General features: G+C 65.0%; 49 protein-coding genes (1 of these 49 only partly in view). 27 read left to right on the top strand and 22 right to left on the bottom strand.

What is annotated here, in order from left to right; genetic code table 11:
* Window positions 1-433 precede the first annotated feature (433 nt).
* Window positions 434-1825, top strand: coding sequence for a 2-oxoadipate dioxygenase/decarboxylase HglS (gene hglS, locus ACWKWX_RS15700; RefSeq protein ID WP_483828252.1), 1392 nt, complete (start codon window positions 434-436; stop codon window positions 1823-1825).
* A 3-nt stretch (window positions 1826-1828) separates the two neighbouring features.
* Here the strand turns inward: hglS and ACWKWX_RS15695 are convergent, their stop codons facing one another.
* A complete protein-coding gene (locus ACWKWX_RS15695; protein WP_483828251.1) occupies window positions 1829-3814 on the bottom strand; it encodes a methyl-accepting chemotaxis protein in 1986 nt (661 codons plus the stop codon).
* 192 nt (window positions 3815-4006) lie between these two features.
* A complete protein-coding gene (locus tag ACWKWX_RS15690) occupies window positions 4007-4927 on the bottom strand; it encodes a LysR substrate-binding domain-containing protein (RefSeq protein ID WP_473005063.1) in 921 nt (306 codons plus the stop codon).
* A 152-nt stretch (window positions 4928-5079) separates the two neighbouring features.
* Between ACWKWX_RS15690 and ACWKWX_RS15685 the strand changes: the two genes are divergently transcribed.
* Window positions 5080-6516 (top strand): NorM family multidrug efflux MATE transporter, encoded by a 1437-nt coding sequence (locus ACWKWX_RS15685; protein WP_416421847.1) that lies wholly within the window; start codon window positions 5080-5082, stop codon window positions 6514-6516.
* On the opposite strand, the gene ACWKWX_RS15680 is transcribed toward ACWKWX_RS15685, so the two are convergent.
* On the bottom strand, window positions 6440-8104 hold the full coding sequence (locus ACWKWX_RS15680) for a putative bifunctional diguanylate cyclase/phosphodiesterase (protein WP_416421846.1): 1665 nt from the start codon (window positions 8102-8104) through the stop codon (window positions 6440-6442). The genes ACWKWX_RS15685 and ACWKWX_RS15680 overlap by 77 nt on opposite strands.
* A 264-nt stretch (window positions 8105-8368) precedes the next feature.
* Here ACWKWX_RS15680 and rep point away from each other — a divergent pair, with 264 nt between their 5' ends.
* A complete protein-coding gene (gene rep, locus ACWKWX_RS15675; RefSeq protein ID WP_416421845.1) occupies window positions 8369-10378 on the top strand; it encodes a DNA helicase Rep in 2010 nt (669 codons plus the stop codon).
* 55 nt (window positions 10379-10433) lie between these two features.
* Entirely contained in the window at window positions 10434-11006 is a 573-nt protein-coding gene (locus ACWKWX_RS15670; RefSeq protein ID WP_416421844.1) for a xanthine phosphoribosyltransferase, read from the top strand.
* 64 nt (window positions 11007-11070) lie between these two features.
* Here the strand turns inward: ACWKWX_RS15670 and ACWKWX_RS15665 are convergent, their stop codons facing one another.
* The 8 genes from ACWKWX_RS15665 to dadA all read right to left on the bottom strand — a co-directional run bounded on the left by ACWKWX_RS15665 (window position 11071) and on the right by dadA (window position 17867).
* A complete protein-coding gene (locus tag ACWKWX_RS15665; protein WP_483828250.1) occupies window positions 11071-13017 on the bottom strand; it encodes an acetyl-CoA hydrolase/transferase C-terminal domain-containing protein in 1947 nt (648 codons plus the stop codon).
* A 57-nt stretch (window positions 13018-13074) separates the two neighbouring features.
* Window positions 13075-13389: a type II toxin-antitoxin system YafQ family toxin gene (locus tag ACWKWX_RS15660; RefSeq protein WP_483828249.1), complete on the bottom strand. Its 315-nt coding sequence runs from the start codon at window positions 13387-13389 to the stop codon at window positions 13075-13077.
* Entirely contained in the window at window positions 13346-13645 is a 300-nt protein-coding gene (locus ACWKWX_RS15655) for a type II toxin-antitoxin system RelB/DinJ family antitoxin (RefSeq protein ID WP_416421842.1), read from the bottom strand. The genes ACWKWX_RS15660 and ACWKWX_RS15655 overlap by 44 nt, the downstream gene beginning before the upstream one ends.
* 155 nt (window positions 13646-13800) lie before the next feature.
* Complete coding sequence (locus tag ACWKWX_RS15650) at window positions 13801-14205, bottom strand: c-type cytochrome (protein WP_416427514.1); 405 nt, start codon at window positions 14203-14205, stop codon at window positions 13801-13803.
* A 191-nt stretch (window positions 14206-14396) separates the two neighbouring features.
* On the bottom strand, window positions 14397-14945 hold the full coding sequence (locus ACWKWX_RS15645) for a cupin domain-containing protein (protein WP_027980762.1): 549 nt from the start codon (window positions 14943-14945) through the stop codon (window positions 14397-14399).
* A 137-nt stretch (window positions 14946-15082) separates the two neighbouring features.
* Entirely contained in the window at window positions 15083-16159 is a 1077-nt protein-coding gene (gene alr / locus ACWKWX_RS15640) for an alanine racemase (protein ID WP_483828248.1), read from the bottom strand.
* Between the two features lie 81 nt (window positions 16160-16240).
* A complete protein-coding gene (locus tag ACWKWX_RS15635) occupies window positions 16241-16594 on the bottom strand; it encodes a RidA family protein (RefSeq protein ID WP_416421840.1) in 354 nt (117 codons plus the stop codon).
* A complete protein-coding gene (gene dadA / locus ACWKWX_RS15630) occupies window positions 16566-17867 on the bottom strand; it encodes a D-amino acid dehydrogenase (protein WP_473005059.1) in 1302 nt (433 codons plus the stop codon). The genes ACWKWX_RS15635 and dadA overlap by 29 nt, the downstream gene beginning before the upstream one ends.
* Window positions 17868-18022: 155 nt before the next feature.
* Here dadA and dadR point away from each other — a divergent pair, with 155 nt between their 5' ends.
* A complete protein-coding gene (gene dadR, locus ACWKWX_RS15625; protein WP_008366790.1) occupies window positions 18023-18511 on the top strand; it encodes a transcriptional regulator DadR in 489 nt (162 codons plus the stop codon).
* A gap of 15 nt (window positions 18512-18526) precedes the next feature.
* Here dadR and ACWKWX_RS15620 read toward each other — a convergent pair whose 3' ends face one another.
* Window positions 18527-18880 carry a YkgJ family cysteine cluster protein gene (locus ACWKWX_RS15620; RefSeq protein ID WP_416421838.1) on the bottom strand — a complete coding sequence of 118 codons (354 nt, stop codon included), beginning with the start codon at window positions 18878-18880 and terminating at the stop codon, window positions 18527-18529.
* Between the two features lie 72 nt (window positions 18881-18952).
* Window positions 18953-19189 (bottom strand): DUF1127 domain-containing protein, encoded by a 237-nt coding sequence (locus tag ACWKWX_RS15615; RefSeq protein WP_416421837.1) that lies wholly within the window; start codon window positions 19187-19189, stop codon window positions 18953-18955.
* A 172-nt stretch (window positions 19190-19361) separates the two neighbouring features.
* Between ACWKWX_RS15615 and ACWKWX_RS15610 the strand changes: the two genes are divergently transcribed.
* Window positions 19362-20795: an aminotransferase-like domain-containing protein gene (locus ACWKWX_RS15610; protein WP_416421836.1), complete on the top strand. Its 1434-nt coding sequence runs from the start codon at window positions 19362-19364 to the stop codon at window positions 20793-20795.
* A gap of 49 nt (window positions 20796-20844) precedes the next feature.
* Complete coding sequence (locus ACWKWX_RS15605; RefSeq protein ID WP_416421835.1) at window positions 20845-22404, top strand: phospholipase D family protein; 1560 nt, start codon at window positions 20845-20847, stop codon at window positions 22402-22404.
* A gap of 126 nt (window positions 22405-22530) precedes the next feature.
* Here the strand turns inward: ACWKWX_RS15605 and ACWKWX_RS15600 are convergent, their stop codons facing one another.
* Together ACWKWX_RS15600 and ACWKWX_RS15595 are read right to left on the bottom strand one after the other, a co-directional pair.
* The gene (locus tag ACWKWX_RS15600; protein ID WP_483828247.1) at window positions 22531-23667 is read right to left on the bottom strand and encodes an MFS transporter; all 1137 of its coding nucleotides are present in this window, start codon (window positions 23665-23667) and stop codon (window positions 22531-22533) included.
* 173 nt (window positions 23668-23840) lie between these two features.
* Window positions 23841-25334 (bottom strand): aldehyde dehydrogenase, encoded by a 1494-nt coding sequence (locus ACWKWX_RS15595; protein WP_416421833.1) that lies wholly within the window; start codon window positions 25332-25334, stop codon window positions 23841-23843.
* Between the two features lie 199 nt (window positions 25335-25533).
* Here ACWKWX_RS15595 and ACWKWX_RS15590 point away from each other — a divergent pair, with 199 nt between their 5' ends.
* Entirely contained in the window at window positions 25534-25896 is a 363-nt protein-coding gene (locus tag ACWKWX_RS15590; RefSeq protein ID WP_416421832.1) for a cupin domain-containing protein, read from the top strand.
* A 56-nt stretch (window positions 25897-25952) separates the two neighbouring features.
* On the opposite strand, the gene rpmG is transcribed toward ACWKWX_RS15590, so the two are convergent.
* Together rpmG and rpmB are read right to left on the bottom strand one after the other, a co-directional pair.
* Window positions 25953-26108, bottom strand: a complete 156-nt coding sequence (rpmG, locus tag ACWKWX_RS15585; RefSeq protein ID WP_016772554.1) for a 50S ribosomal protein L33 — start codon at window positions 26106-26108, stop codon at window positions 25953-25955.
* 12 nt (window positions 26109-26120) lie between these two features.
* Window positions 26121-26357 (bottom strand): 50S ribosomal protein L28, encoded by a 237-nt coding sequence (gene rpmB, locus ACWKWX_RS15580; RefSeq protein ID WP_008366806.1) that lies wholly within the window; start codon window positions 26355-26357, stop codon window positions 26121-26123.
* A 373-nt stretch (window positions 26358-26730) separates the two neighbouring features.
* Here rpmB and ACWKWX_RS15575 point away from each other — a divergent pair, with 373 nt between their 5' ends.
* The 4 genes from ACWKWX_RS15575 to ACWKWX_RS15560 all read left to right on the top strand — a co-directional run bounded on the left by ACWKWX_RS15575 (window position 26731) and on the right by ACWKWX_RS15560 (window position 31256).
* A complete protein-coding gene (locus tag ACWKWX_RS15575; RefSeq protein WP_483828246.1) occupies window positions 26731-28320 on the top strand; it encodes an ABC transporter substrate-binding protein in 1590 nt (529 codons plus the stop codon).
* 170 nt (window positions 28321-28490) lie between these two features.
* The gene (locus ACWKWX_RS15570) at window positions 28491-30638 is read left to right on the top strand and encodes a methyl-accepting chemotaxis protein (protein ID WP_483828245.1); all 2148 of its coding nucleotides are present in this window, start codon (window positions 28491-28493) and stop codon (window positions 30636-30638) included.
* A gap of 101 nt (window positions 30639-30739) precedes the next feature.
* Window positions 30740-31003: a CopG family ribbon-helix-helix protein gene (locus ACWKWX_RS15565; protein ID WP_416421829.1), complete on the top strand. Its 264-nt coding sequence runs from the start codon at window positions 30740-30742 to the stop codon at window positions 31001-31003.
* Entirely contained in the window at window positions 30981-31256 is a 276-nt protein-coding gene (locus ACWKWX_RS15560) for a type II toxin-antitoxin system RelE/ParE family toxin (RefSeq protein WP_473005054.1), read from the top strand. Before ACWKWX_RS15565 ends, ACWKWX_RS15560 begins: the two co-directional genes overlap by 23 nt.
* Window positions 31257-31333: 77 nt before the next feature.
* Here ACWKWX_RS15560 and radC read toward each other — a convergent pair whose 3' ends face one another.
* Window positions 31334-32008 (bottom strand): RadC family protein, encoded by a 675-nt coding sequence (gene radC / locus ACWKWX_RS15555; RefSeq protein WP_416421827.1) that lies wholly within the window; start codon window positions 32006-32008, stop codon window positions 31334-31336.
* 132 nt (window positions 32009-32140) lie between these two features.
* On the opposite strand from radC, the gene coaBC reads away from it, so the two are divergent.
* The 4 genes from coaBC (at window position 32141) to argB (ending at window position 37286) form a co-directional block, all read left to right on the top strand.
* Entirely contained in the window at window positions 32141-33349 is a 1209-nt protein-coding gene (gene coaBC / locus ACWKWX_RS15550) for a bifunctional phosphopantothenoylcysteine decarboxylase/phosphopantothenate--cysteine ligase CoaBC (protein WP_416421826.1), read from the top strand.
* 2 nt (window positions 33350-33351) lie between these two features.
* Window positions 33352-33807: a dUTP diphosphatase gene (gene dut / locus ACWKWX_RS15545; RefSeq protein ID WP_416421825.1), complete on the top strand. Its 456-nt coding sequence runs from the start codon at window positions 33352-33354 to the stop codon at window positions 33805-33807.
* A gap of 1155 nt (window positions 33808-34962) precedes the next feature.
* On the top strand, window positions 34963-36360 hold the full coding sequence (locus ACWKWX_RS15540) for a phosphomannomutase/phosphoglucomutase (RefSeq protein WP_416427513.1): 1398 nt from the start codon (window positions 34963-34965) through the stop codon (window positions 36358-36360).
* A gap of 20 nt (window positions 36361-36380) precedes the next feature.
* Window positions 36381-37286 (top strand): acetylglutamate kinase, encoded by a 906-nt coding sequence (gene argB / locus ACWKWX_RS15535; RefSeq protein WP_008366823.1) that lies wholly within the window; start codon window positions 36381-36383, stop codon window positions 37284-37286.
* 40 nt (window positions 37287-37326) lie between these two features.
* Here the strand turns inward: argB and ACWKWX_RS15530 are convergent, their stop codons facing one another.
* Both ACWKWX_RS15530 and pyrE read right to left on the bottom strand, forming a co-directional pair.
* Window positions 37327-37920: a DUF4124 domain-containing protein gene (locus ACWKWX_RS15530; RefSeq protein WP_483828244.1), complete on the bottom strand. Its 594-nt coding sequence runs from the start codon at window positions 37918-37920 to the stop codon at window positions 37327-37329.
* Between the two features lie 13 nt (window positions 37921-37933).
* The gene (gene pyrE / locus ACWKWX_RS15525) at window positions 37934-38575 is read right to left on the bottom strand and encodes an orotate phosphoribosyltransferase (RefSeq protein ID WP_416421823.1); all 642 of its coding nucleotides are present in this window, start codon (window positions 38573-38575) and stop codon (window positions 37934-37936) included.
* Window positions 38576-38655: 80 nt separating this feature from the next.
* Here pyrE and ACWKWX_RS15520 point away from each other — a divergent pair, with 80 nt between their 5' ends.
* Window positions 38656-39435, top strand: coding sequence for a catabolite repression control protein Crc (locus ACWKWX_RS15520; protein ID WP_008366828.1), 780 nt, complete (start codon window positions 38656-38658; stop codon window positions 39433-39435).
* A 126-nt stretch (window positions 39436-39561) separates the two neighbouring features.
* Here ACWKWX_RS15520 and rph read toward each other — a convergent pair whose 3' ends face one another.
* Window positions 39562-40284, bottom strand: a complete 723-nt coding sequence (gene rph, locus ACWKWX_RS15515; RefSeq protein ID WP_416421822.1) for a ribonuclease PH — start codon at window positions 40282-40284, stop codon at window positions 39562-39564.
* Window positions 40285-40514: 230 nt separating this feature from the next.
* Here rph and ACWKWX_RS15510 point away from each other — a divergent pair, with 230 nt between their 5' ends.
* The 6 genes from ACWKWX_RS15510 (at window position 40515) to ACWKWX_RS15485 (ending at window position 45814) form a co-directional block, all read left to right on the top strand.
* Window positions 40515-41378 carry a YicC/YloC family endoribonuclease gene (locus ACWKWX_RS15510; RefSeq protein WP_473005052.1) on the top strand — a complete coding sequence of 288 codons (864 nt, stop codon included), beginning with the start codon at window positions 40515-40517 and terminating at the stop codon, window positions 41376-41378.
* Between the two features lie 12 nt (window positions 41379-41390).
* Window positions 41391-42011, top strand: a complete 621-nt coding sequence (gene gmk, locus ACWKWX_RS15505) for a guanylate kinase (RefSeq protein ID WP_416421820.1) — start codon at window positions 41391-41393, stop codon at window positions 42009-42011.
* Between the two features lie 165 nt (window positions 42012-42176).
* Entirely contained in the window at window positions 42177-42440 is a 264-nt protein-coding gene (gene rpoZ / locus ACWKWX_RS15500; RefSeq protein ID WP_003177259.1) for a DNA-directed RNA polymerase subunit omega, read from the top strand.
* A gap of 57 nt (window positions 42441-42497) precedes the next feature.
* Entirely contained in the window at window positions 42498-44606 is a 2109-nt protein-coding gene (spoT, locus tag ACWKWX_RS15495) for a bifunctional GTP diphosphokinase/guanosine-3',5'-bis pyrophosphate 3'-pyrophosphohydrolase (RefSeq protein WP_416421819.1), read from the top strand.
* A gap of 30 nt (window positions 44607-44636) precedes the next feature.
* The gene (locus tag ACWKWX_RS15490; protein ID WP_008366837.1) at window positions 44637-45017 is read left to right on the top strand and encodes a RidA family protein; all 381 of its coding nucleotides are present in this window, start codon (window positions 44637-44639) and stop codon (window positions 45015-45017) included.
* 59 nt (window positions 45018-45076) lie between these two features.
* Window positions 45077-45814: a hypothetical protein gene (locus ACWKWX_RS15485; protein WP_416421818.1), complete on the top strand. Its 738-nt coding sequence runs from the start codon at window positions 45077-45079 to the stop codon at window positions 45812-45814.
* 87 nt (window positions 45815-45901) lie between these two features.
* Here the strand turns inward: ACWKWX_RS15485 and ACWKWX_RS15480 are convergent, their stop codons facing one another.
* Window positions 45902-46759, bottom strand: coding sequence for an SDR family oxidoreductase (locus ACWKWX_RS15480; RefSeq protein WP_483828243.1), 858 nt, complete (start codon window positions 46757-46759; stop codon window positions 45902-45904).
* A gap of 190 nt (window positions 46760-46949) precedes the next feature.
* Between ACWKWX_RS15480 and exbB the strand changes: the two genes are divergently transcribed.
* The 4 genes from exbB to ACWKWX_RS15460 all read left to right on the top strand — a co-directional run.
* Window positions 46950-47912, top strand: coding sequence for a tonB-system energizer ExbB (gene exbB, locus ACWKWX_RS15475; protein WP_416421816.1), 963 nt, complete (start codon window positions 46950-46952; stop codon window positions 47910-47912).
* Between the two features lie 3 nt (window positions 47913-47915).
* Window positions 47916-48341 (top strand): TonB system transport protein ExbD, encoded by a 426-nt coding sequence (gene exbD, locus ACWKWX_RS15470; protein WP_416421815.1) that lies wholly within the window; start codon window positions 47916-47918, stop codon window positions 48339-48341.
* Entirely contained in the window at window positions 48338-49081 is a 744-nt protein-coding gene (locus ACWKWX_RS15465) for an energy transducer TonB (RefSeq protein WP_416421814.1), read from the top strand. Before exbD ends, ACWKWX_RS15465 begins: the two co-directional genes overlap by 4 nt.
* Before the next feature lie 93 nt (window positions 49082-49174).
* Window positions 49175-49342: the start of a hydrogen peroxide-inducible genes activator gene (locus tag ACWKWX_RS15460; protein WP_416421813.1), read on the top strand. The gene runs 765 nt beyond the window's last position; the window shows 168 of its 933 coding nt (coding positions 1-168); its start codon is at window positions 49175-49177; its stop codon lies beyond the right edge, outside the window.

The raw sequence follows: 49342 nt of genomic DNA, 5'->3' as shown, positions 1-49342 counted from the left end.
GCGCGCAGCCCGCCGATCGCGCCGTTTGCATCGCGGCCAAGGCCGGCTCCTACCCCGCACGCGGTAGGAGCCGACCTTGGTCGCGATGAAGGCAACACGGTTCCTGTAGCAGCGGCCCCAGGCCGCGTCCAAGGTGCCGCGCTGCTCCCGGCACACCGCAGCGAACCCGGACGCCGCCTGCGGCAGCTGCTACAGGGACGCGCGCAGCCCGCCGATCGCGCCGTTTGCATCGCGGCCAAGGCCGGCTCCTACCCCGCACGCGGTAGGAGCCGACCTTGGTCGCGATGAAGGCAACACGGTTCCTGTAGCAGCGGCCCCAGGTCGCGTCCGGGCTTGCACGAATTTGCGGAATGAAACACCTACTTTTTTTCGCTTGCGGCCCCTGGTCATTCCCCGCTTTCATAGGCGCAGCTCATTCACTCGGAGTTTCGCCATGCCCAGCTTCGTCAGCCCCGACCAGATCCGCGCCCGGTTCTCGCGGGCCATGTCTGCCATGTACAAGCAGGAGGTGCCGCTCTACGGGGCGCTGCTGGACCTGGTAGGCGAGGTCAACCAGGCCGTCATGGCCCAGCAGCCGGAGGTCGCCGAGGCGCTGCAATGGACCGGCGAAATCCAGCGCCTGGACATGGAGCGCCACGGCGCCATCCGCGTGGGCACCGCTGCGGAGCTGGCCACCATCGGCCGCCTGTTCGCGGTCATGGGCATGCAGCCCGTGGGCTACTACGACCTGACGCCCGCCGGCGTTCCGGTGCATTCCACGGCCTTCCGCGCAGTGCACGAGCAGGCCCTGCAGGTCAGCCCGTTCCGCGTGTTCACCTCGCTGCTGCGCCTTGAGCTGATCGACAACCTGCCCCTGCGCGAACTGGCCCAGGGCCTGCTGGCGCAACGGCAGATCTTCACCCCGCGCGCGCTGCAACTGATTGACCAATGCGAACGCGACGGCGGCCTCGATGAAACGGACGCCGAGGCCTTCGTCACCCAGGCCCTGGAAACCTTCCGCTGGCACCATAGCGCCACCGTCAGCAGCGCGCAGTACCAGCAACTGCACGACCAGCACCGGCTGATCGCCGACGTGGTGGCCTTCAAGGGCCCGCACATCAACCACCTGACCCCGCGCACCCTGGACATCGACGCCGTGCAGGCGGCGATGCCCGGCAAGGGCATCACCCCCAAGGCCGTGATCGAAGGCCCGCCCACCCGCCGTCACCCTATCCTGCTGCGCCAGACCAGCTTCAAGGCCCTGCAGGAAAGCATCACCTTCACCGACCAGCACGGCACCCGTGGCAGCCACACCGCGCGCTTCGGCGAGATCGAACAGCGCGGCGCAGCGCTGACGCCCAAGGGGCGAGCGCTGTACGACCGTTTATTGAACAATTCCCGCGAGGCGCTGGCAGGCTTCCCCAGCGAAAGCAACGCCGAAGAGTACATGCGCCAGCTGGGCGAACATTTCGCCGAGTTTCCGGATGATATGCGGCAGATGCGCGAGCAGGACCTGGCCTACTTCCGCTACTTCGCCACCGAGCAAGGCCTGGCGGCACGCGACCAGGCTGGCCGCCCCACCAGCCTGCAAGGGCTGATCGACGCCGGCCACGTGCACTTCGAGCCGTTGGTGTACGAGGACTTCCTGCCCGTCAGCGCCGCCGGGATCTTCCAATCCAACCTCGGCGACGCGGCCCAGAGCAATTATGCCGGCGGCTCGACCCAGGACAGCTTCCACCTGGCCCTGGGCCGGCCGGTGCTCGACGAGCTTGAGCTGTACGCCCAGAGCCAGCGCCGCTCACTGCAACAGTGCGCGGCGCAGCTGGGGTTGGCGAGCCTGGCCTGAGGCTTAGCGGCCGACGCGGAAGCGGTTCACTTCCTGGCGCAAGTCGGCGGCCAGGGTTTCCAGCTCGCGGGCAGTGATGGCCAGGTTGGAGACCACTTCGCGCTGTTCGCTGTTGGCCAGGGCAATGCTCTGCAGGTTGCTGCTGAGCAAGGTGGCGGTGCTGCTCTGTTCCTGAGTGGCCGTGGTGATGGCGGCGAACTGCTCGCCCGCCGAGCGGCTCTGCTCATCAATGTGCGACAGCGCCGCGGCGACCTTGGCGTTGCGCGACAGGCCTTCTTCCATCAGTTCCTTGCCCTGCTCCATGGTGCTGATGGCATTGCCAGTCTCGTGCTGGATGCTGCCGATCATGGCCGAGATTTCATCGGTGGCCTGGCGCGTGCGCGAGGCCAGGCTGCGCACCTCGTCGGCGACCACGGCAAAGCCGCGGCCCTGCTCGCCAGCGCGCGCCGCTTCAATGGCGGCGTTCAGCGCCAGCAGGTTGGTCTGCTCGGCGATCGAGGTAATAACCCCGACAATGCCGCCGATTTCCTGGGAACGCTGGCCCAGGGTGTTGATGACGGTGGCGGTGCTGTTCAGCGCGCCGGCGATCTGCTCCAGCGACGACGACGCCTCGGTCATCGAGCTGCGGCCGATGCGCGTCTGCTCGGCGTTCTGCTGGGCCATGCGCTGGGTGTTGCCCATGTTGTCGGCGATGTTCAGCGACGTGGCGCTGAACTCTTCCACCGCGCCGGCCATGCTGCTGATCTCGCCGGACTGCTGCTCCATGCCCTCGTAGGCGCCGGTGGACATGCCCGACAGCGCCTGGGCGCGGCCACTGACCTCGTGGGCGGCGTTGCGGATGTGCGTCACCATGGTGGCCAGGGCTTCGCCCATGTGGTTGAAGCTGCGCGCCAGCTGGCCGATTTCATCGTTGCTGGCCACGTTCAGGCGCGCGTCCAGGTCGCCAGCGCCCAGCGCTTCGGCCTGGCGCACCAGCTCACCCAGCGGCTTGAGCTTGCTGCGCAGCAGCCACATGGACACGCCCACCGCCAGCAGCATGGCCAACAGGCTGCCGATGGCCAGGCGAATGCCCACGCTCCAGGTCACCGCGCGGATTTCGGCCTTGGGCATGGTCGCCAGCACGCTCCAGGGGCCGCCATCAAAGCGCACGGCCACGCTGTAGAAGTCTTCGTTGGTGTCGCTCCAGAAGTCACCCTGGCCCGGGTGCTTGATGAAGTCGTCGAGAATGTCGGTGGCCTTGGCCAGGCCCTGCACGCCGGCGGGTGCCACCAGCCACTTGCTGTTTTCGTCCAGCAGCGCCAGGGAACCAGTGTGGCCGATGCGGAAGCGGCGCAGGTTGTCGAACTGGGCGTTCTGCGCGTCGGTGTAGTCGAAGCCGACGAACAACACGGCGATGACCCGGCCGTTGCGGTCGCTGACCGGGGTGTACTGGGTCATGTAGTAGCGGTCGAACAGTAGCGCGCGGCCCACGTAGTTCTGGCCGGCCAGCAGGCGCGTGTACGCCGGGTGCTGGTGGTCGAGCAGGGTGCCGATGGCGCGGCTGCCGTCCTGCTTGGTCAGCGAGGTGCTGACGCGCACGAAGTCGTCGCCCTTGCGCACGAACACGGTGGCCACGCCGGCGGTCATCTGGCGGAAGTCGTCCACTTCGCGGAAGTCGTTGTTCAGCGCCTTGCCGTTGAGCAGCAGCGCCGGGGTGGCGACGCCGGCCACGGTGATGGGCGCGTCGCTGTCCAGGGTCAGGCCGCTGGCGAAGCGCTTCTCGAACAGCCCACTAAGGCGCTGGGTGCTGTCGCGCAGGGTGCCGTGGAAGGTGCTGAGCTGGTCGGCCAGCAGGCGCGCCTCGCTGGCCAGGTGCTGCTCGCGGGTGGCGAGGTTGGCGCTGTCCAGCGAGCGCAGGGCAAAGACAGTACTGCCGGTAATGACGACAGCGAGAATGGCCGCAAGGGCGATACCGAGTTGCGAGGCAATCCGGGCACGGGGTTGAGACATGATGGCTCCTGACCGCAGGGCACACCCGAGATGCTCGGGGCCAGGCGGCGTAGTGTTCGATTCGGTTTTAAACGGACCTTTCTGGATGAGGTCCTGCACCCTGTAGATTCGGCTGCGACGGCCAATACTTGAGTGCTTGGGCAGGTTATTCGCAAACGTTAAACTGATGGCATTTTAAAGGCTTTTCGCCACCTAGCGCAGAATTTCGACCACCGGCAGTTCCATGGCCTGCACCTCGGCCTGCAGGAAATCACTCAGGCGTTTGAGACGCTCGCCACCCGGCCGGGTCTTGGGCCACACCAGGTAATAATTCAGTCCACTGGCCACGGCGGTCGGCCACGGCAGGCTCAAGCGGCCCTGGGCCACGTCTTCGGCCACCATCAGCAGGTCGCCGATGGACACGCCATAGCCCCTGGCGGCGGCAATCATCCCCAGCTCCAGGGTATCGAAGGCCTGGCCGCCCTTGAGCGATATACGCTCGGCCAGGCCCATGCGCTCCAGCCAGTCGCGCCAGTCGCGGCGGTCCGGCGTGGGGTGCAACAACTCCACCGCCGCCAGTTGCTCCACGGTCCACGGCTGGTCGCTGATCAACGCCGGCGAACCCACCGGGATCAGCAGTTCGGGGAACAGGTAGGTGGCCTGCCAGTCGGGTGGGAAATTGCCGTCCCCCAGCAGCACCGCGCAGTCGAACGGCTCGTGGTTGAAGTCCACGTGGTCCACGTCCATCCAGGCGCTGGTGAGCTGCACCTCGTTGCCGGCCTGCAGGTGGCGGAAGCGGCTGAGCCGTGCCAGCAGCCAGCGCATGGTCAGCGTGGAAGGCGCTTTCATGCGCAGCACATCGTCTTCGCTCTGCAGCGTGGCGCAGGCGCGCTCCAGGGCGGCGAAGCCCTCGCGCACGCCGGGCAGCAGCAGGCGCGCCGACTCGCTGAGCTGCAGGTTGCGGCCGTTGCGCTGGAACAGCCGGCAGGAAAAGTGCTCTTCAAGGGTACGAATGTGCCGGCTGACCGCGCTCTGGGTAATCGATAACTCATCCGCCGCACGCGTGAACGAGCTATGGCGGGCGGCGGCCTCGAAGGCACGCAGGGCATACAGAGGCGGCAGGCGACGGGACATGAGGGCAATTCCTGGAAAAATCACGGGCGCTGGCAAACGACGTTGCTCGAATGAGTAAAACTCATGCCAGGCATCGTTTTTATCCTTTTGTGCCAAAGTCGACAAGCGCCCAGAATTGCCGCTCTCCTGCTACCTGTGAAACGAGCCTGCCCATGCCTTCCGCCATCCGTATCGAACTCGGTGCCCTGCTACGCCTGGCGGGGCCGCTGATTGCCTCGCAACTGGCGCACATGCTGATGGTGCTCACCGACACCCTGATGATGGCCCGCCTCGGCCCGCAAGCCTTGGCCGGCGGTAGCCTGGGCGCGGTGAGCTACACCTTCGTGTCGATTTTCTGCATTGGCGTGATCGCCGCCGTGGGCACCCTGGCGTCCATCCGCCAGGGTGCTGGCGACGTGCCCGGGGTGACGCGCCTGGCCCAGGCCGGGCTATGGCTGGCCTGGGCCATGGCCCTGGCGGGGGCGTTGGTGATGTGGAACCTGGGCCCGGTGCTGCTGATGCTGGGCCAGACGCCGGAAAACGTCGACGGCGCGCGGCAGTTCCTGTTGCTGCTGCCCTTCGCCCTGCCCGGCTACCTGAGTTTCATGGCCCTGCGCGGCTTTACCAGCGCCCTGGGCCGCGCCGGCCCGGTGATGATGATCAGCCTGGTGGCCGTGGTGGCCAACTTCGGCCTCAACTACGCACTGATAGAAGGCCTGTTCGGCCTGCCGAAGCTGGGCCTGACCGGTATCGGCCTGGTCACGGCCATCGTCGCCACCGGCATGGCTGCGGCACTGGCGCTGTATATCCGCCTGCATTCGGCCTACCAGCCCTACCCGCTGCGCCAGGGCCTGGCGCGCCCGCACCTGGCGGCGTTGCGGGAACTATGGCGGCTGGGCCTGCCAATTGGCGGCACCTATTCGGTGGAGGTCGGGCTGTTCGCCTTCGCGGCGTTGTGCATGGGCACCATGGGCAGCACGCAACTGGCGGCCCACCAGATTGCCCTGCAGATCGTCTCGGTGGCGTTCATGGTGCCGGCCGGCCTGTCCTATGCGGTGACCATGCGCGTGGGCCAGCACTATGGCGCCGGCAACCTGCACGCCGTACGCCTGGCCGGGCGCGTGGGCATCGGCTTCGGCGCCCTGGCCATGCTCGGCTTCGCCCTGCTGTTCTGGGTGGCGCCACAGCCGCTGGTGGAGCTGTTCCTGGACCGCGACAACCCAGGCTTCACCGGGGTGATCCAGCTGGCCGTGGTGCTGTTGGGCATCGCCGCCTGGTTCGAACTGTTCGACGGCGTGCAGACCATCGCCATGGGTGCCATTCGCGGCCTGAAGGACGCCAAGGTGACCTTCCTGGTCGGCCTGGGCTGTTACTGGCTGATTGGCGCGCCCGCGGCGTGGTTGCTGGCGTTCCCGCTGGGCTGGGGGCCGCAGGGGGTATGGTGGGGTCTGGCGCTGGGGCTGGCCTGCTCGGCCACCAGCCTGACGCTGGCGTTCGAGTGGCGCGTGCGGCGGCTCAAGGCCGCCGCCGCGCTCAGCCCTGCACCGCGCGCTGGGACAGCCCAAACATCAGGTACTCCTGAAGCTCGGGCAGGGGCAGAGGCTTGCTGATCAGGTAACCCTGCACCTGGTCGCAGCCAAAGCTGCGCAGCAGGGCCAGTTGCTCGGGCGTCTCGACGCCCTCGGCCACCACTTCCAGGCTCAGGTTGTGCGCCAGGTTGATCATGGCGTGCACCAGCTTGCGGTTCTCCTCGCGCTGCTCCATGCCGCCGACGAAGCTCTTGTCCACCTTCAGCAGGGCGATGGGCAGGCTGTTGAGGTGCACGAACGACGAAAAGCCGGTGCCGAAGTCGTCCAGCGAGAAACGCACGCCCAGGCGGCCCAGCGCGTCCATGGTCTGCTTGACCAGGTCGTTGCGGCGCATCACCGCGGTTTCGGTCAGTTCGAACTCCAGCCAGCGCGCATCGATGCCACGGTCGGCGATCAGCCGGCCCAGGGTGGCCAGCAGCTGGCTGTCCTGGAACTGCCGGAACGACAGGTTCACCGCCATGTGCAGCTCCGGCAGGCCGGCTTCGCGCAGCGCCTGCATGTCGCGCAGCGCGCGGGAAATCACCCAGTAGCCCAAGGGCACGATCAGCCCGCTCTGCTCGGCCAGCGGCACGAACTCGCTGGGCGGCAACAGCCCGCGCTCGGCGTGGCGCCAGCGCACCAGCGCCTCCAGGCCGACGATGGCGCCGCTTTGCAGGTCCAGGCGCGGCTGGTAGTGCAGTTCCAGTTCGTCACGGCGCAGGGCGCGGCGCAGCTCGCTTTCCAGGTCGGCGAGGCTGCGGGCGTTGCGGTTGATGCGCTCGTTGAAGACATGGAAGGTGCAGCCCTGGGTGCTCTTGGCCTGCTGCATGGCGATGTGCGCGTGCCACATCAGCGGGTCGGCGCCGGCCTGGGCGCGGGCGTGGGCGATGCCCAGGCTGCAGCCAATCAGCAGGCTTTCGCCATCTACCCAATAGGGCTCGGCCAGGGCCTCGACGATGTTCTCGGCCAGCCGCTCGGCGCGCTCGGCGTCGCGGCGGGTGTCGATCAACAAGGCGAACTCATCGCTGCCCAGGCGTGCCAGCTGGTCGCCGGCGTCCAGTTGGCTGCGCAGGCGGGCCACCACCTGCAGGATCAGGCGGTCGCCGGCCTGGTGGCCAAGGGCGTCGTTGGCGTGGCGGAAGTTGTCCAGGTCCAGGTGCCCCAGGGCCAGGCCGCGGCCCTCGAATTCAGCCAGGCGCGCGTTGAGCAGGGTCTGGAAGCCCTGGCGGTTGGCGATGCCGGTCAGTGGGTCCTGCTCGGCCAGGCGCTGCAGCGTGCCTTCCAGCACCCCGCGCTCGCGCACGTGGCGCAGGCAGCGGCGTAGCGCATCGACGCTCAGTGTGTCGCGTACCAACCAGTCGCTGGCGCCCAGGGGCGGCTGCGCCGGCTCCTGTTCCAGCAGCAACACCACCGGCAGGCTGCAACGCCCCGGCACCGGTTGCAGCTGCGGGGTCGCCAGCACCACGGCGGTGCGGTCGGTCTGGAACACCTCGCCCAGCGCCTCGAACGACTGCGCCACCACCAGCATGGCGGCGGCGCCAAGCGGTGCCAGGCACTCGCGCAACGACGCCGCCCAGGCTGGGTCGTTGGCCAGAAGCAACAGGCGCACAGGTTCGACGGGCGTAGACAAGCGGGCTCCTCAGGAAAATCCACTGGCAAATACGGCAGGAAAAAGGACTGCATCACAGGACGCGACAACCCCGGGATGGCGACGGCAGCCATCCCTGACCGCTATTTTCGACTATCTGCGGTAAAATTGTTACGTATCCTGCGGCAAAGTATCAAAAGCGGCAAATTTAGATAGAGGGATGCGTCACAGTGTCGGATGGTCGCGGCATTATTCCTCGACCCTGTTAAAATGCCCGGCCATTTTCGCTAGCGACCCTAATTTCGCATGTCCCGACTCAACCCCCGGCAGCAAGAAGCCGTGAACTACGTCGGCGGCCCTCTTCTGGTGCTCGCCGGTGCCGGCTCCGGCAAGACCAGCGTGATCACCCGCAAGATCGCCCATTTGGTGCAGAACTGCGGCATCCGCGCCCAATACATCGTCGCCATGACCTTTACCAACAAGGCCGCGCGCGAGATGAAGGAGCGCGTGGGCACCCTGCTGCGCGGCGGCGAAGGCCGCGGCCTGACCGTGTCCACCTTCCACAACCTGGGCCTGAACATCATCCGCAAGGAGCATGCGCGCCTGGGCTACAAGCCTGGTTTCTCGATCTTTGACGAAACAGACGTCAAGGCATTGATGACCGACATCATGCAAAAGGAATACTCGGGCGACGACGGCGTCGACGAGATCAAGAACATGATCGGCGCCTGGAAGAACGACTTGATCCTGCCGCCCGAGGCGCTGGAAAACGCCCGCAACCCCAAGGAACAGACCGCAGCCATCGTCTACACCCACTACCAGCGCACGCTCAAGGCGTTCAACGCGGTGGACTTCGACGACCTGATCCTGCTGCCGGTCAAGCTGTTCCAGGAACACGCCGACATCCTGGAAAAGTGGCAGAACCGCGTGCGCTACCTGCTGGTGGACGAATACCAGGACACCAACGCCAGCCAGTACCTGCTGGTGAAACTGCTGATCGGCACCCGCTGCCAGTTCACCGTGGTGGGCGATGACGACCAGTCGATCTACGCCTGGCGCGGCGCGCGCCCGGAAAACCTGATGCTGCTCAAGGACGACTACCCGTCGTTGAAAGTGGTGATGCTGGAGCAGAACTACCGCTCCACCAGCCGCATCCTGCGCTGCGCCAACGTGCTGATCGCCAACAACCCGCACGCCTTCGAGAAGCAACTGTGGAGCGAAATGGGCCACGGCGACGAGATTCGCGTGCTGCGCTGCAAGAACGAGGACGCCGAGGCCGAGCGCGTGGCCATGGAAATTCTCACCCTGCACCTGCGCACCGACCGCCCCTACAGTGACTTCGCCATCCTGTACCGCGGCAACTACCAGGCCAAGCTGATCGAGCTGAAGCTGCAGCACCACCAGGTGCCCTACCGCCTCAACGGCGGCAACAGTTTCTTCGGGCGCCAGGAAGTGAAGGACCTGATGGCCTACTTCCGCCTGATCGTGAACCCGGACGACGACAACGCCTTCCTGCGGGTAATCAACGTGCCGCGCCGCGAGATCGGCTCCACCACCCTGGAGAAGCTCGGCAACTACGCCACCGAGCGCAAGATTTCCATGTACCAGGCCACCGACGAGCTGGGCCTGACCGAGCACCTTGACGCGCGCTTCACCGACCGCCTGTCGCGCTTCAAGCGCTACATGGACAAGGTGCGCGAGAACTGCGCCGGCGAGGACCCGATCGCCGCCCTGCGCAGCATGATCATGGACATCGACTACGAAACCTGGATTCGCACCAACAGTTCCAGCGACAAGGCCGCCGACTACCGCATGAGCAACGTGTGGTTCCTGGTGGAGGCCCTGAAGAACACCCTGGAAAAAGACGAAGAAGGCGGCATGACCATCGAGGAAGCCATCGGTAAACTGGTGCTTCGCGATATGCTTGAACGTCAGCAGGAAGAGGAAGACGGTGCCGAGGGCGTGCAGATGATGACCCTGCATGCCTCCAAGGGCCTGGAATTCCCCTACGTGTTCATCATGGGCATGGAAGAGGAAATCCTTCCGCACCGCTCCAGCATCGAGGCCGACACCATCGAGGAAGAGCGCCGCCTGGCCTACGTGGGTATCACCCGCGCACGCCAGACCCTGGCGTTCACCTTCGCGGCCAAGCGCAAGCAGTACGGCGAAATCATCGATTGTGCGCCCAGCCGTTTTCTCGATGAATTGCCGCCGGATGATCTCGCCTGGGAAGGCAATGATGACACCCCCACGGAAGTCAAAGCCGTAAGAGGCAACAATGCATTGGCCGATATTCGCGCCATGCTCAAACGCTGATTCAACACCGCCTCGGCCCCGTAGCCGGGGCCAATACGTATATTGAGGAACTGCCGTGGAAGCACTGCACAAGAAAATTCGCGAAGAAGGCATCGTGCTTTCCGATCAGGTACTGAAGGTCGACGCCTTCCTGAACCACCAGATCGACCCGGTCCTGATGCAGCAGATCGGCGACGAGTTCGCCCGCCTGTTCGCGGACTCCGGCGTGACCAAGATCGTCACCATCGAAGCCTCGGGCATTGCCCCGGCGGTGATGACCGGCCTGAAACTGGGCGTGCCGGTGATTTTCGCGCGCAAGCACCAGTCGCTGACCCTGACCGAGAACCTGTTGTCGGCCACCGTCTACTCGTTCACCAAGCAGACCGAGAGCACCGTGGCCATCTCGCCGCGCCACCTCAACAGCAGCGACCGCGTGCTGGTGATCGATGACTTCCTGGCCAACGGCAAGGCGTCCCAGGCGCTGATCTCGATCATCAAGCAGGCCGGCGCCAGCGTTGCCGGCCTGGGTATCGTCATCGAGAAGTCGTTCCAGGGCGGCCGCGCCGAACTGGACGCCCAGGGTTACCACGTGGAATCCCTGGCGCGCGTTAAGTCGTTGAAAGATGGCGTGGTTACGTTCATCGAGTGACGGCTGACGCAGCCTTCGGCAGCTGCTACGGGTCTTCGTAGCAGCGGCCAAAGGCCGCGTCCCGCTACCCCCGCAGGTAGCTCAGGGGCTCCGGCTGCACCGTGGCCTGCAACCCCGCCAGCAGCAAGCGCTGCAACAAGTCCTCCCGCAAGCCCTCTGGCTGCGCCAGCTGCATGCGCATCAGGTGCACGGGGAAGCTCGACGCCGGTGGCGCGTCCAGCGCCGCCTTGCCCAGGTCCAGCAGCTCGGTGAGTTTGAACTTGCTCTTGAGCCAGTTCAGCGCCCGCAGCAGGTCCCGTTCCTCAACCGTGAAATCACATCCCAATGGATATTCGGGGAACAGCTTCGCGTGCTTGTCTGCCAGGCTTTTCAGCCGTTCGGGTGTGTTGTCGGTAAAGCGTGGGTGCAGGCGGAAATCCTTGGGCAGCTTGCCGGCCACCTGCGCCTGCTCGATCAGCGAGGTCTGGAAGCGTGAGTCGGTGATGGTCAGCATGGCCTCGATCACCTGGGCATCGGTGCGGCCGCGCAGGTCGGCGATGCCGTACTCGGTCACCACGATATCGCGCAGGTGCCGGGGGATGGTGCAGTGGCCGTACTCCCAGAGAATGTTGGAGCTCACCTCGCCCCCGGCCTCGCGCCAGCTGCGCAGCACCAGGATCGAACGCGCGTCGTGCAGCGCATGGCCCTGCACCACGAAGTTGTATTGCCCGCCCACGCCGCTGAGCACGCGGCCGTCTTCCAACTGGTCGGAGACCGCCGCGCCCAGCAGGGTCGCGGTAAACGCGGTGTTGATGAAACGTGCGTCGCACCGTTGCAGGCGCTTGAGCGCTTCCTGGCCATACAGCTCGTTGATGTAGCTGATGGCGGTCATGTTGAAACCGTCCAGGGTTTCCAGGGGCAGTTCGCGCAGGCGCTGGTAGAAACTGCGCGGGCCCAGGAAGAAACCGCCGTGGATGCTGACACCCGGCGGCTCGGCACCGTCCAGGCTGCCATTGTTGGCCAACGCCTGGGTAGCGACGTCGGCGTACACCTTGCGCCGCACGATGCCGGCCTCCGCCAGCACCAGCAGGCCATTGACGAACATTTCGCTGCAGCCGTACAGGCCCTCGGCAAACAGCGCCAGCCCGCCTTCGCGCTCGATCAGCGGCTGCCAGGGGGCCAGGTCCATATCTTCCAGCAAGGCCCGATAGCCGGTGTTGTCGGCCTGGCGCGCCAGCAACGCGGCGGTCAGCGCATCGCCCATGGAGCCGATGCCGATCTGCAACGTGCCGCCGTCGCGCACCAGGGTGCTGGCGTGCAGGCCAATGAAGTGGTCCTGCAGCCCTACCGGCATGTTCGGCGTGGAAAACAGCGTGGTGGCGTCGGCTTCGTCGATCATCAGGTCGAACAGGCTGCGGTCCACCTCGGCGTCGCCGGCCATGAACGGCAGCTCGGCATGCACCTGGCCGAGCATCAGGATCGTCTCGCCGGCCTCGCGCCGCTTGGCCAGCATCGGTAGCAGGTCCAGGGTGATATCCGGGTTGCAGCTCAGGCTCAGCTTCGCCGGCTGGTAAGGGGCCTGGGCCACCAGTTGCGCCACCAGGTTCAGGCCCTGGGCGTTGATGTCACGGGCGGCGTGGCTGTAGTTGCTGCTGACGTAGGATTGCTGCGCCACATGGCTGTGCAGCAGGTTGCCCGGCTGCATGAAGAACTGCTCGACGCGAATGTTGGGGGGCAGCTTGTCGGCGTGCAGGTCGGCGAGGTAGTCCAGCTCGGGGTAATCGCCGTAGACCCGCTCCACGAAGGGCTCGAGGAAGCGCTTCTGCAGGCCGTCGCCCAGCTTGGGGCGGCCCAGGCTCAGGGCGGTGTAGATGGTCAGGCGCCGCTCGGGTAGCTGGCGAATGCGCGCGTACAGCGCGTTGACGAACTTGTTGGGCTTGCCCAGCCCCAGCGGCAGGCCCATGTGAATATGCGCCGGCAGCCTTGCCAGCACCTCGTCCACGGCACGATCGATCGAACAGACTTGCGTCATCGGCACCTCCGCTTGCGCTCAATTGCACCCTGATGCTCCAGAGGGCCATTCAGATGGTCAGCGGAACAGCTCCGCATGGCTACCCAGATCGACAAACAAAACGAGGTCGGGTTCGGGCAACGAATAAATCAAAAGAAAGTCGCCCCCAATATGGCATTCCCTGAACCCTTTCCACTCCCCCACAAGATCATGATCCCTATAAATCGGCGGTAACGGCTCGCCCATGAAAAGCAGTGTCATGACCCGACATACTTCGTTCATGTCACGGCGGCCCGCACGGTTATAGCGCTCCCAGGACTTCCTGAACTCCGGCGTTTGCGAACACCGTTTAGGCCTTTTTGCCCGTTTTTCCTTTTTTTGGAACATCGCCATCCGTATCACCGAGCATTTCGTCTATCGAGTTGAAATGCCGATGGATCTCCCGTGCCTGCTGCATGGCGCGCGCGGTTTTTTCCGACGGCACTCTTACCTCAAAAGGCAGACCTTGACTCGCCACAACCTGACGGAGGAACAGGCGCATTGCATCACTCAAGCTTAGCCCGCAGGACTTCAGCACCTCGGTGGCGCTGATTTTCAAATCCTCTTCAATGCGGCACCGCACATCAGTGGTCTTCAGTATCGCGGCCATGTTGATCACCTCTCCGCCAAAATGTAGCTACATTGTTCCCACGCGGGACATTATCGGTTCTGCCTCACGGTGGCACAACACAAGAGATGTTTCCAAACAAAACGCACCCGTTGCCGCTGCGGCTCCGGTGGGGTGGTGAGCATGGGAAAGGCGCGTCAGAGCCCGGACATTTTCTTGATGGCGCCTTTCAGCTCGTCGTCGGTGCAGTCGGAGCACGTGCCCTTGGGCGGCATGGAGTTGATGCCGGTGATGGCCTTGGCCAGCAGGCCGTCGACGCCGCCCTGCTCCTTGGCGCGCTTGCCCCAGTCGGCGCCGTCGCCGATTTTCGGCGAACCGAGCAGGCCAGTGCCGTGGCAGGCGTTGCAGTGCTTGGCGATGACGTCGTCGGGGGATTTTGCGGCGCCGCCGGCGGCCACGGCGGTCACGGCCATGCCGGGGCACTCCTTGCCTTGCACGCAGACCTGGCCAACGGGCTCCAGGCGCTTGGCGATGTCGTCGGTGGTGGTTGCCTGGGCAGTCAGGGCCCAGAGGGCCAGTGCGGTTGCTGGTGCGGCCAGCATCTTGTTGATTTTGAAGTTCACGCCTACACCCTCATGGTGGCTAATCGCGCCCGCGGCCACGGTTTCGCAGGCAGCGTCCAGTATAGCGACAAAGCCTGCCGCCCCGGAACAACCTTATTGTTCTCATGGGTATTGCCGTGGCGCGCAGGCCACGGCTCCCTGAACATTGAGTGTAGCGCTGTAATCGGCGGTCAGAAGTTCGCCGGGGTGGCGGCGCTGATCAGCCGGGCAGGCTCGTCGTAGGGGTTGCGGAAACGGTGCGGCTTGGTGCTTTCGAAGTAGTAGCTGTCGCCCGCCTCGAGAATGAAGGTCTCCGCGCCCACCACCAGTTCCAGCTTGCCCTCGAGCAGGATGCCGGTCTCTTCGCCTTCGTGGGTGAGCATCTCTTCGCCGGTGTCGGCGCCCGGCGGGTAGATCTCGTTGAGGAAGGCGATGGCCCGGCTCGGGTGCGCCTTGCCCACCAGCTTCATCGTCACGGCACCGTCGGAGATGTCGATCAGCTCATTGGCCTTGTAGACGATCTGGGTCGGGTTTTCGGGCTGCAGCTCTTCGGAGAAGAATTCCACCATGGACATGGGAATGCCCCCCAGCACTTTGCGCAGGGAGCTGATCGAGGGGCTGACGCTGTTCTTCTCGATCATCGAAATGGTGCTGTTGGTGACGCCCGCACGCTTGGCGAGTTCACGCTGGGACAGACCTTTGAGTTTGCGAATGGCTTGCAGTCGTTCACCGACGTCCAATGCTGGTGCCTCCAGGGGGTATTCACGGTCAGGGGTGTTGTTATGAACGTTATCATGGCAACAGCGTTCAGTATTTACAACACTTGTACCCCACCCGGCCTACGCCCTGGCGACTTGCGGCCCTGCGCAACCAGGCGTCAATCCCCGGAATAGACCAGTGGCACCCGGCGCAGGTTGCAGAAGATCTGGTACGGGATGGTCTCGGCGCAGGCGGCCACTTCACTGGCCATGATGTGCTTGCCCCACAGTTCCACGGGGCTGCCCAGCTCGGCTTCGGGCACGTCGGTGAGGTCGATGCACAGCATGTCCATGGACACCCGGCCCAGCAGGCGGCTGCGCTTGCCGGCCACCAGCACCGGGGTGCCGGTGCCCGCGTGGCGTGGGTAGCCGTCGGCATAACCGAGGGCGACGACGCCGATGCGCATGGGCTTGTCGGTGATGAACCTGGCGCCGTAGCCAACCGGCTCGCCAGCAGGCAGCTCGCGCACGCAGATGACCTTGGACTCCAGGGTCATCACCGGCTGCAGGCGCGCCGCCTCGGCCTGGGGCGCTTCGAACGGCGTGGCACCGTAAAGCATGATGCCTGGGCGCACCCAGTCGCCGGGCACCTGGGGCAGGCCCAGCAGGGCCGGCGAGTTGCGCAGGCTGGTTTCCGCCGCCAGGCCCTGGCGCGCGGCTTCGAACACTGCCACCTGGTCGGCGCTGCTGGGGCAGTCCAGCTCATCGGCGCGGGCGAAGTGGCTCATCAGCACGATTTTCGCCACTTTGCCGCTGGCCAGCAGGCGCTGGTAGGCGCCCGCATAATCCTTGGGATGCAGGCCGACCCGGTGCATGCCCGAGTCCAGCTTCAGCCACACCACGATGGGCTTGCTCAACTGCGCCTGCTCGATGGCTTCCAGCTGCCACAGCGAATGCACCACGCACCAGAAGTTGTGCTCCACCACCAGCTGCAGCTCATCCGCCTCGAAGATGCCTTCCAGCAGCAACACCGGCGCCTGGATGCCGCCGGCGCGCAGTTCCAGGGCCTCCTCGATGCAGGCCACGGCAAAGCCGTCGGCCTCGCGCTCCAGGGCCTGGGCGCAGCGCACGGCGCCATGGCCATAGGCATCGGCCTTGATCACGGCCAGGGCCTTGGCCCCGTTGGCGAGTTCACGGGCCAGGCGGTAGTTGTGACGCAGGGCGTCGAGGTCGATCAGGGCACGGGCAGGACGCATGACGGCTGTCTTCTTCTGGGCAGGCTGTGGGCGTAAAAAGCCCGGCGATGGTGGCAGCCACTACCGGGCACAAGGTGTTTCTCAGGGCAGCGCGGCGACCACCGACAGCTCGACGAGGATTTCCGGCTCGCACAGCTTGGCCTCGACCGTGGCCCGGGCCGGTGCCACGCCCTTGGGCAGCCACTGGTCCCAGACACTGTTCATGCCGGCGAAGTGCGCGTCGATGTCCTTCAGGTAGATGGTCACCGAGAGCAGGCGCGACTTGTCGGTGCCGGCCAGGTCCAGCAGGCGCTCGATGTTGTTGAGGGTTTCACGGGTCTGCTGCTCAATCCCGGCCTCCATGCTATCGCCCACCTGCCCGGCAAGGTAAACGGTGCCGTTGTGGGTGACGATCTGACTCATGCGCTCATTGGTGAGCTGGCGCTGGATTGACATGCTTTGCAGTCTCCTGGTGTTTGCCGTAACGGGAAATATCGAGGCCTTCTGCGCTGATTTGCGGCTTCTTGCGCGCCATCAGGTCAGCCAGGAAGCGGCCGGAGCCGCAGGCCATGGTCCAGCCGAGCGTGCCGTGGCCGGTGTTGAGGAACAGGTTGCGCAACGGTGTGGCACCGACGATGGGCGTGCCATCGGGGGTGGTGGGGCGCAGGCCGGTCCAGAAGCTTGCCTGGTTCAGGTCACCGCCGTGAGGATAAAGATCGTTGACGATCATCTCCAGCGTTTCACGCCGACGCGGGTTCAGCGACAGGTCGAAACCGGCGATCTCGGCCATGCCGCCCACGCGGATGCGGTTGTCGAAACGGGTGATGGCAACCTTGAAGCTCTCGTCCAGGATGGTCGAGGTGGGTGCCATGGCCGGGTTGGTGATGGGCACGGTCAGCGAGTAGCCCTTGAGCGGGTACACCGGCGCGCGAATGCCCAGCGGCTTGAGCAGCTGCGGCGAGTAGCTGCCCAGCGCCAGCACGTAGCGGTCGGCGGTTTCCAGCTTGCCGTCGATGACCACGCCGTTGACCCGGTCGCCGGCAAAATCCAGGCGCTCGATGTTCTGCCCGAAGCGGAACTCCACGCCCAGGTCCACGGCCATCTGCGCCAGCCTGGTGGTGAACATCTGGCAGTCGCCAGTCTGGTCGTTGGGCAGGCGCAGGGCACCGGCGAGGATGTTGGTGACGCCGGCCAGGGCCGGCTCGACGCGGGCGATGCCGTCGCGGTCGAGCAGCTCGTAGGGCACGCCGGATTGTTCCAGCACGGCGATGTCCTTGGCGGCGTTGTCCAGCTGCGCCTGGGTGCGGAACAGCTGGGTGGTGCCCAGGGTACGGCCTTCGTAGGCGATGCCGGTCTCGGCGCGCAGTTCATCGAGGCAGTCGCGGCTGTACTCGGACAGGCGCACCATGCGTTCCTTGTTCACCGCGTAGCGGCTGGCGGTGCAGTTGCGCAGCATCTGCGCCATCCACAGGTACTGGTCGATGTCGGCGGTGGCCTTGATGGCCAGGGGCGCGTGGCGCTCCAGCAGCCACTTGATGGCCTTGAGCGGCACGCCCGGGGCGGCCCACGGCGAGGCGTAGCCCGGCGAGACCTGGCCGGCGTTGGCGAAGCTGGTTTCCATGGCAACGGCGTTCTGACGGTCTACCACCGTCACTTCAAAGCCCTGCCGCGCCAGATAATAGGCACTGGCGGTACCTATCACACCGCTACCAAGTACCAGAACTCGCATGCTCAATCCCTCAACGCGGATAACCGCTGACATTTGTTGTTTATTGCGAAGATGCACGCAGTTTAAAAAACATCAGCCAGTGCTATTCACTATATAACGGCCTATTATTGGCGAGAATTCTCGGCAAAAACCGCTTTTACGGAGGGGCATCGCCTATGCGTACCCAGCATCAGAGCAAACGTGAGCTGGACAAGATCGACCGTAATATCCTGCGCATCCTGCAGGCCGACGGGCGTATTTCGTTCACGGAACTGGGGGAAAAGGTGGGGCTGTCGACCACGCCCTGCACCGAGCGCGTGAGGCGCCTGGAGCGCGAAGGCATCATCATGGGCTACAACGCCCGCCTCAACCCGCAGCACCTCAAGGGCAGCCTGCTGGTGTTCGTGGAGATCAGCCTGGATTACAAGTCGGGCGATACCTTCGAGGAATTCCGCCGCGCGGTGCTCAAGCTGCCCCACGTGCTGGAATGCCACCTGGTGTCGGGCGATTTCGACTACCTGGTGAAGGCGCGTATCTCGGAGATGGCCTCGTACCGCAAGCTGCTGGGCGACATCCTGCTCAAGTTGCCGCACGTGCGCGAGTCCAAGAGCTACATCGTGATGGAAGAGGTGAAGGAAAGCCTGAACCTGCCGATCCCGGATTGAAGTTGACGTTATCCGTTACACCAGCACCTGGCGCGTGCTGGCGATGAAGGTGTGCACGGCCTTTTCCGCCAACGGGTGAATCAGCTCTGCCGGGCGCCGGCCATTGGGGCACGGCAGGCTTGCGGTGGTGCCGAACAGCCGGCAGATCAGCGGCCGCTCCTCATACACCGTGCAGCCGTTGGGCCCCAGGTGCACACAGTTCAGCTCGGCCAGCGCCGCCTCCTGCTCGGCCGCGGTCTTGCGCGGCAGGCGGGCCATCTCCTCGGACGAGGTGGTGACCGGGCCGCAGCAATCGTGGCAACCCGGCACGCACTCGAAGGAAGGGATCTGCTCACGCAGGAAGAGAATCTTGTGGCGGTTGCAGCTCATGGGGCGGTACCTGTCGACGCGAGCCGCCATTTTGCCTGCCCGGCGCCGCCCGACGAAAGCCCCGCCGGTCCTTCACTCCTTCCAGAACGGCTTCAGCCCCTCGACCCGTGCCTCACTGGCGGACACGCCGATGTCACGCAACTGGTCGGCATCCAGCTCCAGCAAGGCCCGGCGGGTGGTCAGGCGGTGCCACATCAGGTTCCAGAACCCCAGGCCTTCAGGGGCCGAGCGCACGCGCCGCCCTTGGGCATCACATGCCTGGAGTTCCTGGCTGCGCAGCAGCAGACGCACATCGCTCAAGCCGTTCATGACCTTGCTCCTTGGTGTTGGTGTGGGTACGGCTTCATGATCTGCCCAATACAGCCGACCTTACAGATCCAAAAAACAGGTATATTCGCCATACAGATCAGCCCGAACGCGGTCTGTATCGCTGCAATTCAGCGCCATCTGTATGGTCCGCACACGCCGCCGGGAGTACGCCATGACCCTCTACGTGAATCTTGCCGAACTGCTGGGCTCGCGCATCGAGCAGGGTTTCTATCGCCCCGGCGACCGCCTGCCCTCGGTGCGCGCGCTGAGCGCCGAGCACGGCGTCAGCCTGAGCACGGTACAGCAGGCCTACCGGGTGCTGGAGGACAACGGCCTGGCGGCGCCGCGCCCCAAGTCCGGCTACTTCGTGCCCAGCGCCCGCGAGCTGCCGGCGCTGCCGGTGGTGGGCCGCCCGGCGCAACGGCCGGTGGACATCTCCCAGTGGGACCAGGTCAGCGAACTGATTCGCAGCGTGCCGCGCAAGGACGTGGTGCAGCTGGGCCGCGGCATGCCCGACGTCGACACGCCCACGCTCAAGCCGTTGCTGCGCAGCCTGGCGCAGCTGTCGCGGCGCCAGGACATGCCGGGGCTGTACTACGACACCGTCAACGGCACCGAAGCCCTGCGCACCCAAGTGGCGCGGCTGCTGCTGGACTCCGGCTGCCAGCTGCAGGCCAGCGACCTGGTGATCACCACCGGGTGCCACGAAGCGTTGTCGGCCAGCGTGCGCGCCGTGTGCCAGCCGGGAGACATCGTCGCCGTCGACTCGCCCAGCTTCTTCGGCGCCATGCAGACCCTCAAGGGCCTGGGCATGAAAGCCCTGGAAATTCCCACCGACCCCATCACCGGCATCAGCCTGGAAGCCCTGGAGCTGGCCCTGGAGCAGTGGCCGGTGAAGCTCATACAGCTGACCCCCAACTGCAACAACCCGCTGGGCTACGTGATGCCCGAGGCGCGCAAGCGGGCGTTGCTGACCCTGGCCCAGCGCTACGACGTGGCCATCATCGAGGACGACGTCTACGGCGACCTGGCCTACACCTACCCGCGGCCGCGGACTATCAAGTCGTTCGACGAGGACGGCCGCGTGCTGCTGTGCAGCTCGTTCTCCAAGAGCCTGGCGCCCGGCCTGCGCATCGGCTGGGTGGCGCCGGGGCGCTACCTGGAGCGGGTGCTGCACATGAAGTACATCAGCACCGGCTGCACCGCCACACAGCCGCAACTGGCCATCGCCGACTTCCTCAAGGAGGGCTGCTTCGAACCGCACCTGCGGCGCATGCGCAGCCAGTACCAGCGCTCGCGCGACTTGATGATCGACTGGGTGAGCCGGTATTTTCCCGCGGGCACCCGCGCCAGCCGCCCCCAAGGCGGCTTCATGCTGTGGGTGGAGCTGCCGGAAAGTTTTGATACGCAGCGGCTGAACCGCGCTTTACTGGAGCAGAACGTGCAGATTGCCGTGGGCAGTATTTTCTCGGCCTCGGGCAAATACCGGAACTGCCTGCGAATGAACTTCGCCGCGCGCGCCACCCGGGAAATCGAAGACGCGGTGCGCAAGGTCGGGGAGACGGCCAAGCGGCTGATCGCCGAGATTGACCACGCCACTGAATGACTTTTCCCCGGCTGCTGGAGTCATAGCCACGCCTGCCCTGCCTTGAAGGATGCCCGAGTTGCGAAACCACTGGCTGTTGCCACTGCTGATGACCGCCCTGCTGGCCGGCTGCGCCACCAGTGGCAGCCACCGTCAACCCAGCCAGGCCTTGCCCGCCGACCAGTCGGCGTTCGGCCGCTCGGTGCAGGCGCAGGTGGCGGACCACCAGGGGTTGTCGGGCTTCCGCCTGCTGCCCAACGGCCCGGAAGCGTTCCGCGCCCGCGCCGAGCTGATCCGCAACGCGCAGAAGAGCCTGGACCTGCAGTACTACATCGTCCATGACGGCCTGAGCACCCGCGCGCTGGTGCACGAACTGCTCAAGGCCGCTGACCGTGGCGTGCGCATCCGCATCCTGCTGGACGACACCACCAGCGACGGCCTGGACGACATCATCGCCACCCTGGCCGAGCACCCCAATATCCAGATCCGCCTGTTCAACCCGCTGCACCTGGGCCGCGCCACCGGCGCCACGCGGGCGATGGGCCGGCTGTTCAACCTGTCGCAGCAGCACCGGCGCATGCACAACAAGCTGTGGATCGCCGACGACAGCATGGCGATTGTCGGCGGTCGCAACCTGGGCGATGAATATTTCGACGCCGAGGCCAACCTCAATTTCACCGACATCGACCTGCTCAGCGTCGGCCCCGCCGCCGCCCACCTGGGCGAAAGTTTCGACCAGTACTGGAACAGCGCCCTGAGCCGGCCCATCGGCGAATTCCTGTATTTCAAGCCCTCGCCCAAGGACCTGGTGAAGACCCGCGGCCGCCTCGAAGCCTGGCTCGCAGACGCCCGCGAGCAGCGCCCGGCGCTGTACCAGCGGATGATGAGCTACCGCTTCGAACCGCAGATGGCCACCTGGCGCAACGAGCTGATCTGGGCCGACAGCCAGGTGCTGTGGGACGCCCCCAGCAAGGTGCTGGCGGTGGATGAGCCCGACCCGCACCTGCTGTTGACTACGCAACTGGCGCCGCAGCTGGCCAACGTACACCAGGAGCTGATGCTGATCTCGGCGTATTTCGTGCCCCGTGAGCCGGGCCTGTTGTACCTGACGGGCCGCGCCGACGCCGGGGTGTCGGTCAGCCTGCTGACCAACTCCCTGGAAGCCACCGACGTGCCCGCCGTGCACGGCGGCTACGCGCCCTACCGCAAGGCTTTGCTGGAACACGGCGTGAAGCTGTACGAACTGCGCCGCCAGCCGGGCGAGCAGCCCAAGCGCAAGCTGCTGGGCTTCCACGGCAGCTCCGACTCCAGCCTGCACAGCAAGGCCATGATCTTCGACCGCCAGCGGGTGTTCATCGGCTCGTTCAATTTCGATGCACGCTCGGTGCTATGGAACACCGAGGTAGGCGTGCTGGTGCACAGCCCGGAACTGGCCGAGCGCACCCGCGAGCTGGCGCTGCAGGGCATGGCGCCGGCGCTCAGCTACCAGGCGGTGCTGCAGGACGGCAAGGTGGTGTGGGTGACGGAAGACAACCACCACCTGCACACCCTGACCACCGAGCCGGGTGACCTGTGGCGGCGCTTCAATGCCTGGATGAGCAAGGCCATCGGCCTGGAGAAGATGCTCTGACCCCTCCACACCCGTAGCCGCTGCCGCCAGGCTGCGCTGGCCAGCATGAACCCTGAAGATCTCCAGCGAGGCATACGGCCAGCGCAGCCTGCGGCAGCGGCTACGGGATTGGGCACCTGGGCGTCGTCAAGCAGGCAGCTCCAGCGCATGGGGTTTGCGCGCCAGCAGCACCAGGCCAAACGCGCCGGCGGCCATCAACAGCGGCAACGCATGCCCGCTCACCCACTGGCTGCCGGCCCCGGCCAGCACCGGCCCGATCAGGCAGCCAATGCCCCACAGCTGCGCCACGTGGGCGTTGGCGCGCACCAGCGCGTCATCCCGGTAGCGCTCGCCAATCAACACCAGCGACAAGGTGAACAGGCCCCCGGCGCTGGCGCCGAAAATCACCCACAGCGGCCAGATGGCAATCGTCTCGATCAACAGCGGAATCGCCAGGCTGGACAGCATCAAGGCCACCGCGCAGCCGAAGAACAGCGTGCGCCGCGACATGCGGTCGGCCAGCGCGCCAATCGGCAGCTGCAACAGCGCGTCGCCCACCACCACGGTGCTGACCATGAACAACGCGATCTGGGCGGTGAAGCCCTGCTGCAGGCAATACACCGGCAACAGCGTGAGGATCATCGCCTCGAAGGCGGCAAACAGCGAAATGGCCCAGGCAATCACCGGCAGGCGCCGGCAGAAGCCGGCCAGGTCGCGCAGGGTCACGTTGCAGGCCTCGGCGCTGGGCGCGCCGCTGCGGCCCAACAGCAGCAAGGGCGACACCACCAGCAAGGCCACGCCCACCCAGAAACCGTAGTCCTGGTCGGTACCCACGGCGCCCAGCAGCAACGGCCCGCACAGCTGGCTCAGGGCATAGCTGCTGCCATACAGCGCCACCAGCCGGCCGCGCCACTGCTCCACGACGATCTGGTTGATCCAGCTTTCGCCGAGGATGAAGACGATGGTCAGCACCATGCCGATCAGCAGGCGCAGCGCCAGCCACACCGGGTAGCTGGGCAGCAGCGCCAGTAGGCCGACGGACAACGCCCCGCCCCACAGGCACAGGCGCATCAGCTGCGCCGTGCCAAAGCGCGCCGCCAGCCGGCTGGCCAGGCCGGCGCCGGCCAGCACGCCAATGGCCGGCATCGACGCCATGACGCCAATGGCGAAGCTGCCGTAGCCCCAGCCTTCCAGGCGCAGCGACACCAGCGGCATGCTCACGCCCAACGCCAGGCCTACGCTCAACACGGCGCTCAGCACGGCGAAATAGGTTCCCCAACGCATTTCCACGCTCCTGTGGATAACTGCCAAGACGACACAGCCGGGCCTCCCCTGCGGAAGGCCCGGCTGTGTGTGGGTGTATGCAAACCCGGTAGGAGCCGACCTTGGTCGCGATGCAGGCACCACGGTGTGATGCCATCGCGACCAAGGTCGGCTCCTACGGGCGGATCAAAGCCTTACAGCTTGATCCAGGTCGCCTTCAGCTCGGTGTACTTGTCGAACGCGTGCAGCGACTTGTCGCGGCCGTTGCCCGACTGCTTGAAGCCACCGAACGGCGCGGTCATGTCGCCACCGTCGTACTGGTTCACCCACACGCTGCCGGCGCGCAGCGCCTTGGCGGTCAGGTGGCCCTTGGAGATGTCCGAGGTCCACACCGCGGCGGCCAGGCCGTACGGGGTGTCGTTGGCGATGTTGATGGCTTCCTCGACGCTGTCGAAGGCAATCACCGACAGCACTGGCCCGAAGATCTCTTCCTGGGCGATGCGCATGGCGTTGTCCACGCCGTCGAAGATGGTCGGCTCGACGTAGGTGCCGCCGGTTTCTTCGAGGATGCGCTTGCCGCCCACCAGCAGCTTGGCGCCGTCGCTGTGGCCAGCCTCGATGTAGGACAGCACGGTGTTCATCTGCTGGGTGTCCACCAACGCACCGACGGTGGTTTCAGGGTCCAGCGGGTTGCCCGGCTTCCACGCCTTCAGGGCTTCAAGCACCAGCGGCAGGAATTGATCCTTGATGGAACGCTCCACCAGCAGGCGCGAGCCGGCTGTGCAGACTTCGCCCTGGTTGAAGGCGATGGCGCTGGCAGCCGACTCGGCAGCAGCCTTCAGGTCCGGGGCATCGGCGAACACGATGTTCGGGCTCTTGCCGCCGGCTTCCAGCCAAACGCGCTTCATGTTCGACTCGCCAGCGTAGATCATCAGCTGCTTGGCGATCTTGGTGGAGCCAGTGAACACCAAGGTGTCCACGTCCATGTGCAGCGCCAGGGCCTTGCCCACAGTGTGGCCATAGCCTGGCAGCACGTTGAACACGCCCTTCGGAATGCCGGCCTCGATGGCCAGTTCGGCGATGCGGATGGCGGTCAGCGGCGACTTTTCCGACGGCTTGAGGATCACCGAGTTACCGGTGGACAGCGCCGGGCCCAGTTTCCAGCAGGCCATCATCAGCGGGAAGTTCCACGGCACGATGGCGGCCACGACGCCCACTGGCTCGCGGGTCACCAGGCCCAGCTGGTCATGCGGGGTGGCGGCGACTTCGTCGTAGATCTTGTCGATGGCCTCGCCGCTCCAGGACAGCGCGTTGGCGGCGCCGGCCACGTCGATGTTCAGCGAGTCGCTGATCGGCTTGCCCATGTCCAGGGTTTCCAGCAGCGCCAGCTCCTGCGCGTGCTGCTTCAGCAGGCCGGCGAAGCGAATCATGGTGGCCTTGCGCTTGGCCGGGGCCAGGCGCGACCAGACGCCGCTGTTGAAGGTGCTACGGGCGTTTTCCACGGCGCGCTGGGCGTCCGCCAGGTCACAGCTGGCAACCTGCGCCAGGAGGCGACCGTCGACCGGGCTCAGGCACTCGAACGTGGCGCCGGAAGCGGCCGCGGTGTATTCACCGTTGATGAATGCACGGCCTTCAATCTTCACATCCCGGGCACGTTGTTCCCAGTCCGCACGAGTCAAAGTGGTCATACGTATCCCCTCCTCTTATTGATTTACAGCGCCCGCGAAGCATAATCGCGCACGCTTGCGAATAGTGCCGGTCCGGAATCGCGACTCACGGCATCCGTTACCCTAAACCACCCGGACCCGAATTTTCAATATATTTGACAACAAACAGTAAAAAGCCGTGTCATGTTTGTTTTATTGGACAACTGAGGAGGATTCGCCCATGAGCATCGCCACCATCGTCGACTTTGCCCTGGCCACCACGCCAGCCGATCACTACCGCCCCGCCGCGGAAAAGATTCTCAAGGGCGACCCTGCGCAAAAGGTCCACCACCACTACTCAAGCCCCTGCGAGCAATTTGGCGCGGGCGTGTGGGAAGGCGAAGTGGGCCAGTGGACCGTCAACTATACCGAGCATGAGTACTGCGAGATCGTGCAAGGTGTGTCCGTGCTGCGCGACCTGGACGGCAACGCCAAGACCCTGCGGGTGGGCGACCGCTTCGTGATCCCGGCAGGCTTCCGTGGCACCTGGGAAGTGCTGGAGCCGTGCCGCAAGATCTACGTGATGTTCGAGCAAAAAGCCTGAGCAAAAAAAAGGCCCGCATCGTGAGATGCGGGCCTTTTTTTTCGGGCGAAAATCAATTACTTGATTTTGCCTTCTTTGTACATCACGTGCTTGCGAACAACCGGATCATATTTCTTGATCTCGATTTTGTCCGGGGTAGTACGCTTGTTCTTGTCGGTAGTGTAGAAATGACCAGTACCGGCACTCGAAATCAAACGAATCAATTCACGCATGATTTTGCTCCCTTAGACCTTGGCGCCAGCAGCGCGGATTTCGGCCAGCACGACATCAATGCCGCGCTTGTCGATGATACGCATGCCTTTGGCGGATACGCGCAGACGCACGAAACGCTTCTCGGACTCGACCCAGAAGCGGTGATGCTGCAGGTTCGGCAGGAAACGACGACGGGTTTTGTTGTTTGCGTGGGAAATGTTATTCCCAGTCACCGGACCCTTACCGGTAACTTGACATACTCTCGACATGCCTCAGCCCTCTAAAACCACATGCCCAACCCGGCATGGGTTGGCCGCTTATCTCTCAGTCTTGGCGCCAGGCGCCGCGTTTCTTCAGGGGTCTTACCAGCCTCGCCTGTCGGCGAAGGATCCGGGCCCCTAGAAAAGAGCGCTGCTTTATACCAGAAAGACCTGCGTGCAACAACTCCGACCGCACTTTCAATTCCGCACCAAAGCCCTCGCCGCAGCGCAAAGGCCGCCGTTACAGGGCGCGCTGGCCCTGAACCGCTCGTCGCGCCGGCAACGAAAATTTGGATGGTCAACGGCGCCAGAGATCACTAGGGTAGGACCTTTCTCCAGACTGCACTGGCAGATGGGTCATCAATCAGCCAAGGATCCCACCATGCGCCTAGCGACTTTGCCGCTGCTGCTCGCTCCCCTTTTCAGCCCGCTGCTGGCCCATGCGGCCCCGCTGACCGTGTGCACCGAAGCCAGCCCCGAGGGCTTCGACGTGGTGCAATACAACTCCCTGACCACCACCAACGCCTCGGCCGACGTGCTGATGAACCGCCTGGTGGACTACGATACCGCCCAGGGCAAGGTTGTCCCAGGCCTGGCCGACAGCTGGACCCTTTCCACCGACGGCCTGACCTACGAGTTCAAGCTTCACCCCGGGGTGAAGTTCCACAAGACCGAGTACTTCAGCCCCACCCGTGACCTCAGCGCCGAAGACGTGGTGTTCAGCTTCCAGCGCATGCTCGACGCCGGCAACCCGTGGCACAAGGTGGCCCAGAGCGGCTTCCCCCACGCCCAGTCGATGCAGTTGCCCGACCTGATCAAGAAGGTCGACGCGGTGGACCCGCTGACCGTGCGCTTCACCCTCAACCACCCCGACTCGACGTTCCTGGCCACCCTGACCATGGGCTTCGCGTCCATCTACTCGTCGGAGTACGCCGACCAACTGCTGCGCGCCAACGCCCAGGACAAGCTCAACAGCCAACCCATCGGCACCGGCCCCTTCGTCTTTGGCCGCTTCCAGAAGGACGCCGTGGTGCGCTACCGCGCCAACCCCAGCTACTTCCGTGGCAAGCCGGCGGTCGACCCGCTGATCTTCGCTATCACCGGCGACCCCACCGTGCGCCTGCAGAAACTCAAGCGCAACGAGTGCCAGATCGCCCTGTCGCCCAAGCCGCTGGACATCGCCGCGGCCGCCAGCGACAGCGCCCTGCAGGTGATCAAGACCCCGGCCTTCATGACCGCGTTCGTGGCCATCAACAGCCAGCACCCGCCGCTGGACAAGCCCCAGGTGCGCCAGGCCATCAACCTGGCTTTCGACAAGGCCAACTACCTGAAGGCAGTGTTCGAAGACACCGCCACCGCCGCCAACGGCCCCTACCCGCCCAACACCTGGAGCTACGCCAAGGACCTGCCCGGCTACAGCTATGACCCGGCCAAGGCCCGCGACCTGCTGGCCAAGGCTGGCCTTGCGGATGGCTTCAGCACCACCATCTGGACCCGCCCTTCCGGCAGCCTGCTCAACCCCAACCCCAGCCTGGGCGCACAGATGCTCCAGGCTGACCTGGGCAAGGTCGGCATCAAGGCCGACATCCGCGTGATCGAGTGGGGCGAGTTGATCCGCCGCGCCAAGGCCGGCGAGCACGACCTGCTGTTCATGGGCTGGGCGGGCGACAACGGCGACCCGGATAACTTCCTGACCCCGCAGTTTTCCTGCGCCGCCGTGCAGTCGGGCACCAACTTCGCCCGCTACTGCGAGCCGTCGCTGGACAAGCTGATCACCGCCGGCAAGACCACCGGCGACCAGGGTGTGCGCAGCCGCCTGTACCTGCAGGCACAGCAGCAGATCCAGGAGCAGGCGCTGTGGGTGCCACTGGCCCACCCGACCGCCGCCGTGCTGGCGCGCAGCAGCGTGAAGGGCTACGAGGTCAGCCCGTTTGGCCGCCAGGACTTTGCCAAGGTCACGGTAAGCCCTTGATGCGCTTGGCGTAATTGCACCAAATCAGGGCCGCATCGCGGCCCTGCACGTTTCAGGGGCGAAACGAACCATCAAGTTGTTCTGCAAACGCCGTCGATTGGCTGGGAAACGACGTGGCAGGCAATTTGCTATCACCAGGTCATCCTTTGTAGTCAATGTAAGGAATGGCCATGACCCTGCGTAGCGACTCCATGCAGCTTTCTCCCGCCGAGCGCCGCTGGCTGCCCTGGTTCGGCAAGACCGGCAAGCTGGCCATGCGCTGGGCCTGCCACTGGAACAGCGGCGCTGGCCACACCCTGGAAAAAACCTTCGAAGCCATCGCCGACACCCGCGTGAAGCTGCTGCACAGCTGGGCCCAGGAGCAATGGCAGCACCTGGGCGAGCTGGCTGCGGTGCTGGCGCGCGAGCCCGGCGGGGTGGACGCCGGGTTGCTGGCCGACAAACTGCGCCAGGCGCCATCGTTCTCCGAGCTGTTCGTGATCGACGCCAGCGGCGCGCTGCTGGCCAGCACCTTCGCGGGCCCGGCAAACCGCCAGGTGAACCCGGCCGCCCTCAAGGCAGGCTTGAAAGCGCCGTTCCTGCATGGCCCCTATATTGACCCGCTGACCCTGCAAGCTGGCCCCTCCACCTCGCGCTTCCACGACGAGGTGACGCTGATGTTCTACCAGCCGCTCAGCCAGCACGGCAACGTCGTCGGTTGCCTGTGCGGACGGGTGCCCAACGACGTGCTGGGCGACCTGATCCAGCGCGAAGCCGGGCACATCTACCCCGAGTCCGGCGACAACTACCTGTTCATGGTGCGCCCCCAGTTCGACCCCGCCGTGGCGCCCGGCACCGCGCTGTCGCGGTCACGCTTCGAGGACGGCACCTTCACCGGTGGCGATAACCTCAAGGACGGCGTGCGCACCGCCTTCGGCACCGTGCGCGTGCAGCGCCACACCGAGCTGGAACTGCGCTTCACCGACCCCGCCACCGGCCAGCTGCACCCCGGCATCCGCGAAACCATGCGGGCCGGCAGCAACCTGTTCGTCAGCTACCCCGGCTATTCCGACTACCGCCACATCCCCGTGATCGGCAAGGGCGTGACCTTCCAGCTGCCCGGCTCGCCAGACCGCTGGGGCATGATGTGCGAGGCCGACCTGGAAGAGGTCTACCGCCGCCGCTCGCTGACCCATGGCCTGATGAAACCGTACCTGGCGACCATGGCCGCGCTGTTTGCCTGCAACTTCGCCGTGCAGCACTACAGCGGCCTGGCACAGACCTTCATCGACCTGCTCCAGGCCGGCAGCATCCTGCTGGCCGCCTGGCTGTTCAGCGCCCTGGGGCCCAAGCGCCTGGCCGCGCGCCTGGAAGGCATGACCGACGTCATCCGCACCATTGCCGAAGGCGAGGGCAACCTGCGCCAGCGCCTGGACACCAGCACCCTGGCCAACGACGAGACCGGCGACATGGGCCGCTGGATCAACAGCTTCATCGACAACCTCGACGCCGTGGTGGGCCAGGTCATCGTCGCGTCCCATTCGGTGGGCCAGACCAACGAGATGATGCTGGGCAAGAGCCGCATGGCCGGGCAGACCTCCAACGACGTGGCCCAGGCCATCCACCGCATGATGATCATCGTCGAAGGCCAGCTGGGCGAGATCCAGCAGGCGTCGCTGACCGCCGAGCAGATGAAGCGCGCCATGGACGAGGTGGTGCTGCGCGCCCAGGCGCAGTTCGCCTCGGTGCAGGCCGGCACCCAGTCCATCCGCGACGTGGTACAGCGCTCCGCCGCCAGCGTGCAGGAGCTGGACAAGCGCATGAGCGAGATCGGCACCTTCACCGGGCTGATCACCGACATCACCAACCAGACCAACCTGCTGGCCCTGAACGCCGCCATCGAAGCCGCCCGCGCCGGTGAAAACGGCCGTGGCTTCGCCGTGGTCGCCGACGAAGTCCGCACCCTGGCCAGCCGCACCGCCCAGGCGGCCGGGCAGATCCGCAACATGGTCGAGGGCCTACAGAACGAAACCCGCAACGCCGTGGCGTTCATGGAAGGCGGCGTGCAGAACGTCGACGACAGCCTGCGCCTGGCCGAAAACGCCTCCTCGGAGAACGTGCACCTGCACGAAGCCGTGGACAACCTGTTCGGCATCATCCAGCAGCTCAACGAAAAGAGCCTGGACTGCGGCCAGACCATCAAGCAGGTAGACCAGGCCAGCGGCGACATGCGCCAGACCGTAGTGGTGCTGCAGCACAGCGCCGAGCGGGTGAAGCTCAATGCCAGCAAGCTTCAGCAGCTGGTGGGGCAGTTCGAGGTGACGGCGGGGGCGGCGTGACGTTTGGTTGAAATATTCGGCAAAACGTTGACATTGGTGACAGCCGGCCCTAACGTCGACAACTGTAGACAACGTATACGCGCTATTTCTGGAGTGCTACCATGGCCTCACCTGTGCTGTCCTTCCGCGTGGAACCCGACCTGATCGACCAACTCGACCAGTTGGCCGCGGCAACCGACCGTGACCGCCAGTACCATCTGAAACGCGCCCTGGCTCGCTATGTAGAAGCCGAATCCTGGCATTTTCGCGCCGTAGCCGAAGGGATTGCGGACGCGGAAGCAGGCAACCTGACCGAATTGGATGCCGTGAAGGCTAAGTGGGAAGCGCGTGCCAAGAATCGCATTGACCAGCAAGGCGGAAAGTGACCTCGAGGGCGTTTTCGAGCACTACGCTCGCTTGATTGGCAACGAAAGAGCCGAAGCCGTCGTTTTCAGCGTGCTCGAGGCGCTTGCCGCGCTTGAAGCCTTCCCCCAGCTCGGCCGGGCTTCCGACATTCCCGATTGCAGGGAACTGATCTTCTCGAAATACCCTTACCGCGCGGTGTACAGCGTCAAGGGCAATGCCCTGCTGGTCTATCGGATCCTGCACCAGCATGCCGAACGCCCGGAAGACTGGTAAGCGTAGGCGAACCCCCGTAGCAGCGGCCACAGGCCGCGTCCCCGGGCGCCGCGATAAGCCCTGGCGCGGCCACCGGCTCAAAGCCAACCATACTCCACCATCGACAGCGGCTCCCCCTCGCCAATGATGATGTGGTCCAGCACCCGCACTTCCACCAGGCCCAGGGCTTCCTTGAGGCGCTGGGTCAGCACGCGGTCGGCCTGGCTGGGGGCCGGGTTACCCGAAGGATGGTTGTGGCACAGGATCAGCGCCGCGGCGTTATAGGCCAACGCACGCTTGACCACCTGCCGGGGGTACACGGTGGCACCGTCGATGGAGCCGCGGAACAGCACCTCGAAGGCCAGCACCCGGTGCTTGGTGTCCAGGAACAGGCAGCCAAACACCTCGTGGGGTTCATGCCGCAGCATGGCCTTGAGGTAGTCGCGCACGGCACGCGGGCTTTCCAGGGCCGAATCGCGGGTCAGGCGCTCGGCCAGGTGGCGGCGGGCCATTTCCAGCACCGCCTGCAACTGGGCGAACTTGGCCGGCCCCAACCCCAAATGGCTGCTGAAGGTCTTCTGCTCGGCCTCCAGCAGCGCGCGCAGGCTGCCAAAACCCTCCAGCAGCGTACGCGCAAGGTCCACCGCGCTTTTGCCGGCCACCCCGGTGCGCAGGAATATCGCCAGCAACTCGGCGTCCGAAAGGGCCGCTGCCCCGTGCTTCAACAGCTTTTCCCGCGGCCGTTCCGCCGCCGGCCAATCACGAATACTCATGGCATCTCCTTGCCTGTGTGTGCGCTGCTCCCTGCTTGGCGCTGTGCTATCTTAGCCCATCTTTTTTGCACGGTGAGCAGGCCCGGGGAGGTGCCATCACCGAGCGTAATCACTGGATCTGAAGGCAGGCCTATGCAGCGGCTGTATCGAAAACGCATCGTTCTGGGCGTCGGCGGCGGCATCGCCGCCTACAAGAGCGCCGAGCTGGTTCGCAGGCTTCTCGACCAGGGCGCCGAAGTGCGCGTGGTCATGACCCGCGGCGGCGCCGAATTCATTACCCCGCTGACCATGCAGGCCCTGTCGGGCCACCCCGTGCACCTGGACCTGCTGGACCCGGCGGCCGAAGCCGCCATGGGCCACATCGAACTGGCCAAGTGGGCCGACCTGGTGCTGATCGCACCCGCTACCGCCGACCTGATCGCGCGCCTGGCCCAAGGCCTGGCCAACGACCTGCTGACCACCCTGGTGCTGGCCACCGACGCCACCGTGGCGCTGGCCCCGGCCATGAACCAGGCCATGTGGCGCGACCCGGCCACCCAGGCCAACCTGCAACTGCTGCAAAGCCGCGACATGAAAGTGTTCGGCCCTGCGGCCGGCAGCCAGGCCTGCGGCGACATCGGCCTGGGCCGCATGCTGGAAGCCACCGAGCTGGCCCAGTGCGCCGCCGACTGCTTCCAGCGCCAGGTGCTGACCGGCAAGCATGTGGTGATCACTGCCGGCCCCACCCAGGAAAACATCGACCCGGTGCGCTACATCACCAACCACAGCTCCGGCAAGATGGGCTTCGCCCTGGCCGAGGCCGCGGTGGAAGCCGGCGCCCGGGTGACGCTGATCAGCGGCCCGGTGCACCTGCCCACGCCGGACCGGGTCAACCGCATCGACGTGGTCAGCGCCCGCGACATGCTGGCCGCCTGCGAGGCCGCGATCCCCTGCGACGTGTTCATTGCCTCGGCTGCGGTGGCTGACTATCGCCCTGAGGTGGTTGCCGCACAGAAATTGAAGAAAGACCCTACAAACGGCGACGGCCTTCTCCTGCAAATGGTGCGCAACCCGGACATCCTGGCCACTATCGCCACGCGCCCGGACCGCCCCTTTAGCGTCGGCTTCGCCGCCGAGACCGAGCACCTGCTCGACTACGCCGCACGCAAGCTCAAAGACAAGAACCTCGACCTGATTGTCGCCAATGACGTGGCCAACCCCAGCATCGGCTTCAACAGCGAGGAAAACGCGGTCAGCCTGATTGACCGCGGGCTCAACACCACGGTGTTCAGCCAGACCAGCAAGGGCAAGATTGCCCGCCAGATCGTTTCCTTCATCGCCCAACGGCTCGACCAGGTTTAACCATGCACGCTTTGCAAGCCAAGATTCTCGACCCACGCATCGGCAGCGAATTCCCCCTGCCGCAGTACGCCACCCCCGGCTCCGCCGGCCTGGACCTGCGCGCCATGCTCAAGGAAGACACTGTCCTTGAGCCGGGCCAGACCCTGCTGATTCCTACCGGCCTGTCCATCTACATCGGCGACCCGGGCCTTGCGGCCATGATCCTGCCGCGCTCGGGCCTGGGCCACAAGCACGGTATCGTGCTGGGCAACCTGGTGGGCCTGATCGACTCCGACTACCAGGGCGAGCTGATGGTGTCGTGCTGGAACCGTGGCCAGACCGCCTTCAACATCGCCATCGGCGAGCGCATCGCCCAGCTGGTGCTGGTGCCGGTGGTTCAAGCTCACTTCGAACTGGTCGATACATTCGACGAAACCCAGCGCGGTGCTGGGGGGTTCGGCCACTCCGGCAGCCATTGACTACGCTGGAGTAACAGCGAAATCGCGGCCGGCTAGCCGAGCGTCAAAGGGAGATGCGCAGTGAACGATTTCACAGCTGGCGGCCAGGTCCGCGCCACTGACACCAGTGCGCCCCAGATCCGCAGCGCCCTGTGGGTGGCGGTGATGGGGCTGGCCGTGGCGACCGTGCTGGTAGGTCTTGGCCTGCCCAGCCCGTCGCCAGCCGCGCTGTACCGCTCGATGGCGCAGGTCGCCGCCAGCAACCAGGGCCTGGAACTGCAGAAGCAGGCGGCCATCCTGGTGGCGCAGACCGACAGTGCCACCCACCAGCAGGAAGTGCTGCACGCCACCCAGGCCACCGCGCAGCCCGGCGCCCTATTGGCCGCGCTGGACTACCTGCCCGGCCTGGTGGACGCCTACGCCGTCGCCCGCGGCCAGGCAGCGCTGGACAACAACCGCCCCTCGCCGGTCAATTTCGTCAGCCTGGACCTGATTCGCCAGGTCGAGGCCGGCGCGCGGCCGCTGCTGCAGGCGCAGAAAGTCGGCGAGCGCTGGCTGGTATACAGCCTGGCGCCCATCCATGACGCAAGCGGCACCACCGTGCTGGGCACCCTGCTGCTGAGTTTCGACCTCGGTGCCCTGACCACGGCATTCGCGGCCCTGCCCGCCGATTTCGGCGAAGTGGAGCTGCAGCAACGCTTTGACCAGGGCGCGGCGCAGAGCCTGTTCAAGACCGGCACCGCGGTGCTGGACGACCATTACCCGGTCACCGCCGGCAACTGGACCCTGGTCTTCACCCCCGGCACTCTGTTCAAGCCGGCGCTGCAGTGGCGCAGCCTGGTGTTCTGGCCCCTGGCCCTGCTGCTTGCCATCGGCGGCGCCTGGCTGGCCCTGGGCATGCTGGCCCGGCGCCTGCGCGAGCAACTGGCGGGCGATGCCCGGCAATTGACCCAGCTGATCCAAGAACTCTCGGGCGGAAAAGCCGTCAAAGCCTTCAGCCTGAGCCTGCCAGAGCTCAACGTGGTGGCGGCAAGCCTCGCCCGGCTGTCGCTGCAGGGTAATCGCCACGCCTCGCCAGCCGTGCCTGCGATGCCACTGCCCACGGACACCGGCCTGCTCGAACCAGCGCTTCCCACGCACGACCAGGCCCCCAAGAACATGGAGCCCCGCAACCCAATGAATGGCCAAGCGCACGTCGCCCCCCGGCTTCCCGAGAGCATTTTCCGCGCCTACGACATCCGCGGTGTGTTCGGCGACACCCTGACCGCCGAGGCCGCCTACTGGATCGGCCGCGCCATCGGCTCGCAGAGCCTGGCCCAGGGCGAGCCCAACGTGGCCGTGGGCCGCGATGGCCGGCTGTCCGGCCCGGTGCTGGTGCAACAGCTGATCCAGGGCATCGCCGACTGCGGCTGCCACGTCACCGACGTCGGCCTGGTGCCGACCCCGGCGCTCTACTTCGCCGCCAACGTGCTGGCCGGCAAGTCCGGCGTGATGCTGACCGGCAGCCACAACCCGCGCGACTACAACGGTTTCAAGATCGTCATCGCCGGCGACACCCTCGCCAACGAGCAGATCCTGGCCCTGCACCAGCGCCTGAAGGACAACGACCTGGCCAGCGGCCAGGGCACGGTCGAGCAGGTCGAGATACTGGACCGCTATGTACAGCGCATCCGCGACGACATCGTCCTGGCACGTCGGCTGAAGGTGGTGGTGGACTGCGGCAACGGCGCCGCCGGCGTCATCGCCCCGCAGCTGATCGAAGCGCTGGGCTGCGAGGTCATCCCGCTGTTCTGCGAAGTGGACGGCAACTTCCCCAACCATCACCCCGACCCGGGCAAGCTCGAGAACCTCGAGGACCTGATTGCCAAGGTGCGCGAGACCGGCGCCGACCTGGGCCTGGCCTTCGACGGCGACGGCGACCGCGTGGGCGTGGTGACCAACACCGGCACCGTGGTGTACCCCGACCGCCTGCTGATGCTGTTTGCAAGGGACGTGGTGGCCCGCAACCCGGGCGCCGACGTGATCTTCGACGTCAAGTGCAGCCGCCGCCTCAGCCCGCTGATCAGCAGCTACGGCGGCCGCCCCGTCATGTGGAAGACCGGCCACTCGCTGATCAAGAAGCACATGAAGCTCACCGGCGCGCTGCTGGCGGGCGAGATGAGTGGGCACATCTTCTTCAAGGAGCGCTGGTACGGCTTCGACGACGGCATCTACAGCGCCGCGCGGCTGCTGGAGATCCTCAGCCAGGGCAAAGACAGCGCCGAAGCGCTGTTCGCGGCCTTCCCGAACGATATTTCTACCCCCGAACTCAATATACATGTGACCGACGAGGGTAAATTCAGCATCATTGATGCTCTGCAACGCGACGCACACTGGGGCGACGCCAACCTGACCACCATCGACGGTGTGCGGGTGGACTATCCCAAGGGCTGGGGGCTGGTACGCGCCTCCAACACCACACCTGTGCTGGTGCTGCGTTTCGAGGCCGACGACCAAGCGGAACTCGAGCGCATCCAGGACGTTTTCCGCGCAGAGCTGCAAAAAATCGCCCCTGATCTCCAATTACCGTTCTGATTGTTTCACTGGAGCCCTGCATGACCCTCGAACGTGATGCCGCCACCAACGTCGCCAAGGTACTGTCCGAAGCGCTGCCCTACATCCGCCGCTTCGTCGGCAAGACGCTGGTGATCAAGTACGGCGGCAACGCCATGGAGAGCGAAGAGCTCAAGACCGGCTTTGCCCGCGACATCGTGCTGATGAAGGCCGTGGGCATCAACCCGGTGGTCGTCCACGGTGGTGGCCCGCAGATCGGTGACCTGCTCAACCGCCTGTCGATCAAGAGCGAGTTCATCGACGGCATGCGCGTCACTGACGCCCAGACCATGGACGTGGTGGAAATGGTCCTCGGTGGCCAGGTGAACAAGGACATCGTCAACCTGATCAACCGCCACGGCGGCAGCGCCATCGGCCTGACCGGCAAGGACGCGGAGCTGATCCGCGCGAAAAAGCTGCAGGTCACCCGCCAGACGCCTGAAATGACCAAGCCGGAAATCATCGACATCGGCCACGTTGGCGAAGTGGTAGGGGTGAACACCGACCTGCTGAACATGCTGGTGAAGGGCGACTTCATTCCGGTGATCGCGCCGATCGGCGTGGGCCCGGACGGCGAGTCCTACAACATCAACGCTGACCTGGTGGCCGGCAAGGTCGCCGAGGCGCTGAAGGCCGAGAAGCTGATGCTGCTGACCAACATCGCCGGCCTGATGGACAAGCAGGGCAACGTGCTGACCGGCCTGAACACCGAACAGGTGAACGCGCTGATCGCCGACGGCACCATCTACGGCGGCATGCTGCCCAAGATCCGTTGCGCGCTGGAAGCGGTGCAGGGCGGCGTGACCAGCTCGCACATCATCGATGGCCGCGTGCCCAACGCCACCCTGCTGGAAATCTTCACCGATATCGGCATGGGCACCATGATCAGCAACCGCAAGCGTCATTGATTGCCACCTGACGCGGCCGCCAGGCCGCGTCAGGCTCCGCTCAATTCCCCAACAGCTTCGCCAACCGCGCCCGGTCCCGGGCAAACTGCTGGTCGATCTGCTGCCGCGTGGCCTGGTAGTTGACGATCCGCGCGCTGACATCCGCACGCTGGCCCTCGATGGCCTTCATCTGCTCCAGCAGCTCCTGCGGCACCGGCTGGCCGTTGCGCTCCAGCTCCGCCGCCTGCGCCTGCAAACTGTTGCGCTGCCCTTGCATGGTCACCAGGTTGCCATTCGCGATCGCCACCATGCCATCGATCTCGGCAAGGCGCTGCGCCCTGGCACGGTCGAGTTCACTGAGGCTGGGGTAGAGATGCAGCAGTTGGTTGTCTGCCGCCGCCTGGGCGCTGGCCGCCTGCTGCTGGCGCAATTCGTCGGCGCTGGGGGCGGGCGGCACGGTCTGCACCACGCGGCCCTGGGCGTTGAGCACTTCATAGCCCTTGCCGACGTATTCGGGCGGCACGCCCTGGCGGTCCAGCACGGTCACCCCGTGGCTGTCCACGTAGCGGTAGAACACCAGCGGCGGGCCGTCGGCAGCCCACGCGGGCGAGGCCGCCAGCGCCGCCAGCAGGCAGCACGTGGCGAAACCTCGCACGGCAATCACCCAGTCAGATACCGAACTGGGCGCGGTAGGCCTGCACGGCCGGCAGGTGTTGCTTGAGCTCGGCGTCGTCGGCCAGGAACTCCAGCACCTGGTCCAGGGACACGATGCTGACCACTGGAATGCCGAAGTCACGTTCCACTTCCTGGATCGCCGACAGCTCGCCGTTGCCGCGCTCCTGGCGGTTCAAGGCGATCAGCACGCCGGCAGCCTTGGCATTCTGGGCAGTGATGATCTGCATCACTTCGCGAATGGCGGTGCCTGCAGTGATCACGTCGTCGATGATCAGGATGTCGCCTTCCAGCGGCGAGCCCACCAGGCTGCCACCTTCGCCGTGATCCTTGGCTTCCTTGCGGTTGAAGCACCACGGAATATCGATGCCATGGTGCTCGGCCAGCTGCACTGCGGTGGCCGCTGCCAGGGGAATACCCTTGTAGGCTGGGCCAAACAGCACGTCGAAGGCGATGCCGCTTTCAACCACGGCGGCCGCGTAGTATTTACCCAGCTGGGCCAGGGCAGTACCGCTGTTGAACAGGCCGGCATTGAAGAAATAAGGACTGGTGCGCCCGGATTTCAGGGTGAACTCACCGAAACGCAGTACCCCGCGATCGATGGCAAAACGAATGAAGTCGCGTTGATAGGCGTGCATAAAAAGTCCCGAATACCACGGCTTTAGCTAATTGAGTTGAGCTCGGGTATCATACACGCACGAGATTTTTGGGGCCATTTATGCGGATCATCAGTGTGAACGTTAATGGTATTCATGCCGCAGTCGAGCGTGGTTTGCTCAGTTGGCTGCAGGCACAGAATGCCGACGTCATCTGCCTGCAGGATACTCGTGCCTCCGCCTTTGAACTGGACGATCCAGCCTTCCAACTGGATGGCTACTTCCTTTATGCCTGCGATGCCGAAGTGCCCACCCAAGGTGGCGTGGCACTTTACTCGCGGTTGCAACCCAAGGCGGTAATCAGCGGCCTCGGCTTCGAGACAGCCGACCGCTACGGGCGCTACCTGCAAGCAGACTTCGACAAATTGAGCATCGCCACCCTGCTGTTGCCTTCGGGCCAGAATGGCGATGAAGACTTGAACCAGAAGTTCAAGTTGATGGACGACTTCGGCAAGTACCTGGACAAGCAGCGCCGCAAGCGCCGCGAGTACATCTACTGCGGCTCGCTGTATGTGGCGCAGCAGAAGCTGGACATCAAGAACTGGCGCGACAGCCAGCAGTCGCCCGGCTTCCTGGCGCCAGAACGTGCCTGGATGGACGAGATCGTTGGCAACATGGGCTACGTGGATGCCCTGCGCGAAGTCAGCCGCGAAGGCGACCAGTACAGCTGGTGGCCCGATAACGAACAGGCCGAGATGCTCAACCTGGGCTGGCGCTTCGACTACCAGCTGCTGACCCCAGGCCTGCGGCGCTTCGTGCGCAGCGCTCGCCTGCCACGCCAGCCGCGCTTCTCCCAGCATGCCCCGTTCATCGTGGACTATGACTGGACCTTGACCATCTGAATGGTCGAGGCGCAAAAAAGCCGACCCTTGGGTCGGCTTTTTTGTGTGCGGCTTTTGTGGGAGCTGGCTTGCCAGCGAGCTTTTGACCTCGAAAAGCTCGCTGGCAAGCCAGCTCCCACAGGCTATTTAATCAGCCAACGCGGCTTGCTGCAGCTCGAACAGCTCGACCATGCCTTTCTGCGCCAACGCCAGCATGGCGTTCAGCTCGGCAGGCTGGAACGGCGCGCCTTCGGCGGTGCCCTGCACTTCGATGAAGCCGCCTGCGCTGGTCATCACCACGTTCAGGTCGGTCTCGGCAGCCGAGTCTTCCAGATAGTCCAGGTCCAGCACCGGCTCGCCCTGGTACATGCCCACAGACACGGCGGAGATCATGTGCTTGAGTGGGTCGCCGCCTTTCAGGCCGCCACGTTTCTTGATCACTTTCAGCGCGTCGACCAGGGCCACCATGGCACCGGTGATGGACGCGGTGCGGGTGCCGCCGTCGGCCTGGATCACGTCGCAGTCGACGTACAGGGTGACGTCGCCCAGCTTGGACATGTCCAGGGCTGCGCGCAGCGAACGGCCGATCAGGCGCTGGATTTCCAGGGTGCGGCCGCCTTGCTTGCCCTTGCTCGCTTCGCGCTGGTTACGCTCGCCGGTGGCACGCGGCAGCATGCCGTACTCGGCGGTCAACCAACCCTGGCCCTGACCCTTCAGGAAGCGCGGCACGCCATTCTCGACGCTGACCGTGCAGATAACCTTGGTGTCACCGAACTCGACCAGTACAGACCCTTCGGCGTGCTTGGTGTAGTTGCGGGTGATGCGGATCGAGCGGAGCTGATCGGCAGCGCGACCACTTGGACGTTTCATCTGGGATACCTGTACTGAGGAACGAAAACTGCCGAGCATTATAAGACCTGTGGTCATTTAATGCCCGACTTGAGTTGCAACACCATGGCGCGCAGGTGTGGGGAAACATTTTTCGGCCAGACGGTCGACATGCTGTAACAGCAATGGTTTGGGCGCCGACGCACCGGTGCGCTACAATCCTGCGCCTTTGCAGCCGTACGGCTTTCATTCCCTTTCTGCGAGGTACTCCCATGGTGCACAGCATGACCGCCTTCGCCCGCGTCGAACGGGCGGGCACCCAGGGGACCCTCAGCTGGGAATTGCGCTCGGTCAACCACCGCTACCTGGAACCGCACCTGCGCCTGCCCGAAGCCTTCCGCGACCTGGAAATCGCCGTGCGCGAAGCACTGCGCCAGGGCATCTCGCGCGGCAAGGTGGAATGCACCCTGCGTTTTTGCGAGGTGAACAGCGGCAAGCCGCTGCAGGTCGACCGCGAGCGCGCCGCGCAGCTGGTGGCCGCCGCCGAGACCGTCGCCAGCCTGATCAAGCAGCCCGCCGCGCTCAACCCGCTGGAAGTGCTGGGCTGGCCCGGCGTGCTGGTGGCCGACGCCGCCGACCCGCAGGCGCTGAACCAGGAAGCCATCGAGCTGTTCAACGAAGCGCTCAAGGAACTCAAGGCCGGCCGCGACCGCGAAGGGGCCGAACTGGCCCGGCTGATCAACGACCGCCTCGACGCCATGGCCACCGAGGTCAAGACCCTGCGCAGCCAGGTGCCACACATGCTGGCCGTGCAGCGCCAGAAGATCCTCGATCGCTTCGCCGACATGCAGGCCGAGCTCGACCCCCAGCGCCTGGAGCAGGAAATGGTGCTGCTGGCGCAGAAGAGCGATGTCGCCGAGGAGCTGGACCGCCTCAGCACCCACGTCACCGAGGTGCGGCGCGTGCTCAAGGCTGGCGGCGCGGCAGGCCGGCGCCTGGACTTCCTGATGCAGGAACTCAACCGCGAAGCAAACACACTGGGCTCCAAGGCCTTCGACCCGCGCAGCACCCAGGCTGCGGTCAACCTCAAGGTGTTGATCGAGCAGATGCGTGAACAAGTGCAGAATATTGAGTAAGGCAACCGCAGAATGAACCACAGCACCGGCACCCTGTACATCGTTTCCGCCCCTTCGGGCGCGGGCAAGACCAGCCTGGTCAATGCGCTGATCAACGCGCAGCCGAACATTCGTGTCTCGGTCTCGCACACCACCCGCGCCATGCGCCCGGGCGAGGTGAACGGCGTGAACTACCACTTCGTCGATCGTGCCGAGTTCGTGCGCATGATCGAGCACGGCGACTTCCTGGAGCAGGCCGAAGTGTTCGGCAACCTCTACGGCACCTCGCAGAGCACCCTGCAGCAGACCCTGGACGAAGGCCACGACCTGATCCTGGAAATCGACTGGCAGGGCGCCCAGCAGGTGCGCAAGCTGATGCCGGCGGCGCGTTCCATCTTCATCCTGCCGCCAACCCAGCAGGCCCTGCGCCAGCGCCTGACCAATCGTGGCCAGGACAGTGACGAGATCATCGACGGGCGCATGCGCGAAGCCGTCAGCGAGATGAGCCACTACGTCGAATACGACTACCTGGTGATCAACGACGATTTCGCCACCGCGCTGGACGACCTGAAGGCGATTTTCCGCGCCAATACCCTGGAGCAAGCCCAGCAACAGGGTCGTTTTACCGATCTATTGAGTCAATTACTGGCTTGAATGAAGCTTTCCGCGCTGCGATAGGTTACCGTTGAGGTGTCTACGCAGCGCCCTGGCGAGCTGTTTGAAAATCAGCGCTTCCCTAAACGCTGGTGATTTTTTAAACTATCGAGTCCGCTCGCCCATCCGGGCTGCGCGCATACTGCATTTGCTACGAGGAAGACCATGGCCCGCGTAACCGTTGAAGACTGTCTAGAACACGTGGAAAACCGCTTTGAGCTGGTCATGCTCTCTACCAAGCGTGCCCGTCAACTGGCCACCGGCGGCAAAGAGCCCCTGGTCCAGTGGGAAAACGACAAGCCTACCGTTGTGGCCCTGCGCGAAATCGCCGAAGGCCTGATGAGCTACGAGTTCATCGCCAACGCCGAAATCGTCGAGGACGAACCGCTGTTCGCAGCGTTCGAGGACGAGTCCAACGAGGCCGTCTAAGCCTATGCCTGGTCGACGTAGCACGGCGCGGGAACACAGCCTACGGCAGGAGTCATCATGCCGAGCATAGACGCCCTCGCCGATCGCTTATCGACCTACCTCGGTGCCGACCAGGTCAACCTGGTCCGCCGGGCGTACTTCTACGCCGAACAAGCCCACGACGGCCAACGCCGCCGCAGCGGCGAGCCTTACGTCACGCATCCGCTGGCGGTGGCAAACATTCTTGCCGACATGCACATGGACCATCAGAGCCTGATGGCGGCCATGCTGCATGACGTGATCGAAGACACCGGCATCGCCAAGGAAGCCCTCAGCTCGCAGTTTGGCGAGACCGTGGCGGAACTGGTGGATGGGGTCAGCAAGCTGACCCAGATGAACTTCGAGACCAAGGCCGAGGCCCAGGCCGAAAACTTCCAGAAAATGGCCATGGCCATGGCACGCGACATTCGCGTGATCCTGGTCAAGCTGGCCGACCGCCTGCACAACATGCGTACCCTGGAAGTGCTGTCCGGCGAAAAACGCCGGCGCATCGCCAAGGAAACCCTGGAAATCTACGCCCCCATCGCCAACCGGCTAGGCATGCACAACGTGCGCGTGGAATTCGAGGACCTGGGCTTCAAGGCCATGTACCCCATGCGCTCCGCGCGCATCTACCAGGCGGTGAAGCGCGCCCGCGGCAACCGCAAGGAAATCGTCCAGAAGATCGAGCAGTCCCTGAGCCATTGCCTGGCCGTGGACGGTATCGAGGGCGACGTCAGCGGCCGCCAGAAGCACATCTATGGCATCTACAAGAAGATGCGCGGCAAGCGCCGCGCCTTCAACGAGATCATGGACGTGTACGCCTTCCGCATCGTGGTGGACAAGGTCGACACCTGCTACCGCGTGCTCGGCGCCGTGCATAATTTGTACAAACCGCTGCCTGGGCGCTTCAAGGATTACATCGCGATCCCCAAGGCCAACGGCTACCAGTCGCTGCACACCACGCTGTTCGGCATGCACGGCGTACCGATCGAGATCCAGATCCGTACCCGTGAAATGGAAGAGATGGCCAACAACGGCATCGCCGCCCATTGGTTGTACAAGTCCAGCGACGACGAACAGCCCAAGGGTACCCATGCCCGGGCCCGCCAGTGGGTCAAGGGCGTGCTGGAAATGCAGCAACGTGCCGGCAACTCCCTGGAATTCATCGAAAGCGTGAAAATCGACCTGTTCCCGGACGAGGTCTACGTGTTCACGCCCAAGGGTCGCATCATGGAGCTGCCGAAAGGCTCCACGGCCGTCGACTTCGCCTACGCGGTGCACACCGACGTGGGCAACAGCTGCATCGCCTGCCGCATCAACCGCCGCCTGGCGCCGCTGTCCGAACCGCTGCAAAGCGGCTCCACGGTGGAAATCGTCAGCGCGCCGGGCGCACGGCCGAACCCGGCCTGGCTCAATTTCGTGGTTACCGGCAAGGCGCGCACGCACATTCGCCACGCGCTGAAGCTGCAGCGCCGCTCCGAGTCCATCAGCCTGGGCGAGCGCCTGCTGAACAAGGTGCTCAACGGCTTCGACAGCGCCCTGGAAAACATTCCCGCTGAACGTGTGCACGCCATGCTGGCCGAATACCGCCTGGAGCAGATCGAAGACCTGCTCGAGGACATCGGTTTGGGCAACCGCATGGCCTACGTGGTGGCGCGCCGCCTGCTGGCCAGCGAAGGCGAGCAATTGCCCAGCCCGGAAGGCCCGCTGGCCATCCGCGGCACCGAAGGCCTGGTGCTCAGCTACGCCAAGTGCTGCACGCCGATCCCGGGCGACCCTATCGTCGGCCACCTGTCGGCGGGCAAGGGCATGGTCGTGCACCTGGAAAACTGCCGCAATATCAGTGAAATCCGCCACAACCCGGAAAAGTGCATCCAGCTTTCCTGGGCCAAGGACGTCACGGGCGAATTCAATGTCGAGCTGCGCGTGGAGCTCGAGCACCAGCGCGGCCTGATTGCCCTGCTGGCCAGCAGCGTCAACGCCGCCGATGGCAATATCGAGAAGATCAGCATGGACGAGCGCGATGGTCGCATCAGCGTGGTCCAGTTGGTCGTCAGCGTGCACGACCGCGTGCACCTGGCTCGCGTGATCAAGAAACTGCGGGCGCTGACCGGCGTCATCCGTATCACGCGGATGCGTGCGTAACGCGGCCTTCCCCCTGCCAAGGAGTCATCAATGACCAAGACCGTTATCACCAGCGACAAGGCCCCGGCCGCCATCGGCACCTACTCCCAGGCCATCAAGGCGGGCAACACCGTCTACATGTCCGGGCAGATCCCGCTGGACCCGAAAACCATGGAACTGGTGGAAGGTTTCGAAGCCCAGACCGTACAGGTCTTCGAAAACCTGAAGGCCGTGGCCGAAGCAGCCGGCGGTTCGTTCAAGGACATCGTCAAGCTGAACATCTTCCTGACCGACCTGAGCCACTTCGCCAAGGTCAACGAGGTAATGGGCCGCTACTTCGAGCAGCCATACCCAGCCCGCGCCGCCATCGGCGTGGCCGCACTGCCACGCGGTGCACAGGTTGAAATGGACGCCATCCTGGTCGTCGAGTAAACCGAGTACGGCGAAGCGCCAGGCGCTTCGCCTTTCCCCTCCCCGGAAGGATTCCCTACATGCGCCACGCGCTTGTCCTGCCGTTGCTGGCCGCGCTACTGAGCGGCTGCGCCAGTCACAGCAATGTCGACCCCAGCGGGGTCTGGATCAACCAGAAAGCCATCGATACCGCCGCCAAGGGCCAAGGCCTGCGCGACGCCCTGGGCGCCAACGGCCCGGTGCTGGAATGGCAGCTCAACAGCAAGGCTGGCCAGGTCAGCTTCAGCAACGGCTTCGAACGCGCCCAGGGCAACCTGCAGCCGTTGGGCAAAGGCAAATGGGCGGCCGATTTCCAGGGCCACCAGCAGCTGCAACTGACTACCGATGACGACGAGCTGATCCTGGCGGCCAGCCAGTCGGGCCCCAAGCAGGTGTTCGTCAAGCCCAAGACCAGCGTCGACCCTGGCGCCCCACTGGGCAGCAGCTTCGAGCAGGCGCTGTATGCCGCCTACCTGGGTGGCGAATGGAAGATCGTCGAAGGCGCCGGCGAAGGCGGCGTGGTGCATTTCATGGCCAACGGCCAACTGGCCGGCTTCCCCAACGCCGACCGCTATGCCCTGTGCCTGGCGGGCGACTGCGCGACCATGACCGGCGATGCCGACAGCATGTGGATCGAGCTGAACAAGCAAGGCGCGCCGTACATCTTCAAGCGTGACGGCAAGCAGCTGGAAATCTTCGAGGTGGTCAACCAGGCCCAGGCCGACGAGATGCCCAGCTTCAAGGCCGGCGCCCGCCGCTGGCTGCTAAAGAAGCAATAACCCCCTTCCCGTAGCAGCTGCCGCAGGCGGCGTCCCGCGGTGAGCCTGCCTAACCGCGGCGCCCATGACGCGGCCTAAGGGCCGCTGCTACAGGGGAGTGGAGAGGATGGCTTCGTACCCCTCGCGGTAGCTGGGGTACTGCGGCACCCACCCCAACGCCCGGGCCCGGGCATTGCTGCAGCGCTTGTTGCCGTTGCGGCGCACGCTGGCCTCCTCCGCCCAACCCTGCACGCCCAGGCGCGCCCGCAACCACTCCACCACCTCGGCCAACGGCGCCGGCTTGTCGTCCACGCCCAGGTAGCAACTGGCTACCGGTTCGCCCTGCACATCCTGCTGCAACAGAAACGCCAACAGCCCGGCGGCATCGTCGCTGTGGATGCGGTTGCCGAACAGCGCAGGCTCGTGGGCTACCCGATAGCCTTGGCGTACCTGCTCCAGCAGCCGCTCGCGGCCGGGGCCGTAAATGCCGGTCAGGCGCACGATAGTGGCCGGCCAGCCGCTGACCCGGGCCACCTGCTCGGCTTGCAGCATCAAGCGACCGGAATACCCTGTGGGCTCGGTGGGTGAATATTCGTCGATCCACTCTCCACCCGATTGCGCATACACGCTGCTGCTGGACACGAATACCAGCCGCTGGGGCGCCTGGCGGTTGTCCTTGAGCCAAGCCACCACCCGGGTCAGCCCGTCGACGTAAGCCGCCTGATACCCGGCCTCGTCATGCTGGCTGGCCGCCACGCAGTACACCACGTAGTCGATGGGCCCCTGGGGCCAGCCCGCCGGGCATTGCTCCACGGCCAGGTCGCCGGCCACCGGCAGCACGCCCTGGGGCAGCCTGGCCACCTGCCGGCGCATCCCGTGGACCTGCCAATTGAGCGCGAGCAACTGCCTGGCCAGGCGGCCGCCGACATCGCCACATCCAATGATCAAAACGCTTGGCACGGGCATTTCCTTACTCCTGAATCAACGCTGCACACTGCTCTGGATACCACAATAGCGACAAATTGCAGGAAAAAAATCCAGCGTATCGCTTTTGTTAACAAGAATTACTTGCAATAATAACGGCCCATTTTGTTCTCGGCCCGCTCTCGAGGCCTGGAAGGACATCCACTCCTTACTCCTCTAAGGTCCGGCCAGCATGACTCCTAATCGCCCTAGCGTTTCGCCCTCTCGTACACGCCCTTGGCGCGGTATTGCCGCCCTGATGATCGGCCTGGCCCTGACCCCGGCGGCCTTCGCCGACGAACCGGCTGCCCAGGCCCACCAGGCCGCGCCGGCCGCCGCCGTTGCCGCGCCAGCGCCTGCCGCTGCGGACACCACTGCCCTGCCAGCCGCCACTGACGCACAGCCTGCCGACGACGCCGCAGCCGAGCCTGTCGTTGAAACCGGCTTCGGCCTGGGCCACGACCTGTCGCCGTGGGGCATGTTCCAGAACGCTGACATCATCGTGAAGATCGTGATGATCGGCCTGGCCATCGCCTCCATCATCACCTGGACCATCTGGATCGCCAAAGGCTTCGAGCTGCTGGGCGCCAAGCGCCGCCTGCGTGGCGAGATCGCCCAGCTGAAGAAGGCCACCACGCTTGCCGCTGCCAGCGAAACCGCCAGCAAGTCCGGCACCCTGGCCCACCTGCTGGTGCACGACGCCCTGGAAGAGATGCACCTGTCGGCCAACGCCCGTGAAAAGGAAGGCATCAAGGAGCGCGTGAGCTTCCGCCTGGAGCGCCTGGTTGCCGCCTGCGGCCGCAACATGAGCAACGGCACCGGCGTGCTGGCCACCATCGGTTCCACCGCGCCGTTCGTCGGCCTGTTCGGCACCGTGTGGGGCATCATGAACAGCTTCATCGGCATCGCCAAGACCCAGACCACCAACCTGGCCGTGGTTGCCCCCGGCATCGCCGAAGCCCTGCTGGCCACCGCCCTGGGCCTGGTTGCCGCTATTCCAGCGGTAGTGATCTACAACGTCTTCGCCCGCTCCATCGCCGGCTACAAGGCCCAGGTTTCCGACGCATCCGCCCAGGTACTGCTGCTGGTCAGCCGTGACCTGGACCACCAGCCAGGCGAGCGCAGCGCTTCGCCACACATGGTGAAGGTGGGTTAATCCATGGGTCTGCACCTGAACGAAGGTGGCGACGACCTCGCCGAGAACCACGAAATCAACGTCACGCCCTTCATTGACGTGATGCTGGTGCTGCTGATCATCTTCATGGTCGCAGCCCCCCTGGCCACCGTTGACATCAAGGTAGACCTGCCCGCCTCCACGGCGAAGCCGGCACCGCGACCGGAAAAGCCACTGTTCCTCAGCGTCAAGGCCGACCAGAGCCTGTACCTGGGCGACGACAAGATCGACCGCGCCCAACTGGGCCCGGTGCTCGATGCCAAGACCAAGGGCAAGAAGGACACCACGATCTTCTTCCAGGCTGACAAGAGCGTCGACTACGGCGACCTGATGGACGTGATGAACGCCCTGCGCGGCGCCGGCTACCTGAAGGTTGGCCTGGTAGGCCTTGAGACGGTAGGGAAGAAATGATCACGACGCGCCATAAGCTGACGCGTTACGGCGGTAGCCTGGCGGTGGTGCTGGGGGTGCATGCCCTGGCCATCGCCCTGGCGCTGAACTGGCACGCCGCGCCACCACCGGAGTTGCCGCCCATGGCAATGATGGTGGAAATGGCGCCAGTGCCGGAAGTGGCGCCGCCACCACCGCCCAAGGTGATCACGCCGCCCACGCCGCCAACCCCGGTAGAGGAACTGCCACTGCCCAAGCTGGCCGAGGCGCCCAAGCCGACGATCGCGATTCCCAAGCAGGAAAAGCCAAAACCCAAGCCCAAGCCACAGCCGCCCAAGCCTGAGAAGAAGCCGGAACCGCCGCAGGAAACGCCACCTTCGGAGAAGGTCGTCGACACCGCCCCGGCGAAGGACTCTGCGCCCAAGGCCCCCGTGGCCCAGCCGCAGATGCCGTCCAACAGCAACGCGCTGCCCAACTGGCAGGGTGACCTGTTGCGCCACCTGGCCAAGTACAAGAAGTACCCCGAGGACGCTCGCCGCCGTGGCATGCAGGGCGTGAACCGCCTGCGCTTCGTGGTGGACGCCGAGGGCAAGGTGCTGTCGTACGAGCTGGCCGGTGGTTCGGGCAGCGCAGCGCTGGACCGCGCGACCCTGGACATGATCCGTCGGGCACAGCCGTTGCCGCCGCCGCCCAAGGAGCTGCTGAACAACGGCAGCCTGGAAGTGGTTGCGCCGTTCGTCTACTCGCTGGACAAAAGATGAATATCTGTTTCTGACATACAGATGCAACCTTGATAACGTGCGTCTATCGATTGCAGCCGCTATGCTGGGCCCGCAACTTCATGGACGCACGTTATGACTCTCACAGAATTGCGCTACATCGTCACCCTCGCCCAGGAGCAGCACTTTGGCCACGCCGCCGAGCGTTGCCATGTCAGCCAGCCGACCTTGTCGGTGGGGGTCAAGAAACTCGAAGATGAACTGGGTGTGCTTATTTTCGAGCGCAGCAAGAGCGCCGTGCGC

The sequence above is a fragment of the Pseudomonas imperatae genome (genome assembly GCF_057128625.1).
This window is presented reverse-complemented; position numbering and strand designations above follow the sequence as displayed.

Excerpts from the sequence above, each read along its gene's own strand:
- hglS (WP_483828252.1), top strand. The coding sequence starts at position 434 with ATGCCCAGCTTCGTCAGCCCCGACCAGATCCGCGCCCGGTTCTCGCGG.
- ACWKWX_RS15695 (WP_483828251.1), bottom strand. The coding sequence starts at position 3,814 with ATGTCTCAACCCCGTGCCCGGATTGCCTCGCAACTCGGTATCGCCCTT.
- ACWKWX_RS15690 (WP_473005063.1), bottom strand. The coding sequence starts at position 4,927 with ATGTCCCGTCGCCTGCCGCCTCTGTATGCCCTGCGTGCCTTCGAGGCC.
- ACWKWX_RS15685 (WP_416421847.1), top strand. The coding sequence starts at position 5,080 with ATGCCTTCCGCCATCCGTATCGAACTCGGTGCCCTGCTACGCCTGGCG.
- rep (WP_416421845.1), top strand. The coding sequence starts at position 8,369 with ATGTCCCGACTCAACCCCCGGCAGCAAGAAGCCGTGAACTACGTCGGC.
- ACWKWX_RS15665 (WP_483828250.1), bottom strand. The coding sequence starts at position 13,017 with ATGACGCAAGTCTGTTCGATCGATCGTGCCGTGGACGAGGTGCTGGCA.
- ACWKWX_RS15660 (WP_483828249.1), bottom strand. The coding sequence starts at position 13,389 with ATGGCGATGTTCCAAAAAAAGGAAAAACGGGCAAAAAGGCCTAAACGG.
- ACWKWX_RS15655 (WP_416421842.1), bottom strand. The coding sequence starts at position 13,645 with ATGGCCGCGATACTGAAGACCACTGATGTGCGGTGCCGCATTGAAGAG.
- ACWKWX_RS15650 (WP_416427514.1), bottom strand. The coding sequence starts at position 14,205 with ATGCTGGCCGCACCAGCAACCGCACTGGCCCTCTGGGCCCTGACTGCC.
- alr (WP_483828248.1), bottom strand. The coding sequence starts at position 16,159 with ATGCGTCCTGCCCGTGCCCTGATCGACCTCGACGCCCTGCGTCACAAC.
- ACWKWX_RS15635 (WP_416421840.1), bottom strand. The coding sequence starts at position 16,594 with ATGTCAATCCAGCGCCAGCTCACCAATGAGCGCATGAGTCAGATCGTC.
- dadA (WP_473005059.1), bottom strand. The coding sequence starts at position 17,867 with ATGCGAGTTCTGGTACTTGGTAGCGGTGTGATAGGTACCGCCAGTGCC.
- dadR (WP_008366790.1), top strand. The coding sequence starts at position 18,023 with ATGCGTACCCAGCATCAGAGCAAACGTGAGCTGGACAAGATCGACCGT.
- ACWKWX_RS15620 (WP_416421838.1), bottom strand. The coding sequence starts at position 18,880 with ATGAGCTGCAACCGCCACAAGATTCTCTTCCTGCGTGAGCAGATCCCT.
- ACWKWX_RS15615 (WP_416421837.1), bottom strand. The coding sequence starts at position 19,189 with ATGAACGGCTTGAGCGATGTGCGTCTGCTGCTGCGCAGCCAGGAACTC.
- ACWKWX_RS15610 (WP_416421836.1), top strand. The coding sequence starts at position 19,362 with ATGACCCTCTACGTGAATCTTGCCGAACTGCTGGGCTCGCGCATCGAG.
- ACWKWX_RS15605 (WP_416421835.1), top strand. The coding sequence starts at position 20,845 with ATGCCCGAGTTGCGAAACCACTGGCTGTTGCCACTGCTGATGACCGCC.
- ACWKWX_RS15600 (WP_483828247.1), bottom strand. The coding sequence starts at position 23,667 with ATGCGTTGGGGAACCTATTTCGCCGTGCTGAGCGCCGTGTTGAGCGTA.
- ACWKWX_RS15595 (WP_416421833.1), bottom strand. The coding sequence starts at position 25,334 with ATGACCACTTTGACTCGTGCGGACTGGGAACAACGTGCCCGGGATGTG.
- ACWKWX_RS15590 (WP_416421832.1), top strand. The coding sequence starts at position 25,534 with ATGAGCATCGCCACCATCGTCGACTTTGCCCTGGCCACCACGCCAGCC.
- rpmG (WP_016772554.1), bottom strand. The coding sequence starts at position 26,108 with ATGCGTGAATTGATTCGTTTGATTTCGAGTGCCGGTACTGGTCATTTC.
- rpmB (WP_008366806.1), bottom strand. The coding sequence starts at position 26,357 with ATGTCGAGAGTATGTCAAGTTACCGGTAAGGGTCCGGTGACTGGGAAT.
- ACWKWX_RS15575 (WP_483828246.1), top strand. The coding sequence starts at position 26,731 with ATGCGCCTAGCGACTTTGCCGCTGCTGCTCGCTCCCCTTTTCAGCCCG.
- ACWKWX_RS15570 (WP_483828245.1), top strand. The coding sequence starts at position 28,491 with ATGACCCTGCGTAGCGACTCCATGCAGCTTTCTCCCGCCGAGCGCCGC.
- ACWKWX_RS15565 (WP_416421829.1), top strand. The coding sequence starts at position 30,740 with ATGGCCTCACCTGTGCTGTCCTTCCGCGTGGAACCCGACCTGATCGAC.
- radC (WP_416421827.1), bottom strand. The coding sequence starts at position 32,008 with ATGAGTATTCGTGATTGGCCGGCGGCGGAACGGCCGCGGGAAAAGCTG.
- coaBC (WP_416421826.1), top strand. The coding sequence starts at position 32,141 with ATGCAGCGGCTGTATCGAAAACGCATCGTTCTGGGCGTCGGCGGCGGC.
- dut (WP_416421825.1), top strand. The coding sequence starts at position 33,352 with ATGCACGCTTTGCAAGCCAAGATTCTCGACCCACGCATCGGCAGCGAA.
- ACWKWX_RS15540 (WP_416427513.1), top strand. The coding sequence starts at position 34,963 with ATGAATGGCCAAGCGCACGTCGCCCCCCGGCTTCCCGAGAGCATTTTC.
- argB (WP_008366823.1), top strand. The coding sequence starts at position 36,381 with ATGACCCTCGAACGTGATGCCGCCACCAACGTCGCCAAGGTACTGTCC.
- pyrE (WP_416421823.1), bottom strand. The coding sequence starts at position 38,575 with ATGCACGCCTATCAACGCGACTTCATTCGTTTTGCCATCGATCGCGGG.
- ACWKWX_RS15520 (WP_008366828.1), top strand. The coding sequence starts at position 38,656 with ATGCGGATCATCAGTGTGAACGTTAATGGTATTCATGCCGCAGTCGAG.
- rph (WP_416421822.1), bottom strand. The coding sequence starts at position 40,284 with ATGAAACGTCCAAGTGGTCGCGCTGCCGATCAGCTCCGCTCGATCCGC.
- ACWKWX_RS15510 (WP_473005052.1), top strand. The coding sequence starts at position 40,515 with ATGGTGCACAGCATGACCGCCTTCGCCCGCGTCGAACGGGCGGGCACC.
- gmk (WP_416421820.1), top strand. The coding sequence starts at position 41,391 with ATGAACCACAGCACCGGCACCCTGTACATCGTTTCCGCCCCTTCGGGC.
- rpoZ (WP_003177259.1), top strand. The coding sequence starts at position 42,177 with ATGGCCCGCGTAACCGTTGAAGACTGTCTAGAACACGTGGAAAACCGC.
- spoT (WP_416421819.1), top strand. The coding sequence starts at position 42,498 with ATGCCGAGCATAGACGCCCTCGCCGATCGCTTATCGACCTACCTCGGT.
- ACWKWX_RS15490 (WP_008366837.1), top strand. The coding sequence starts at position 44,637 with ATGACCAAGACCGTTATCACCAGCGACAAGGCCCCGGCCGCCATCGGC.
- ACWKWX_RS15485 (WP_416421818.1), top strand. The coding sequence starts at position 45,077 with ATGCGCCACGCGCTTGTCCTGCCGTTGCTGGCCGCGCTACTGAGCGGC.
- ACWKWX_RS15480 (WP_483828243.1), bottom strand. The coding sequence starts at position 46,759 with ATGCCCGTGCCAAGCGTTTTGATCATTGGATGTGGCGATGTCGGCGGC.
- exbB (WP_416421816.1), top strand. The coding sequence starts at position 46,950 with ATGACTCCTAATCGCCCTAGCGTTTCGCCCTCTCGTACACGCCCTTGG.
- exbD (WP_416421815.1), top strand. The coding sequence starts at position 47,916 with ATGGGTCTGCACCTGAACGAAGGTGGCGACGACCTCGCCGAGAACCAC.
- ACWKWX_RS15465 (WP_416421814.1), top strand. The coding sequence starts at position 48,338 with ATGATCACGACGCGCCATAAGCTGACGCGTTACGGCGGTAGCCTGGCG.